42 protein-coding genes and 1 pseudogene (1 of these 43 running past the window's edge) are annotated in these 57,671 nt (G+C 51.6%); 25 read left to right on the top strand and 18 right to left on the bottom strand.

Features of this window, described 5'->3' with window-relative positions; all coding sequences use genetic code 11:
* Both gap and BUA40_RS04735 read left to right on the top strand, forming a co-directional pair.
* On the top strand, nt 1–853 hold the 3' portion of the coding sequence (gene gap / locus BUA40_RS04740) for a type I glyceraldehyde-3-phosphate dehydrogenase (protein ID WP_072798970.1). 149 nt of this gene lie to the left of the window's left edge; 853 of the gene's 1,002 nt are visible here — the last part of the coding sequence; the start codon falls outside the window, past its left edge; its stop codon occupies nt 851–853.
* 103 nt (nt 854–956) lie between these two features.
* Complete coding sequence (locus tag BUA40_RS04735) at nt 957–2,330, top strand: hypothetical protein (protein ID WP_072798967.1); 1,374 nt, start codon at nt 957–959, stop codon at nt 2,328–2,330.
* A 153-nt stretch (nt 2,331–2,483) separates the two neighbouring features.
* Here BUA40_RS04735 and putP read toward each other — a convergent pair whose 3' ends face one another.
* Nucleotides 2,484–4,025, bottom strand: coding sequence for a sodium/proline symporter PutP (gene putP, locus BUA40_RS04730; protein WP_072798965.1), 1,542 nt, complete (start codon nt 4,023–4,025; stop codon nt 2,484–2,486).
* Between the two features lie 79 nt (nt 4,026–4,104).
* Between putP and tsaA the strand changes: the two genes are divergently transcribed.
* Complete coding sequence (tsaA, locus tag BUA40_RS04725; RefSeq protein WP_072799297.1) at nt 4,105–4,818, top strand: tRNA (N6-threonylcarbamoyladenosine(37)-N6)-methyltransferase TrmO; 714 nt, start codon at nt 4,105–4,107, stop codon at nt 4,816–4,818.
* On the opposite strand, the gene BUA40_RS04720 is transcribed toward tsaA, so the two are convergent.
* Nucleotides 4,796–6,034 (bottom strand): sialate O-acetylesterase, encoded by a 1,239-nt coding sequence (locus BUA40_RS04720; RefSeq protein ID WP_072798963.1) that lies wholly within the window; start codon nt 6,032–6,034, stop codon nt 4,796–4,798. The two genes, tsaA and BUA40_RS04720, sit on opposite strands and share 23 nt — an antisense overlap.
* 143 nt (nt 6,035–6,177) lie before the next feature.
* On the opposite strand from BUA40_RS04720, the gene BUA40_RS04715 reads away from it, so the two are divergent.
* Nucleotides 6,178–6,723 (top strand): hypothetical protein, encoded by a 546-nt coding sequence (locus BUA40_RS04715; RefSeq protein WP_072798961.1) that lies wholly within the window; start codon nt 6,178–6,180, stop codon nt 6,721–6,723.
* A 111-nt stretch (nt 6,724–6,834) separates the two neighbouring features.
* Here BUA40_RS04715 and BUA40_RS04710 read toward each other — a convergent pair whose 3' ends face one another.
* From BUA40_RS04710 to sstT, 5 genes are all read right to left on the bottom strand, one after another.
* Nucleotides 6,835–9,387: a VPS10 domain-containing protein gene (locus BUA40_RS04710; protein ID WP_072798960.1), complete on the bottom strand. Its 2,553-nt coding sequence runs from the start codon at nt 9,385–9,387 to the stop codon at nt 6,835–6,837.
* Nucleotides 9,388–9,520: 133 nt separating this feature from the next.
* Entirely contained in the window at nt 9,521–10,612 is a 1,092-nt protein-coding gene (locus BUA40_RS04705; RefSeq protein ID WP_178299544.1) for a histidine phosphatase family protein, read from the bottom strand.
* 180 nt (nt 10,613–10,792) lie between these two features.
* Nucleotides 10,793–11,572: a hypothetical protein gene (locus BUA40_RS04700; protein WP_072798956.1), complete on the bottom strand. Its 780-nt coding sequence runs from the start codon at nt 11,570–11,572 to the stop codon at nt 10,793–10,795.
* Nucleotides 11,573–11,594: 22 nt separating this feature from the next.
* Nucleotides 11,595–12,992 carry a GGDEF domain-containing protein gene (locus tag BUA40_RS04695; RefSeq protein ID WP_072798953.1) on the bottom strand — a complete coding sequence of 466 codons (1,398 nt, stop codon included), beginning with the start codon at nt 12,990–12,992 and terminating at the stop codon, nt 11,595–11,597.
* A 126-nt stretch (nt 12,993–13,118) separates the two neighbouring features.
* Entirely contained in the window at nt 13,119–14,360 is a 1,242-nt protein-coding gene (gene sstT, locus BUA40_RS04690) for a serine/threonine transporter SstT (protein ID WP_072798950.1), read from the bottom strand.
* Between the two features lie 137 nt (nt 14,361–14,497).
* On the opposite strand from sstT, the gene BUA40_RS04685 reads away from it, so the two are divergent.
* Nucleotides 14,498–16,282, top strand: coding sequence for an AMP-dependent synthetase/ligase (locus tag BUA40_RS04685; protein ID WP_072798948.1), 1,785 nt, complete (start codon nt 14,498–14,500; stop codon nt 16,280–16,282).
* On the opposite strand, the gene thiH is transcribed toward BUA40_RS04685, so the two are convergent.
* A complete protein-coding gene (gene thiH / locus BUA40_RS04680; RefSeq protein ID WP_072798946.1) occupies nt 16,279–17,538 on the bottom strand; it encodes a 2-iminoacetate synthase ThiH in 1,260 nt (419 codons plus the stop codon). The two genes, BUA40_RS04685 and thiH, sit on opposite strands and share 4 nt — an antisense overlap.
* A 283-nt stretch (nt 17,539–17,821) precedes the next feature.
* Between thiH and rpsO the strand changes: the two genes are divergently transcribed.
* The 5 genes from rpsO to BUA40_RS04655 all read left to right on the top strand — a co-directional run bounded on the left by rpsO (nt 17,822) and on the right by BUA40_RS04655 (nt 25,356).
* Entirely contained in the window at nt 17,822–18,094 is a 273-nt protein-coding gene (gene rpsO / locus BUA40_RS04675; RefSeq protein ID WP_072798943.1) for a 30S ribosomal protein S15, read from the top strand.
* Nucleotides 18,095–18,151: 57 nt separating this feature from the next.
* Complete coding sequence (gene pnp / locus BUA40_RS04670; protein WP_369827599.1) at nt 18,152–20,365, top strand: polyribonucleotide nucleotidyltransferase; 2,214 nt, start codon at nt 18,152–18,154, stop codon at nt 20,363–20,365.
* A 179-nt stretch (nt 20,366–20,544) separates the two neighbouring features.
* Nucleotides 20,545–22,257: an HD domain-containing phosphohydrolase gene (locus BUA40_RS04665; protein ID WP_083585279.1), complete on the top strand. Its 1,713-nt coding sequence runs from the start codon at nt 20,545–20,547 to the stop codon at nt 22,255–22,257.
* Nucleotides 22,258–22,286: 29 nt separating this feature from the next.
* Nucleotides 22,287–24,026, top strand: coding sequence for a (E)-4-hydroxy-3-methylbut-2-enyl-diphosphate synthase (gene ispG / locus BUA40_RS04660; RefSeq protein ID WP_072798937.1), 1,740 nt, complete (start codon nt 22,287–22,289; stop codon nt 24,024–24,026).
* Nucleotides 24,027–24,189: 163 nt separating this feature from the next.
* Nucleotides 24,190–25,356, top strand: coding sequence for a phosphoglycerate dehydrogenase (locus tag BUA40_RS04655; protein ID WP_072798935.1), 1,167 nt, complete (start codon nt 24,190–24,192; stop codon nt 25,354–25,356).
* Between the two features lie 158 nt (nt 25,357–25,514).
* On the opposite strand, the gene BUA40_RS04650 is transcribed toward BUA40_RS04655, so the two are convergent.
* Nucleotides 25,515–26,366 (bottom strand): type II secretion system protein, encoded by an 852-nt coding sequence (locus BUA40_RS04650; RefSeq protein ID WP_072798933.1) that lies wholly within the window; start codon nt 26,364–26,366, stop codon nt 25,515–25,517.
* A 48-nt stretch (nt 26,367–26,414) separates the two neighbouring features.
* Between BUA40_RS04650 and BUA40_RS04645 the strand changes: the two genes are divergently transcribed.
* Complete coding sequence (locus tag BUA40_RS04645; RefSeq protein WP_072798932.1) at nt 26,415–27,608, top strand: cation:proton antiporter; 1,194 nt, start codon at nt 26,415–26,417, stop codon at nt 27,606–27,608.
* Between the two features lie 11 nt (nt 27,609–27,619).
* On the opposite strand, the gene BUA40_RS04640 is transcribed toward BUA40_RS04645, so the two are convergent.
* Both BUA40_RS04640 and BUA40_RS04635 read right to left on the bottom strand, forming a co-directional pair.
* Nucleotides 27,620–28,552, bottom strand: a complete 933-nt coding sequence (locus BUA40_RS04640) for a tRNA-dihydrouridine synthase family protein (protein ID WP_072798931.1) — start codon at nt 28,550–28,552, stop codon at nt 27,620–27,622.
* Between the two features lie 19 nt (nt 28,553–28,571).
* On the bottom strand, nt 28,572–29,531 hold the full coding sequence (locus BUA40_RS04635; RefSeq protein WP_083532206.1) for a peptidoglycan DD-metalloendopeptidase family protein: 960 nt from the start codon (nt 29,529–29,531) through the stop codon (nt 28,572–28,574).
* Nucleotides 29,532–29,740: 209 nt separating this feature from the next.
* Here BUA40_RS04635 and BUA40_RS04630 point away from each other — a divergent pair, with 209 nt between their 5' ends.
* From BUA40_RS04630 to BUA40_RS04610, 5 genes are all read left to right on the top strand, one after another.
* Nucleotides 29,741–31,153, top strand: a complete 1,413-nt coding sequence (locus BUA40_RS04630; protein ID WP_072798927.1) for a glycine--tRNA ligase — start codon at nt 29,741–29,743, stop codon at nt 31,151–31,153.
* A gap of 161 nt (nt 31,154–31,314) precedes the next feature.
* Nucleotides 31,315–32,109: an FISUMP domain-containing protein gene (locus BUA40_RS04625; protein ID WP_143149691.1), complete on the top strand. Its 795-nt coding sequence runs from the start codon at nt 31,315–31,317 to the stop codon at nt 32,107–32,109.
* Nucleotides 32,110–32,586 (top strand): hypothetical protein, encoded by a 477-nt coding sequence (locus tag BUA40_RS04620; RefSeq protein ID WP_143149690.1) that lies wholly within the window; start codon nt 32,110–32,112, stop codon nt 32,584–32,586.
* Nucleotides 32,574–33,926 (top strand): hypothetical protein, encoded by a 1,353-nt coding sequence (locus BUA40_RS04615; RefSeq protein WP_072798920.1) that lies wholly within the window; start codon nt 32,574–32,576, stop codon nt 33,924–33,926. Before BUA40_RS04620 ends, BUA40_RS04615 begins: the two co-directional genes overlap by 13 nt.
* A 3-nt stretch (nt 33,927–33,929) precedes the next feature.
* Nucleotides 33,930–35,096: a hypothetical protein gene (locus tag BUA40_RS04610; RefSeq protein ID WP_072798918.1), complete on the top strand. Its 1,167-nt coding sequence runs from the start codon at nt 33,930–33,932 to the stop codon at nt 35,094–35,096.
* Between the two features lie 68 nt (nt 35,097–35,164).
* On the opposite strand, the gene argH is transcribed toward BUA40_RS04610, so the two are convergent.
* From argH to BUA40_RS04590, 4 genes are all read right to left on the bottom strand, one after another.
* Nucleotides 35,165–36,613, bottom strand: a complete 1,449-nt coding sequence (gene argH, locus BUA40_RS04605) for an argininosuccinate lyase (protein WP_083585276.1) — start codon at nt 36,611–36,613, stop codon at nt 35,165–35,167.
* 77 nt (nt 36,614–36,690) lie between these two features.
* Entirely contained in the window at nt 36,691–38,178 is a 1,488-nt protein-coding gene (locus tag BUA40_RS04600; protein WP_218588180.1) for an NCS2 family permease, read from the bottom strand.
* Between the two features lie 48 nt (nt 38,179–38,226).
* Entirely contained in the window at nt 38,227–38,751 is a 525-nt protein-coding gene (locus tag BUA40_RS04595) for an adenine phosphoribosyltransferase (RefSeq protein WP_072798913.1), read from the bottom strand.
* A 21-nt stretch (nt 38,752–38,772) separates the two neighbouring features.
* Complete coding sequence (locus BUA40_RS04590) at nt 38,773–39,651, bottom strand: tRNA modification radical SAM protein MnmL/YtqA (protein ID WP_072798910.1); 879 nt, start codon at nt 39,649–39,651, stop codon at nt 38,773–38,775.
* Between the two features lie 63 nt (nt 39,652–39,714).
* Here BUA40_RS04590 and BUA40_RS04585 point away from each other — a divergent pair, with 63 nt between their 5' ends.
* Together BUA40_RS04585 and BUA40_RS04580 are read left to right on the top strand one after the other, a co-directional pair.
* Nucleotides 39,715–40,455: a hypothetical protein gene (locus tag BUA40_RS04585; RefSeq protein WP_072798908.1), complete on the top strand. Its 741-nt coding sequence runs from the start codon at nt 39,715–39,717 to the stop codon at nt 40,453–40,455.
* 18 nt (nt 40,456–40,473) lie between these two features.
* Nucleotides 40,474–42,138: a PCMD domain-containing protein gene (locus BUA40_RS04580; protein WP_083585275.1), complete on the top strand. Its 1,665-nt coding sequence runs from the start codon at nt 40,474–40,476 to the stop codon at nt 42,136–42,138.
* A 9-nt stretch (nt 42,139–42,147) separates the two neighbouring features.
* Here the strand turns inward: BUA40_RS04580 and BUA40_RS04575 are convergent, their stop codons facing one another.
* Complete coding sequence (locus BUA40_RS04575; protein ID WP_072798904.1) at nt 42,148–46,635, bottom strand: InlB B-repeat-containing protein; 4,488 nt, start codon at nt 46,633–46,635, stop codon at nt 42,148–42,150.
* A 107-nt stretch (nt 46,636–46,742) separates the two neighbouring features.
* Here BUA40_RS04575 and BUA40_RS04570 point away from each other — a divergent pair, with 107 nt between their 5' ends.
* Nucleotides 46,743–48,236, top strand: coding sequence for an ABC transporter substrate-binding protein/permease (locus tag BUA40_RS04570; protein ID WP_072799292.1), 1,494 nt, complete (start codon nt 46,743–46,745; stop codon nt 48,234–48,236).
* Entirely contained in the window at nt 48,226–48,972 is a 747-nt protein-coding gene (locus BUA40_RS04565; protein ID WP_072798902.1) for an amino acid ABC transporter ATP-binding protein, read from the top strand. Before BUA40_RS04570 ends, BUA40_RS04565 begins: the two co-directional genes overlap by 11 nt.
* Before the next feature lie 97 nt (nt 48,973–49,069).
* Here BUA40_RS04565 and yfcE read toward each other — a convergent pair whose 3' ends face one another.
* Entirely contained in the window at nt 49,070–49,642 is a 573-nt protein-coding gene (yfcE, locus tag BUA40_RS04560; protein WP_072798900.1) for a phosphodiesterase, read from the bottom strand.
* A gap of 75 nt (nt 49,643–49,717) precedes the next feature.
* Between yfcE and BUA40_RS04555 the strand changes: the two genes are divergently transcribed.
* The 3 genes and pseudogenes from BUA40_RS04555 to BUA40_RS04540 all read left to right on the top strand — a co-directional run bounded on the left by BUA40_RS04555 (nt 49,718) and on the right by BUA40_RS04540 (nt 54,003).
* The gene (locus BUA40_RS04555) at nt 49,718–50,611 is read left to right on the top strand and encodes a hypothetical protein (RefSeq protein WP_072798898.1); all 894 of its coding nucleotides are present in this window, start codon (nt 49,718–49,720) and stop codon (nt 50,609–50,611) included.
* Nucleotides 50,612–50,735: 124 nt separating this feature from the next.
* Nucleotides 50,736–51,677 carry a malate dehydrogenase gene (mdh, locus tag BUA40_RS04550; RefSeq protein WP_072798896.1) on the top strand — a complete coding sequence of 314 codons (942 nt, stop codon included), beginning with the start codon at nt 50,736–50,738 and terminating at the stop codon, nt 51,675–51,677.
* A gap of 331 nt (nt 51,678–52,008) precedes the next feature.
* Nucleotides 52,009–54,003, top strand: a pseudogene (locus BUA40_RS04540) (family 43 glycosylhydrolase).
* A gap of 43 nt (nt 54,004–54,046) precedes the next feature.
* Here BUA40_RS04540 and BUA40_RS04535 read toward each other — a convergent pair.
* On the bottom strand, nt 54,047–54,856 hold the full coding sequence (locus BUA40_RS04535; protein WP_072798892.1) for a KilA-N domain-containing protein: 810 nt from the start codon (nt 54,854–54,856) through the stop codon (nt 54,047–54,049).
* A 251-nt stretch (nt 54,857–55,107) separates the two neighbouring features.
* Between BUA40_RS04535 and BUA40_RS04530 the strand changes: the two genes are divergently transcribed.
* Nucleotides 55,108–56,520 carry an FISUMP domain-containing protein gene (locus tag BUA40_RS04530; protein ID WP_072798890.1) on the top strand — a complete coding sequence of 471 codons (1,413 nt, stop codon included), beginning with the start codon at nt 55,108–55,110 and terminating at the stop codon, nt 56,518–56,520.
* Nucleotides 56,521–56,618: 98 nt separating this feature from the next.
* Nucleotides 56,619–57,467 carry a DUF4357 domain-containing protein gene (locus BUA40_RS04525; RefSeq protein ID WP_072798888.1) on the top strand — a complete coding sequence of 283 codons (849 nt, stop codon included), beginning with the start codon at nt 56,619–56,621 and terminating at the stop codon, nt 57,465–57,467.
* The last annotated feature ends 204 nt before the right edge of the window (nt 57,468–57,671 follow it).

Genomic DNA, 57,671 nt, shown 5'->3' with positions numbered 1-57,671 from the left:
CTCCGTCCACGGCGCTTTCAACCACGACATCAAGGTGGAAGGCAACTTCCTCATCGTCGACGGCAACAAGATTCAGATCTTCGCCGAAAAGGATCCGTCCGCTATTACTTGGGGTGCCCTCGATGTTGACGTCGTTGTGGAATCCACCGGCTTCTTCCTGACCGAAGAACTCGCTTCTGCTCACCTCAAGGCTGGTGCCAAGAAGGTCATCATGTCTGCTCCGTCTAAGGACGCTACTCCGATGTTCGTGTACGGCGTGAACGACAAGACCTACGCTGGCCAGAAGATCATCTCCAACGCTTCCTGCACCACCAACTGCCTTGCCCCGATCTCCAAGGTTCTCGATGAAAAGTTCGGCATCGTCCGTGGCCTCATGACCACCGTTCACGCTGCAACTGCTACTCAGAAGACCGTTGACGGCCCGTCCAAGAAGGACTGGCGCGGTGGCCGTGGCATCCTCGAAAACATCATCCCGTCTTCTACGGGTGCTGCTAAGGCCGTGGGTAAGGTTCTCCCGCAGCTCAACGGCAAGCTCACCGGTATGTCTATGCGCGTGCCGACTTCTGACGTGTCCGTTGTTGACCTGACTGTCGAACTCAAGAACCCGACCACCTACGAAGAAATCTGCAAGGCCATGAAGGAAGCTTCTGAAGGCGAACTCAAGGGCATTCTCGGTTACACCGACGAAGCCGTTGTTTCTACCGACTTCCGCAACTGCCCGAAGACCTCCATCTTCGACGCCAAGGCTGGCATCCAGCTCGACCCGACCTTCGTTAAGGTTGTGTCCTGGTACGATAACGAATGGGGCTACAGCAACAAGGTTTGCGAAATGGCCCGCGTGATCGCCAAGTAATTTGGCTCAGTAAGATTTTCTAAAATCTTTCAAGGGACCCTGCCAATCGGCGGGGTTCTTTTTTTTGTAGACAGGTGGGTTTTGAATAAATTATATTTACGGTATGAAAAATAAATTTTTGGCTCTTATGATTTCGTCGGCGTTCATGTTCGCTGCATGCGGCGACGATTCCTCTTCCGCTTCTGCGGATCCCTCTGAAGAATCCTCTTCTTCTGTGGAAGAAAGCGATGGTTCCTCATCTTCTGAAAAGGGCGACGCTAAGTCTTCGTCGTCCCAGAAGGACGAAAAATCCTCGTCCAGCGAAAGTTCTTCCGATAAGTCCTCTTCTTCGGAAAGCGGCGATTCCAAGTCGTCTTCTAGCGTAAGCGAAGACAAGTCCTCTTCGAGCGAAGCGGCGGAATCTTCTTCTTCTGTGAAGGATGAACCGACTTCTTCTTCGAGTGCCGAGGCTCCGGAATCTTCGTCTTCAGTCGTGATTCCGGAAGGTGCCCGCGCCGCGAAACTGGAAGACTTGGAGAAGAACGTAGAACTCAAGCTGTTTGACCAGACGGTTTACCTGTCGACCGGTAGCAAGCAGGGCGTTGTGGCGCTCCGCATTCCGGACGAACTCTGGGCCTTGACGTATACGGATTTTGCCAATGGCGTGGTGAAATTTGAAAAGGGCAATACCGGCTTGCAGTATAGCGAAACCGATGCCGCCCAAAAGATTGTGGAAAAGGTGAACGCTGGTTTCAAGATTTCGTTCGTGGTCGACAAAGAAGGCGTTGTCATGTACTCCGTGGACGGCTCGAAAGATTTCAGCGAAGCGGTAAAGGCGAGCGTCGCCGTTCAGAAGGGCAAGGTTTCTAAGGCTGATTCTCTCGAGAACAAGATTTATGAATGTGCCGATGGTGATTCTACGAGAATCTTCAGGTTCTTCGATGGTTCGTATATCTATGAGACCTCGGTCAACGACAAAGTGGTGAAGTGGCATGCCGGTCGCTACGATGTCCAGCGCAGTACGCTGTTGATGCGCCCGTTACACTATGTTGGCTCGTCTCGTACGATGTTCACTTATTCCGTGGGCACCGACAATACGATTACTGCCTACAATGGCAAGAGTGTGGACTGTACGGCGAACTACGGCGAGTACGAATACGAAATGCCCGAAGATTTTGTCGGCGAATGGGTCGCGACCAAAGATGGCATCGATTGGAAGTTTACCTTGAAGGCTGACGGAACCTCCAAGCTGGAAGGTTTCGATGGTACAAAGGAAGTCGAATACAAGGCGGGTACCTGGGAAATTTACGGCTACTACATGGTGCTCAATCACAATACGCTCCATCATTCGGGCAGCACCACAAGCATGTATGGCCAGCTGCAGACCGGACCGATTGACCCCGAAACCGACAAGATTAGCGGATTCTCGTTCATCCACAACGACCCGGATGAACCGCATATTCCGACCTCCTTCGATGCGCCGGAATACGACGACTAATTTAAGGTGAATCCCCGAACATTAAAAAGACCTGCTTGCAAGCAGGTCTTTTTGCTCTTATGTCACCCTGAACAATGTCCCCCTGAACAACGTCATCCTGAATTTATTTCAGGATCAGGGTCAGCATTGGGTCGGCATTGTATTAGGGTCAGATTACAGCTTCATATCGCTCAGGCGCGTGTTTTCCACCTGGTCAAACTCGTCTTGGATTTCTTTGCTGGGGGCTTTGGTGCAGAGGCTTACGATCACGATGGTCGCAAAGCTAAGCACAAAGCCGGGGACGAGTTCGTAGATCTGGAAGATTTCGGCGGAGAATCCGGAGAGGTAGAACTTCCATACGAAGGTGGTGATGCCGCCCACGAGCATGCCCGCGATGGCTGCCGGGAGAGTGGTGCGCTTCCAGAACAGGGCAAGGAGCATAATCGGGCCGAAAGTGGCGCCGAATCCGCCCCAGGCGAAGCTCACGAGGCTCATGACCACATCCAGGAAGCTCTTGCCCTGCTTGACACCGTCGGCGCTCGGAGCGCCCTGCATAGCAACAATCACGGCAATCAGCGTAATCACCACGACCACGCCGCGGCTCACCCACATGACTTCCTTGTTGCTCGCATTCTTGCGGAACAGGTGCTTGTAGAGGTCGTTACTGAATGCGGAAGCGGAAACCAGCAGCTGGGAGTCGGCGGTACTCATGATGGCGGCAAGGATAGCGGCCATGAGAATGGCGGCGACAGCCGGGTGGCAGAGCGTCTGGCAGAGAACCATGAAGATGCGTTCCGGGTCGGCGACGGTAATGCCGTTCGCTTCTACGTAGTAGCGGCCGAGGATTGCAATCATGATGGCGGCACCGAGGCAGATGGTGACCCAGGTCATGGCGACGCGGCGGGAGAACTTGATGTCTTCGGCGTTCTTGATGCTCATGAAACGCACCAGAATATGTGGCATGCCGAAGTAGCCGAGGCCCCAGGCGAGGCTAGAAATCAAGGCGATAAGCCCGATGGACTTGCCGGTGGTGGCGTTGGTGAACAGGCTCAACAGGTAGGGGTTCTGTGCATTCACGGCATCCATGGTCGCAGCAAAACCGCCCGAACCGGTCATGATAATCGAGGGAATCGCGATGACGGCGATGAGCATCATGGTCGCCTGGATAAAGTCCGTCCAGCATACGGCAAAGAAGCCGCCCATGAAGGTGTAGCTCACCACGACGACTGCACCGATGATAAGGCCCGTGGTGTAGTCCATGCCGAAGATGGTGCCGAAGAGCTTTGCGCTAGCCACAAAGCCAGACACCGTGTAGAACAGGAAGAACGCGAGAATGAAGATGGAGGCGATAACGCGGATGATTCCCTTGTTGTCGCGGAAACGGTTCGCAAAGAAGTCGGGCAGCGTGATGGAGTCACCGCAGAAGTGGCTGTACTTGCGGAGCCTGCGGCCCACGATTTTCCAGTTGAAGTAGGTGCCGATCACGAGACCGATACCGATCCACGCTTCGGAAAACCCGCTCACGAAGATGGCGCCGGGGAGACCCATCAAAAGCCAGCCGCTCATGTCGGAGGCCTGGGCGGACATGGCCACGACCCACTTGTTCATGCCGCGGTTGCCGAGGTAGTAGGCATTCAGGCTGTTTGCTTTCTTGGAGAAGTAGAAGCCGATGCCAAGCATCATTAAGAGGTATAAGATGAAAACGGTTAAGACCATTTTTTTAACTCCTTTTTTATGTACAAAAGGTAGCTAAAATGTGGCCACACTCTATTGTTATCTTTCTATATATTGTGCTGTGGAAAAGTTTAGCGAAATTTCTTTCAAGGTCGTGGCCCGCATCAAGAGCGATTTTCCGGACAAGTTCGGGATTCCGCGGCAGAGCGGGCTTTTGAAGAATTTGCGCTCTACAATTGTCTTTGAGCCGGAATTCAGGATTGCCGACGCTTTGCGTGGGCTAGAAGGCTTTAGTCACTTGTGGCTTCTGTGGATATTCTCGGAAAATGTACGCGACACCTGGAAGCCGACGGTACGACCGCCGAGGCTCGGTGGGAACACGAGGCTCGGCGTGTTTGCGACCCGTAGCAGCTTTAGGCCGAATCCGATTGCCATGAGCTGCGTGAAAATCGAGAAAATCAACCTGACGGGGGAGGGCGCGCCCTCCATCGAGGTGAGCGGCGCTGACCTGATGGACGGCACGCCTATCGTAGACATCAAGCCCTACTTGCCCTACGCAGATTCCGTACCCGAGGCGGCCGGCGGCTTTGCCGAGGCGGTTCGCTTCAACAAGTTGGAAGTCTCTTTTGCCGCCGAGGCGCAAGTAGCGCTTGACGAGCAATTCCCTGAAAACAAAAAGGCAGCTCTTGTCGAGCTGCTTTCCGAAGATCCCCGGCCAGCGTACCAAAGGTCCGCCGACCGGGTTTACGGCATCCGGTTTGCCGACTTCGAAATCAAGTTTCAAGTGCAGGGCGACCACCTGACGGTCGTCGCTATTTTACCATTACAGCCTTGACCGCCTTGAATCCCTCGCCCTGGGCACTTACTACGTAGCGCCCGGCCGGGAGTCTGCCCTGAAGCACCAAGGTGTTGGTTCCGGCGTAGTTGCCGCTCAAGTCGAGCACTTCCTTGCCGAGGCTCGAGTGAATCTTGACGGTCAGCTGCGTCGCCTTTGCAATGCTCAGCTGCACATTGCCGGCTTTGTTCACTGTAAGCGCCCCGCCTGCAAAGTGGTTTGCCTGCGCAATGCCGGTGCCTGCTTCCGACGAAGAGGAAACTCCGTGATGGCTATGGCTGGAGCTGGATTTTGCTTCGCTAGAGCTGGAGGCGACTTCGCTACTGCTGGATTCTGCCGCGCTGCTGCTGGATTCGGCGGTTGCGGCGGGCTTGAGCTTGTCGCCCAGAACTTCGATCATCTTTTCGGCATAGCGCTTGCCGAAGTCGCGGTACTCCTGAGAGGTAAAGTGCACGTTCTGACCGTCGCCCAAAGCCTGGTTGAACCCTTCGGAAGACACCACGTAGAAGTTCTTGGACTGCTGCGGGAGCTTTGCGATGTTGTTGTTTGCACCTTTGCTTACGCCCGTGCGCAGGACCTCGCCCGCAAGGAACGGAATGTCGTTTTCGAGGCCTAAATCCTTGATAATGTTGTCGTAGACCTTCTTGACCGCAGAAGGCCAATTGCCGTCACCGGCGTCCGTTTCACCTTGGTGGAAGATAATGCCCTTGATAACGCCGTCTTCCTGAGCCTTCTTGGCCATTTCGATCAAGCGTCCGTAGGGGTTTCCGCCGTAGGCGTTGATACGCTGGATCATCCAGCTCTGGCCCTGCTGCGAACTGACATAACTTTTATAGTTATCCTTGTCGAACAGCTTGATGCTGCAGCCAGCAACCGCGACAGAGATGATACCCACCTTGATCTGGGAATCGGCCTTTTCGACCATCGTGCGGCCGAAGTAGTCGGCCGGGCCAAGCTTTGCCCCCTGGCAGTGTGCCAGCGGTGGCGTTGCCTTGATCCATTTTCCCTTGGACGCACCCTGGTTACAGGATCCTCCATCTGCGGACCAGAGCAACTGGAAACGTTCATCAACAGACCTGTCCTGATTACCGATATCGCCCTGGCCTTCCATGTTGGACTGGCCAAAGGCCAAGTAAATATGGAAATTCGGGTCCGGTGCGGCGTTTACTTGAGAAAGAGCCATTGCGAATGCTGCTCCCAAAAGAATTTTTTTCATAATATACTCCAAACAACGGGGGAAAAATTTCCCTCAACCTAAAAATAACCCATTATTATGGATCCATAATAATTGTAAACTTTAATATGTTGTTGATTTTTACAACAAGAATTACTTATATTCAAGGAAAAATGAGGATTTTTATGAAAAAGATGTATTTGGTTCCGTTCGCTGCAGCCCTTTGCTCCATTGGCTTGCTCGCCGCCTGTGGCGATTCTTCTACCGACCCGAAACCGACCAAGGCCGAAGAATGTGCCTCTGCCTTGACGACAGGCGTTCCCACTGCCGAATGCCTGGTGGGCTCCTGGAACATGATTGGCCTTGCCAACGCAAACCTCAACAACGAAATTCTCCCGGGCTTCAACTATTCCGCGGCTCCGGGCAAGATGATTTTTACCGAAAACGGCAAGTTCGAATTTGACCTGCCCACGGCGGGCATCACCAAGTTGGATCCCCTGGATTACCCGGTCTATGGCGACTGGAAAATCGAGGGCAAGGTGATCAAGCTTCATTCCATGAGTACGGCTCTGCACAAGACCCGTACGGAAGTCACCCCGATTCTTTCGACCGACGGTTCCGTCATCAAGATGACCTTCGGCCCCAGTACCCTTTGGCTGATGGAAAACGAAACGGACGAAGTCAGCATCAAGGCTAACGCTACCGAAGTCTATACCATTAGCGTGCAGTAATCGGCTTGCTCCATTAGCCCGATTCGCCTAAAAAGCATTGCAAAAATCCCCGGCCGAAACCGGGGATTTTTGTGTGTATTTGGAAGTTATGGAGATCTTACAAGGTAAGCTTTATCGGATCACCAGAGTCTTCTGGTTCAATGTCTTGCCGCTTGCGCTCTTGAGGCGGGCCATGTACTTGCCCACGGGGAGTTTGCTCAAGTTGACCACGTTTTCGCTTTCGAGGGTGGAGCAGAGGGCGAGCTTGCCGTTGGCGGCGTAGATTTCGACCTTGCTGCCTGCCGGGGCGCTCACGTGGAGGTTGCGCTTTTCGAGCTGCATGAAGGTGCTGGCCGTGACGTTCACGCGGTTCAGCTTGGTGATGAATTCCGTGCCTTCGGGGGCGCCCACGATAGTGCCGCGGCCGACCGTGCTCATGTACACGACGCCGAAGGTGTTCATGTCGCCCTGCACGAAGTTGCCGTTGCCCGGGCCGCCGAACTGGTGCATGTCATCGTTCACGCGTTCAAAGGTCTTGCATTTGTCGGTGCTGCGGTAAATACCGATCGGGTCGCCGGATTTTGCTGCACCCCAGATAAAGATGGTTTCGTAGTCGCTGCCTTCCTTGGCCTTGCCGATACCGACCGCGATTGCGGTCGAGGCACCTTCGCAGTGGTTCCAGCTCTTGCCGCCGTTTTCAGAGTAGGCGAGACCGTTTTCGCTAAAGCCCTTGGGGAGCCAGACTTGGGCCTGGTCCACAGGAACCCACAGGTGGCCTTCTTTGCCCGGAACGGTACGGATGAGTCCGCCACCGTTGTAGTAAACGCCTTCCTGTTCGTTCTGCAGGCGTGCTTCGGATTCAGCAAAGGTCTTGCCGCCATCAGTCGATTTGTAGAGCGAGCCCATGCCGCCCATCACGTAGAATACGTCGGGGTTCACGGGGTCTGCGACAATGCGGGAATAGTTGGTCTGCGTGCCGGTTTCGACGGCGGTCCAGGTGGCGCCATTGTCGGCAGAACGGTAAACGGTTGCGCCTTGGTCGGGGCGGTGTAACATGACCTTGCCGTCGGCAGAGAGCACGACCAAGCCCTTGGGGCCCTTGAGAGTTGTCTTGACGCTGTCCCAGGTGGCGCCCATGTCGTCGGAGCGGTACATCACGTTAAAGTTCTGGGAGTCGTACTGGCCATACACGGTAATTACGCCCGTACGCAAGAGGCTTCCGGTGAGCGGGGCGTAGCCCATGCTTTCGGTGGTGCCGATAATCGGGGTGTGGCGCTTGGTGCTTGCGTTGATGTTCGAATAGGCGGCGCCGTCATAGTCGCCAATGGCGGTCACGAGCGGTCCACCCGGAATGCTCACGATGTCGAGCGGAACCGTTTCTTCGATACCCTTCGACATGAACTTCCACAAGGGAACCTTGGCCGAAATGTCTTCGGTCATAAAGATGCCGTTACCGCTGGTGACCCAAGCCTGCTTATTGTTGAACGGGTTGATTTCCAAGGAACCTGCCCAGTGGATGGCGTTGCCCGGAATCCAGGCGGTGCCGTTGGCGTCAATGTTTGGAATATCGTTGTAATGCTGGCCGTGATTCCAGGTCTTGCCACCGTCAGTGGTGGAGTAAATGCGGTCGCCGTAGTTTTCTTTTTCGTCGATCGTGACGTGGCGTCCGGTGTACTTGCCTAGCGTCGAAATCACGATGTGGTTCTTGTCGGCCGGGTCAATGGCCACGCCGCCGTAGGAGCTCTTGTCTTTTTCGTAGCTTTTGGTGGTGCTGCCTTGGTGTTCCACGGAATCGCTCGGAGTCAGGTCGGTCCAGGTGCCACCTGCAATATTGTACTTATAGAAACCGCCGCTTGCAATATTGTACGGGCCTGGGCCGTCGGCAAAGGTCACGTACATGTCACCGTCCACGATTTTGGCGCGGTGCGGCATCAGGCCCGTGGGAACCCCCTTGATGGTTTCCCAGGTGGCACCGCCGTCGTGGCTCACCTGCAGGTTGTCCTTGGTTTCAGAAGTGCCGATATAAATCGTAGCGGTGCTTCCGTCGGTGAGCTTGCCCTGAGCCGGGTCAAACATCACGAAGCTCACGCCGTTTACGCCGTTCAGGCTGCTTTCGGTGGCACTAGAAAGGGCGACCTTGTAAAGGCTGGTCCAAGTTTTACCGTAGTCGGTACTCTTGTACACGCCCTTGGTGCGGCTACCGCAAAGAACGATGTTGCCCTTGTTCGGGTCTACAGCCAGCTTTTCGCCGGTCTGGCGGCCCATGCCGTTGCCGTGGGCGAGCATTTCGACGTAGCTCGTGTCCCAGGTGGCGCCGTAGTCTTCACTACGCAAAATGGCGGTGCGGCCCTTGCTAAAGTAGCCCGTACCTGCCAGCACGTAAATGCGCTTGGGATCGTTCGGGTCGAGAGCGAACGCTTCGGTACCGTAAAGGCCCACGTCGTTCTGGTCGATCCAGTCCATCAGCGGGATCCAGGTCTTTCTTTCAAAGTCAAAACGGTAAATACCGCCCACATCGGTGCGGGCGTACAGCAAATTTTCGACTGTGGGGTGGAAAATCACGGCAGAAACGAATCCACCGCCGTCAAAACGGACGTTACCCCAGTTGTATTTTTCTGCATTTGCGGCGGTAGCGAGCAATCCCATGCCCATTGCAACCGTCAAAACCTTCATTTTACCAAACATGCCATCTCCATTACATAGTTCCGGATACAATCCGGGCTTTTTTTTTGAAAATACCTAAAAAAAAGAAAAAGCGGCTAAAAAAGCCGCTTTGCATCCATATTTATGTTTATGGTTTCTCAACAGCAGTAAGGCATTATTCAACGCCTGTTGCGCCGCCCTTGATCGGGGCATAACGGAGCTCGCCCTTGTCGTTCACGATAATGGCAACCCCTGCGAGGAAGGTGAGCCAGTTACGCGGCGGGGTGGGGCTGTGGAGCTTCAAATCGATCTGCTTTTGGGTCAGGTAGACCAAAAGGGGCATCAGCAGCTGGTCGTGAGAGGCGATCAGCGTGTACTTGGGGAGGCTTGCCACGTCCTTGAGCACGTAGGTGTTCAACAGTTCCTGGCTGCGTTCTTCCAAATTGTAGAAAACGTCGCTGTAAAGGCCGTCGTAGGCCCAGGCGGCATACATCACGTTCACGTTCTTGAGGGTGGAATCGGCGGCCTGGTATTCGTCACGCTTTTCCTTGTCCTTCATGAACCAGCCATCCGTCAGCTGGGTGACCGTATCTGCCACGAAGTTCACGGCGGTGCCGTCGTCTAAGACCTGTGCCTGGCCGCGACCCACGGCAGCGTAAAGGGCGGTCTGATAAGTACGGACAAAGCCGGTGTGAATGAACTTGAAGTCACCAGGGCCGATGAGCTTGGCGCCCATGGCGGTTGCTTCTTCGATACCGTCTTCGGTCAGGGGAGCTTCCTTGCCGGAGTAGTTACGGGAACGTTCGCCGTGGCGGATCATGAACACCACTTTTTCGTTGCACTGGATGTTCTTGTAAACGTCACCGATGTCGGTAAATTCATTCTGCGGGAAATCCACGGGGGCGGGGACTTCACCTTCGGCGCAGGCGACAACGACCGGTTCGGGGGGCGTCACCGTCGAGGTGTCCGGATCTACGGGCTGCGGCTGGGTAGTCGTATCGACGGGCGTAACTATCGTTACGGTGGAATCGCCTGAACCAGGGTCAACTACGGGGTCGGTGATTACGTCCGGATCAGTGGCCGTGGTAGAATCCGTCGGGGTAATTACCGGCTGATCAGGCTGCTGAGGATTTACCTTGGTAGAATCGTTTTCGCTTGTAGTCGGGGCCACGGGAGTGTCGCTGGAAGAGCTGGACTCAGAACAGGCCGAGAAAAGGGCCATGACCGTGAACGCGGTAAGAGCTGCGGTAATGAATTTCTTTTTCATATTCATAATATACAATAATTACGTTCGCATAAATGTAAAAAACAGGGTACCTTCGCCCCTGCATTCAACCATTAAACCACCCCAATCACCCACAGCCCACAGCCCATAGCCCACAGCCAACTGTCTACTGCCAACTGCCTACTGCCAACTGCCTACTGTCTACTTCCTACTTCCTACTTCCTACTTCCTACTCCTATAACTTTTCTCTGCTCGTTCATTGCGGCGCTTGAGTTCCTGGTTCAGCGGCCAGTAAATGGCGGCAAACAGCACGTAACCGCACAAAAGCACAATCCAGTGGTTCCAACCGAGGCGAGTCTCGATAAAGTGCATCTCGACGAACATGAAGGGGCCCGCAATCAAGAACAGGGGCAGTTGCCTGCACTGGTCGCCCAGGGAATAGCGGCTTTCGTAGCTCACGATGGAATTCATCATGGGGAAACTGGTGCAGAATCCGCCCATCAGGCGCTTGATGAGCATGAGTCCACCGACGACACCTGCAATTGCTGGCGCCTTGATGTAAACCGGCAGGGGAGTCTTGTAGCGCACGCCCGCTTTGTAGTCCTGCGTCTGGAAAAGGACGATGCCCACAATCAGGTCAAAAATGCAGACTCCGATAAAGACCGGCTCGCTGTCCGGAATGCGGGGCATCAGGAAGGTGCCCAGCGCCACAAAAAAGGCGAGACCCGCAATAATGCTCGGCACAATCGGAATTTTCACCTTGTAATGCAGAACGCGGACGATATGCACGTACAGCAGGCACATAAAGCCAGAAATGGCGTTGGCCGCCCCCATCGGGAGTCCGACTGCAATGTAGGCAAATCCGCAAGGAATCGGAATGGTGGCCGTCACCGCTTTCAGCTGGGGATCTTTCAAATAGGCGCTGAGAGTACCCAACGCCGTCACCATGAAAATCAGTAGCCAGTCGTAAAAAGAGAAATTGAAATTCAGATGTTCAAGCACAAGTGAACGTAAAGATAGAAATTTATGCTCGAGTCTTCTTCATCTTTTCTTTGTTCATGTACATCGCCTGGTCGGCGCGCTTGAATACGGCGTCCGTAGATTCGCCTTCTCTGTATTCCGCCATGCCGATTGCCACCGAGTAACGTTCCCAGGGTTCCCTGGCGGTGTCGTTTTCGGTTTCGAAGAACTTCAGGTTCGCCTTCTCGATCAGGTCGTGGCGGTTTTCGTAGTCGCTGTTCTTGAGAATTACGATGAATTCGTCACCACCGATGCGGAATACCGGAGAGTGCCTGAAGATGGTACATACAATGTGGCATGCGCCGGCGATGTAAAGGTTGCCGTTGGCGTGACCGTAGCTGTCGTTGATGACCTTCAGGTTGTTCAGGTCGATCATGGCGATGCCGAATTCCGTCACCAGCTTTTCGGCGACATCCTTGTCCAAGGTTCTGGCCGCATTGTCGAAGGCAATCTTGGAACCCACGTGGGTCAAGGCGTCCTTGTAGGCGAGCATGGTCATGTTGGCCGCTTCTTCCTGCGCGGACTTGACCGTTTCTTCGGCTTCCAGGATGTCTTCCACATAGGTCTTCAAGTCCATGGACATCTGGGCGATGGCTTTGGAAAGAGATTCCACTTCGTTGTGTGTGTTGATTTCGGGAACTTCAAAGACGAGGTTCTTGGGATCTTTCTTTTTACCGCGGCTCGTTTCGGCGAAGTGGCGGGCGCTCTTTTCCAGGGCGAGAATGGGGCCGGTCACGTTGTGGCGCAGCCATACAATCAATACAAGGCCGAACAGAATACCGAGACCAAGCGTCAAGAGCACGTTGTAGAGAACGTAGTGGTTGACGGTCTTGTGGAGTTCGTCAATGGCCACATCGGCGCAGATAAGGCCGAAATGGACGCCGGTGGAATTCACGAGCGGCTTACAGGCGGTGTAGGCGTCGCCCCAGTCAGATTTTTCTTCGAAGTACGAAATTTCGTCTTTGGCGATCGCTTCCGAGAATTTCTGGAGTTCTGCTTCCGGGTAGGCATCGCTTGTCTCGAGCAGGGGCATGTCCACTTCGCCCTTGGCTCGTTCTTCGGCACTCGTTGCCGAACAGATATTCACCATCAGATGGTCGCGTACAAAAACGGAGTAGAGGTAGAACAGTTCAAATTCGTCTACCATGCCGTTGAGCAGACGTTGCGTGTGATTGTAATTTTCACTTTTTTCACCCGTAACGACGCATTCGTAAAGGTCGTCCAGGTCGACCTGGGTGGTGATGTATTTCAGAATATCGTCAAGTTTGTCGTCGTAGCGCTTGTACAACGACTTCGAATAGGTCAGGTAAGCTTGAATTGAAAGAATAAAACACAAGAACGCGACAAATACTGCGCTTCCAAGGACTAGGCTTTTATGTATAGGTCTTTTATAAGCAGCCATAGATTTCTCCATAAGAGAAAATAACATTTTTTCAAAAAAAAGAAAAAATTGCCCTCAAATTTTTGTTTTAACTCACATTATTCCAACTTGGAATAATTGGCCTTTTAAGCCAATTTCCAAGTTTTTTTAGCGGAAACGGCGGGGAAGGTGCTTGCCTTCGGCAACCCAACCGCTGTATTCGGCGGCGGCGGTGTACATCACGTCGGTGGAGGAGTTGAGGGCCGTTTCGAGGCTGTCCTGTACTGCACCGATGATGAAGCCGACGGCGACCACCTGCATGGCTATGTCGTTCGAAATGCCGAGGAAGGAACAGGCCATGGGAATCAGGAACAGGGAACCGCCTGCAATACCGCTTGCACCGCAGGCTCCGATGGTCGCTACCACGCAAAGGATCAGGGCGGTTGGGAAGCTGACTGCAATACCGAGCGTGTGGGCGGCGGCAAGAGTCATCACGGCAATTGTGATGGCGGCTCCGTTCATGTTGATGGTGGCTCCCAGCGGAATAGACACAGAATAGAATTCGCGGTCGAGCTTGAGCTTTTCGCAGGTGTCCATGTTCACGGGGATGTTCGCGGCAGAACTTCTGGTAAAGAGTGCCGTAACGGCGCTTTGCTTGAGGCAGTAAATGACCAGTGGGTAAGGATCCTGCTTGAGTGCGAAACTGACGACCAGCGGCGCGATAATGAAGGTGGTGAATATCATGGCGCCCGCAAGGACTGCTACGAGCATGCCGTAGGTCTTGAAAATGCCGATGCCGTTGGTGGCAATGGAAGAATGAATCAGGCCCAAGATACCGAAAGGTGCGAAGTTGATCAGCCAGTGGACAATCGCCGTCACGGACTTGGTGACGTCCTGCAAGAAATCCTTGGTGGAATCGCTGGCGTGCAGCTTGAGGGCGATACCGAAGATGATTGCCCAAACGAGAATACCGATGTAGTTCGCGTCGGTGATGGCTTCGAAGGGGTTCGAAACGGCGCGGACGAGCAAGTTGTTCAAAATTTCGCCGATGCCCTTAGGCAAAACGGCACTGGTGGTTGCGCTCTGTGCCAGTTGCAGGTTCTGCGGGAACAAGAAACTGGCCGTGACGGCTACGATGGCCGCTAGAATGGTGCTGATCATGTAAAAGGCGAATACTTTTCCGAACCGTCGGTCAAGCGAAGTCTTGCCTGTAGAAAGGGAGTTCACGATCAAGACGAACACCAGGATGGGGGCGATGCCCTTCATGGCGCCGACGAACAGGACGCCCAGTTCGCCGATCCAACGTTGTTCGGGGAGGAAGATGCCAAGGAGTGTGCCGAGCACGATGGCAATTGCGATACGGTAGTTCAGCTTGATGCCGTTGTATTTATCAAGAATCTTTTTGAACATGTTATATTCCTTTGATTCAAACAGATAAACTAACCCTTTGACACAAATATAAAGAAAAAAAACGGATTTGTGATAAATTTAACAGAAAAAATCCGTGTAATAAATGTATTTTATTCATAGTAGGATGGGTGTTTTGTATGGAACCGCTGCAGTATACATCGCTTGCGCATGCGTTTTTCGCAAACTGCGATCGTGAAAACTTCGCAGGATGGTTTCACCGTACACCTAATGGCTGGGAACATTTTTCGGGGACGAGACTTCGCCAAGAAACCCAGTGCCTTGCACTTGCCTTCAGGGCTCGAGGCCTTACCGCAGGCAAGAGTATTGGCATCGTGGTCAACAGCTGTCCCGAATGGATCATGGCCGATGTGGCGACCCAGCTGAACCAGGCCCGAGTGGTGCCCCTGTTCCCGAACATTTCGGCAGAGAATTTCAAATACCAGCGTGACGACGCCTCGGTGCAGGTGTTGCTCCTGAACAAGCTGTCGGACTTGTCACCTGCAATCGGTGCCTTGATGCCAAACTTCAAGGCGGTGATTTGCCTCGACCGCAATTCGGAGTTGCCGCCTAACGGTGTGTACTGGGACGACCTCGTGAAAGAAGGGGTGGAGCTTTCCAAGCAACCGGAATCGTCTCTGTGGCTGAACCAGCAGATGCATTCCCTGAACCCCGACGACGTGTTCTCCATTATTTATACCAGCGGTTCTACGGGAGTGCCCAAGGGCGTCGAACTGACGCACCGCAACATGCTTTCGCAGATCCAGGTAATCAAGCGTGACTTTTTACGACTGAACGTTTCGACCGATGTGTGCCTCGTGGTTTTGCCGGTGGCGCATGCCTTTGAACGTATGTCGGTCTACTTTTACACCCTTAGCGGTACCAAGGTTTACTTTGCGGATTCGCCGCGGCACACTGCCGAAATTATCCGTGAAATCAGCCCTACGGTCATGACGGTGGTGCCCAGAATCCTGGAACGCCTGTACGAAAGCATGACGGCGGCGAGCGAAAAGATTTGCGGAATCCAGAAGCTGGTCTTTGAACATGCCATTGCCTTGGCCAAACGGCGCAACCCTCTGGAACGTCGCGGGGTGCTTTGCAAAATTTACGACAAGCTAGTTTACAGCAAAATGCGCGAAGCCATGGGCGGGCGGTTCCGCCTGGTGATTTCGGGCGGGGGAGCGCTGAACAAGACGATTTGCCGCTTCCTGTTGAACGTGGGCTTTGATGTCTGCGAGGGCTACGGCCTTACGGAATGTTCGCCGGTTGTCAGCGTGAACAGGCCCGGCTCTGCGCGGCCCGGAAGCGTGGGACAGCCCCTCACGCACTTGCAGGTGAAAATCGGGGACCACAGCGAAGTGCTGGTGAAGGGCGACAGCGTTTTCAAGGGTTACCGCAACAGGCCCGACTTGAATGCGGAAATCTTTACGGAAGACGGTTTCTTTAGAACTGGCGACCAGGGGTATTTCGACCGCGACGGATTCCTTTACCTGACGGGGCGCCTCAAGGAACTGCTCAAGACTAGTACGGGCAAGTACGTGAGTCCGAATCCCATCGAACTGGAACTGGGGCGGCACCTGCTGATTGAACAGGCGCTGGTTGTTGCCAACGACCGCAAGTTCGCCTCGGCCTTGATTTTCTTGAATCCGGTGAATGCCAAGCGATTCCTGAAGCGTACGGGGAATGATTTTAATCTTGAGAAGGCTTTGAAGTCCAGGCGCATTCGTGAATCGATCAGCCGCCATGTGGAACGAGTCAACAGCAAGCTGAATCACTGGGAGCAGATTCGCCAGTGGACTTTGATTGGCGACGAACTGACCGTGGAATCGGGGCTGTTGACGCCTACCTTAAAAATTCGGCGATCCGTTGCCGAAGCGCGGTTCGCCGAAGAAATCGAAAAGATGTACGAAGAAGCGTCTAATTAGACGTACAAGTAATCGTTTAGAACAGGCTGCAGGCCTTCGCCCGAAATGTCGCTGTACATGGCGTTGAAGCTGCGGCCATCATTAATTTCAAACTGTTCATCGCCGCCTTCGCCGTCATCGTGGCCGCTGTATTTGCTTTCGTGGTCGCCGATGCCGGTCGAAACGCCTGCGGAAACTTTAGTGGCTGCAATCTTCACGATACCGTTGCGGAATTCCTTGCTTTCGCGGCTGGAAACGGTGATGCCCACGTACGGCAAGAAGATGCGGTAAGCGCAAAGCACCTGGCAGAGTTCCTTTTCGTGAACATCCAGCGGATCGATCTTGTCGTTATTGATAATGGGGCGGAGTCGCGGGCAGCTCAAGCTCATTTCGGCATGCGGATACTTCTTTTGCAAGAAATACACGTGGAGTGCGCTAGCTAAGGCATCGCGGCGGAAGTCCGAGAGGCCGAGAAGCGCGGAGAATGCCACGCCACGCATGCCCGCCATCAGGGCGCGTTCCTGCGAATCGAATCGGTACGGGAACACGCGCTTGTGTCCCATCAGGTGAAGTTGTTCGAAACGCACCTTGTCATAAGTTTCCTGGAAGACCGTCACGTAGTCCACGCCGCATTCATGCAGGTAGCGATATTCGTCGGTATTCACCGGATAAACTTCGACACCGACCATGCGGAAGTACTTGCGGGCGAGCTTGCAGGCTTCACCGATGTATTCCACGCTGCTTTTGGCGCGGCTTTCGCCGGTGAGAATCAGGATTTCTTCCATGCCGCTATCGGCAATCACCTTCATCTCATGCTCAATCTGCTCCATCGTGAGCTGCATGCGCTTGATGTGATTGTAGCAGTTGAAACCGCAATACACACAGTAGTTTTCGCAGTAGTTAGCAATATAGAGCGGCGTGAAAAAGTAGACGTTGTTACCGAAGTGCTTGCTGGTCTCGATTTTCGCCTTCGCGGCCATCTTTTCCAGGTACGGAGCGGCGGCGGGCGAGAGGAGCGCCTTGAAATCTTCGAGCGAGCAGCGTTCATGTTCCAGGGCGCGCTTTACGTCCTTGCCGGTATACTTGGAATAGTCGAAATTTTCAGATTCTGCGAGCACCTTGTCGGCGATGTCCGACTGGATGACTTCCATGCCGGGCAGATAGTCCATTATATTAGTACGGGAACTCGGATCGTTTTCTAAGCGATGCTTTTTGGCAAGCGCCCCTTCCGAAAGATTCCCGGAATCAAACAGGTAGTTGTTGTCTTTTCTTTCCACGGCCCGAAAATATAGAAAAGATGCCCAAATCTTGCTAGAAGTAGCTTTTTATCAATTTTTTGCCATTTTTACCCCATTTTTGCCCCAAATTTCCTTCCTACTTCCTACTTCCTACTTCCTACTTTTTCTATATATACCGCCAAATTGCATTTTTGCCTGGGTCCTGTGACCAGATTCGCCAATTCCACTGGTGCAAGAGCAGGGAAACTCGGACAAAAACATGTAATGAAACAGGTCGCCATGGTGGTGACCGCAAAAACAACAAAAAAAAGGAATGGCTATAATGGCTACTATCACTAAAGAAAAGGCTGCAGAAATCACCGCTAAGTTCGGAGCAAACGAAAAGGACACCGGTAACGTCCGCGTTCAGATCGCTCTCCTCACCGAGAAGATCAAGAACCTCACCGAACATGCAAAGACCCACAAGAAGGACTTCCACTCCCTGCGCGGTCTGTCCATGATGGTTTCTAAGCGCAAGAACCTCCTCAAGTACTACGGCGAAAAGGACATTGTCGCCCAGCGTGCCTTGATCAAGGAACTCGGTCTGCGCGGCTAATTCTTCAGACTGGAGAAATTTATGTCTATTGACGCATACCATCAAAAATACGGCAAGATGCTCGACCCGAAGGAAGTGTCCGTAACGCTTCCCGATGGCCGTGTTATCACGTTTGAAACAGGCCGTATCGCCAAGCAGGCTCGCGGAGCTGCAGTCGCCAAGATGGGCGATGCATTCGTGCTCTCTACTGTCTGCTACGGCGAAGAAAAAGAAGGTGACTTCTTCCCCCTCACTGTGGAATACCGCGAAAAGGCCTACGCTGCTGGTCGCCTCCCGGGCGGCTACAGCAAGCGCGAAGCCGGTCGTCCCTCTGACGAAGAAACGCTTTCTGCACGTATTATTGACCGCCCGATTCGCCCGATGTTCCCCGAGAACTTCACGCGCGAAGTCCAGGTGATCGTGCAGGTTCTGTCTGCCGACCGCAAGTTTGCACCCGATGTTCTCGGCGTGTCTGCAGCATCCCTTTCTATCGGTCTTTCTGAACTGCCCTTCGAACAGCAGGTTGCCGCCGTACGCGTGGCCGTGGTCGATGGTCAGAACATCGTGATGCCCACCTACGAACAGATGGCCTGCGCCGATCTGGACCTGGTGGTCGCCGGTACCGAAGATTCCGTCTGCATGGTGGAAGGCGGTGCCTACGAAGTGTCCGAAGACACGATGATCAACGCAATTCTCGCCGGTCACGAAGCCATCAAGCTCATGTGCAAGGCCCAACAGGAACTGGTGGACCGCTGCGCTAAGCCCAAGATGGAACTCAAGCCGCAGCACGTTGGCGAAGCCCACGAAAAGCTTCTCGCCACGGTGAAGGAAGTCGTGTGGGACGAACTGAACAAGGACGTCCACTCCAACATGGTGAAGACCGACTTCTATCCGGCTATGGCAGACCTCTGCGCCAAGATGCTCGAAGACGAACGCATTCTCGCTATCATTGGCAAGGACGAAGAACAGGATCCTGCTCTCGTTGCAGACGCTAAGGCAATCTTTAGCGACTACGAACGCACTGCCATGCGCGAAATGATCTTGAACGAAGACGTGCGCCTCGACGGCCGTACGACGACCGAAGTCCGCCCCATCGAAATCGAACTCGGCGTTCTCCCGAGCGCTCACGGTTCTGCAATCTTCCAGCGTGGCGAAACCCAGGGTCTCGTGGTCTGCACGCTCGGCTCCAAGGCCGACGAACAGCGTTACGAAAGCCTGCAGGGCGAAGGCTCCAAGAGCTACATGCTGCATTACAACTTCCCGCCGTACTGCGTGGGTGAATGCAAGCGCCTCGGCATGAGCCGCCGCGAAATCGGTCACGGCCACCTTGCCGAACGTTCTCTCGCTGCCGTTCTTCCGCTGCCGGAAGACTTCCCGTACACCATCCGCGTGGTTTCCGAAATTCAGGAATCCAACGGTTCTTCTTCCATGGCCTCTGTTTGCGGTGGCTGCCTCAGCTTGATGGACGCTGGCGTTCCTATCAAGGCTCCGGTCGCAGGTGTCGCCATGGGCCTCATCTCCGAAAAGGGTTCCGTGAAGGAAGGCGGCAAGATCAAGATCTTGACCGACATCACCGGTACGGAAGACCACCTCGGCGATATGGACTTCAAGGTGACGGGTACTGCCGAAGGTATCACTGCCTTCCAGATGGATATCAAGATCCGCGGCATTACGCCGGAACTCATGCGCGAAGCTCTGGAACAGGCTCGTCAGGGCCGTCTCCACATCTTGGGCAAGATGGCTGAACTCGGCCTCGCCGCTCCGCGTCCGAAGGTTTCCGACAAGGCTCCGACCATGATCAAGATGCGCATCCCGACCAACAAGATCCGCGACGTCATCGGTTCCGGTGGCTCCGTGATCAAGGGCATGCAGTCTCAGACGGGTTGCACGATCAACATCGACGACGATGGCAACATCGACATTGCCGCTCCGAGTGGCAAGGCCGCTGCTGTGTGCCGCCGCATGATCGAAGAACTCACTGCCGAACCCGAACCGGGCCGCAAGTACAAGGGCAAGGTGAAGACGATCCAGCCGTTTGGCGCATTCGTCGAAATCCTCCCCGGTCGCGACGGCCTCGTGCACATCTCCGAACTTGCCGACCACCGCGTCGATAAGGTCGAAGACGTCGTTCACGTCGGTGACGAAGTCGAAGTGCTCTGCCTCGGTGTCGACCCGAAGGGCAAGGTGAAGCTTTCCATGAAGGCTTTGCTCCCTCCGAAGCCCGCTGCCGAAGCTCCGGCCGCTGAAGCACCCGCTGCTGAAGCTGCTCCGGAAGCACCGGCCGAAGCATAATTTAATACAAATTATGTAATACAAATTATTGCAGCCGTCAATCCAAGTGATTGGCGGCTGTGATTTTTTACACGCATTTTAAGCAGAAATGAATAAATCAGCTAAAAAAAGTACACCCCTGCTTTTAAAGCCATAAAGTTTAATTTATATTTAATTGCGTTGATAGGTGTATTGAGTAGATGGGATTATCTATGGTGCTTTTGTATTTAACAATCCTGACCGTGGTTGCGGCTTTTAACTTTATGCTGCATTACCATGCAAATCCAAAGCAGAATGGACCATACCCATTGCTGTTTTTCTTTTCGTTTATAGCTTGCTTGGGGCATTTGTTACTCGCTTTGTCTACCAACGTGGACCAGGCGATTCTTTCGAATAAGGTAATTTACGTTGGATCCATCTTCCTTCCGATAATCACTTTTAACGCCTGCCTTTCGATTTGCAAAATCAATTTCCCGGCTTGGAGCCATGATTTTCTCATGCTGATTGTGCTCATTGTTTTTGGCATGTCGTTAACTGTTGGCTTCAATGGTTTCTACTACAAGTCCGTCAAATTTATCCAGACATGTGGCGTGGGCAATTTCGTTGCCGATTATGGAATTGGACATGACATTTTCAACTTCATGATGGTTGGTTTTGTCATCATCAACGTAAGCCTAATTATTTACGCCTTCATTAAAAAGAAAAACGTTTCGTTCAAGAGCCTTGTGGCACTCTCCTCGATTGAAGCGGTATCGATCCTTTCGTTCTTCATTTCGCGTGTAGTCGAAAGCGACACCTTGGTTATGCCCGGTGTTTACGTTTTTGACCAATTCGCACTCATGTACATCTGCTACAGAGTCAAGCGCTACGATGTGGAACAGATCCTTTCCCAGGTGCTTGAAACTCAGAATGCCGACAGTTATGTCCTTATCGATTCGGACAACAGTTTTCTCGGTAGCAATGCGGTGGGTTACGAGACCTTCCCGAACCTCAAGAATTGCCGTATTGACCATACCACTCCCGACAATCACGAACTGAACCATTTGCTCCTCACCTGGATCAAGGAAGAATCCAGCGGCAAGGTGACTGCCGAAAAGAAGTTTGAACAGGATGGCAAGTATTACAAGATCAAGCTTCGCCAGCTTTCTCTTTCCGGTTCCGAAAAAATCAACATGTTCAAGATCGAAGACGAAACCAGCATCCACAACTACATCAACATGCTGGGCACCAACAACGTCCGTCTGGAACTGATGCTCAAGGAAAACGATTCCCAGATCCGTTCGATTCAGGAACAGATGGTGGTGGGTATGGCCCACATGGTGGAAAACCGCGACAGCAATATCGGAAGCCATATCAAGCGTACGAGAAGGGTCGTGCAGATTCTGGTGGATTACCTGCGCAAGGACCACACTCTCGGACAGTCCGAATTCTTCTACGATTGCCTGGTGTCTGCCGCGCCGATGCACGATATCGGTAAGATCGCTATCGATGACCGCATCTTGAGAAAGCCCGGCCGCTTTACGCCGCAGGAATACGAAGAGATGAAGGAACACCCGGAAAAGGGCGCCATGATTGTGGAAAACCTTTTGACGGCGGTGGAGTCTCCGGAATTTGTGAAGATTGCAAAGAACGTGGCGCGCTACCATCACGAACGTTTCGACGGATTTGGTTACCCCAAGAAACTCAAGGGCAACGATATTCCCTTCGAGGCCCGCGTCATGGCGATTGCCGACGTGTACGACGCCTTGGTGTCCAAGCGTTGCTACAAGGCAGAAATGTCTTTCGAAGAGGCTTACAATATTATTATCGAGGGAATGGGAACCCAGTTCGACCCCTCGCTTAAGGATTGCTTTACCGCTTGCCGCTATAAACTCGAAGAATATTATAGCAGCTTGAAGGAAGACGAAGCCTAAACGAGGTGAATTTTGCTATCTTTGGGCGCATGACGAAGTTTAGCGAATTCCCCTATGTAGCCGACCGCTTCAATGCAGTCCGCAGGGAAACTGTACAAGTCCGCGTTGGCGGCGCACTTATCGGGGGCAATGCCCCCATTTTAGTTCAGTCCATGACCACCACCAAGCCCAAGGATGTGGAAAAAACGGTGGCCGAAACGTTGGCACTTGCCAAGGTGGGTTGCGGACTGGTTCGCATTACGGCTCCGACTTTCGCTGATGCCCAGGGGCTCGAAGAAGTGATGAAGCGCGTGCGTGCCGCCGGTTGCACCGTTCCGGTTTCTGCCGACATCCACTTCCAGCCGAAGGCCGCTTTCGAAGCCCTCAAGTGGGTCGAGAAGGTCCGCATCAATCCGGGTAACTTTGTCGATACTGGCATTTTGACGCTTGACCAGCAGACGGACAAGACTTTTGAAGAAGGCAAGGAAAAGGTTGCCGAAGCCTTTACGCCGTTCGTGCAAGAGGCTAAGCGCCTCGGTCGCGCCATCCGTATAGGCGTGAACCACGGTTCCCTTGCCGCCCGTATGATTTACCGCTATGGCGATACCGTGGAAGGCATGGTGGAAAGTGCCATGGAATACTTGGCCGTGTGCGAAGCCGAACACTTCGACCAGGTTGTTTTGAGTTTGAAGAGCAGCAATCCGCGCGTGGCCATTGCCGCTTACCGTATGCTCGCTGCCCGCATCAAGCAGGAAGGCTTCAAGCCGTATCCGTTCCACGTGGGCGTGACTGAAGCGGGCGCGGGTGCCGACGGCCGCTTGAAGTCTGCTGCAGGCATCGGCGCCTTGTTGCTCGATGGCCTTGCCGATACGATTCGCGTGTCGCTCACTGAAGATCCGGTGGCCGAAGTCCCGGTGGCTCAGGAACTTATCAAGGCTTGCGCTTTGCCTGCTGCGCCGACGGCCTACAACGTGCCGGTTCTTGAAAAAGACCCGTATCATTACGAACGCAGAGAAACGACGCCCGTTGCTGTTGCAGGCGTGGAAATCGGCGGTAGCAGTCCGGTGAAGGTCGGCGTGAAGGCCGATGCGATTGCACTCACGGGTGAACGCCGCAATGCTGAATTTGCGCTGCCGAGCTTGAACGAAAAGCCTGTCGTTGAATTTAAGGATGCGATGGATATCGCCGGTTTCGCGCAGAATCCGGCTGCCGTGCCCGCTGGTTCCGTGTTCTGCTACACGGGAGCCGAGATGGTCGCTGGCGTGCGCGCCCTTGCTGCCGCTTTGGAAGCGGCAGGTCGCAAAGACCCGATTCTGCTTTACGCCAAGATTAACGACAACGAACGTGAAACGCTCCGCGTGTCCGCCGACATCGGAAGCCTCGTCACCGACGGCCTTGGCGACGCCGTCGTGATCGACGGCTACAAGGGCGCGAAGGAAAGCGTTCTTCTGGCCTTCGACATTCTGCAGGCCGCCTACTGCCGCCGCAGCAAGACGAACTTTATCAGCTGCCCGAGCTGCGGCCGCACCCTCTACGATATTCAGCAGGTGATGGGCAAGATCAAGGCCCGCTTCGGTCACCTCTCTGACATTTCCATCGGCATCATGGGCTGCATCGTGAACGGCCCGGGCGAAATGGCTGACGCCGACTTCGGCTACGTCGGTGGTGGCCCCGGCCGCATTACCCTCTTCGAAGGCAAGACGGCGGTCAAGAAGAACATCCCCGAAGAAGACGCCATCGAGGAACTCGTGAATTTGATCAAGGAAAGAGGCCGGTGGCAAGAACCTTAGAGGTATGGGCTATGGGGTATGAGCACGCCTTGTTTCACAACGCTTTGAGCAAAAAACTTGCGCCGAAGGCGCGATTATAAAAGCTCCGAGGCACGAAGTGCCGACCTCATAACTCAAAGCGAAGCGACCTCACAACTTTTTAACTTAAACAAAGGACAATACAATGGCAACTATTAAGACGATGAACAATATTTCCAAGAAAGGCTTGAGCCTGTTTGGCTCGTTCTATCAGGTTTCCGATTCTATCGAAAAACCCGATGCCATCTTGGTGCGTTCCGCCCAGGTTGATACCGACAACTTTGACGGCCTACTGGCTGTCGCCCGCGCCGGCGCTGGCGTGAACAACATCACCATCGACAAGGCTTCCGCAAAGGGCATCTGCGTGTTCAATACTCCGGGTGCAAACGCCAACGCCGTTGCCGAACTCGTGATGACCGTGCTCGGCATGGCTGTGCGTAACGTGGACAAGGCTGCCGCTTGGGTCAAGGGCCTCGACACGAACGATCCGGACCTCGCCAAGACCGTTGAAAGCGGTAAGAAGAAGTTCGCCGGCATGGAACTCGCCGGTAAGACTCTCGGCGTGATTGGCCTCGGCAAGATCGGCGTGCTCGTCGCTAACTATGCCCGTTGGAAGAACATGCGCGTCATCGCTTACGAACCGTATCCGAACGCCGCCAACATGCACGAACTTTCCAACAAGGTTGAGATTGCCGACCTCGACACCGTGATCGCCAACTCCGACTTCCTCACCGTGCACGTTCCGTTCATCAAGGGCGTGACCGAAAACTTGCTCAACCGCAAGAACCTCGCCGGCTTCAAGGGCAGCTACATCATGAACTTCGCCCGCGGTGGTATCGTGGAAATGGCTCCGGTGAACGAAATGCTCGCTTCCGGTTCTCTCCAGGGCTACCTCTGCGACTTCCCGGATGCAGACCTCATCAAGAACGACAAGGTGACCTGCTTCCCGCACCTCGGCGCTTCTACCGAAGAAGCCGAAGAAAACTGCGCCGTGATGGCTGTCGAAGAATTGAAGGACTACATCGAATACGGTTGCGTCCGCAATTCCGTGAACTTCCCGGCCCTCGTTGACCACCCGCATTCCGGCGTCAAGAGCCGCGTCGTGGTGATCAACCAGGACGTTCCGAACATGATTTCTGAAATCACGAAGGTGTTCGGTGCCGAAGGCATCAACATTGCTTCTTTCAGCAACAAGAGCAATGGCAAGATCGGCTACAACCTCGTTGACGTGGAAAGCAAGGTCGATGACTCTATCGTCGAAAAGCTCTCCAAGCTCGACAAGGTCATCAAGGTCCGCGTCATTCATTTCTAAGAGACCGCTCGCGCCCAATCGGGTTAGTACGTACCCGAAGCGCTCGCTCTCGCCTACGCGACTCGTTAATACGAGTCGCTTTAGGCTCACAGAGACCGTTCGTGCCATTAAGCAAAAAAGCCTGGTATTAACCAGGCTTTTTTTTGTATTGAAAAAAATTAGTACTTGTAATCGGCGCAACCTATGTCGCCATAGGTTGAGAAGCAGACGCCGTGATCAGTGAGGAATGCGCTGCCTTTTCCATTTGAATTGTTGCGCATCTTTCCTCCATTGGGAAGGAGTGCTACTTCTATAGAGTGATTGCTTTCGTTGCCGCCACTCCATTGGAAACTCATTGTCAAACGGTAATTAGTCTTGTTGTTGCCTTGAGATGTGATTTTGTCCAAACCAGCTGCTTTTCCATAATTCAATTCGCGGCTTATGAACATGGGGGAGTTTGGGTACGTGCGGTAGTTGGAACCATCTTGTACTACTGTAAAGCTGGTTGGCTTTCCGTTATTGGTTATATCATTTGTTATGCCGGTGTTGTTTACGGTTTTGAGTCTGTAGGCGACAATTTCAGCGACGCCGTCAAAGTGAGCTTCTTTCAGTGCATTGTACCAGGTTCCGGCGCCCCCAATCAATTCGCACATGTTTGCACTATTGTTGGCACTACCGTGTTTGCTCTGCACATTCATTGCGGCTCCACCTTTCATTTCAATAACGAATAAGGATACGCCGGCTTCACTTTTCAAGGCATTTTTCAGTTTGTTGAGTTTATCTTGTTGTTCCTTTTCTTTCCCTGACGATAAATAGGAACTATTGTACAAGGCTTCTCCATTCTCAATTAAAGCCTTGTCTAGAGCATCGCGCAGGTAATACAACTTCATTAAATCGGCTTTTTCTTTGGTTTTTTCTGTGAGTCCCAAAAGCTTGGGAGTACCAATCCCAGCCAAAACCCCAAGGATAACAACAACCACCATGATTTCAATCATGGTAAACCCACGTTTCAGATGGAAATTTCCCTTCATATGCCAAAATATAGTTGAATTTCTATCTTTGGCACCGAAAATTGCATTATGTTGACTTCTCTCGCACTTATTTTCTTGCTTGGGCTGCTTTTGGGCTCGATTTTCGTCAAGCTTAAGCTCCCAAGTATCCTCGGAATGATTCTAACTGGGATTATTCTCGGACCTCACGCATTGAATCTGCTTCGGCCCGCTTTTTTGGATATTTCAGCGGACTTGAGGCAGCTGGCGCTGGTGATTATCCTGACGCGCGCGGGGTTGACCCTCGATATGCGGGAATTCAAGCGGATTGGTCGCGCCGCCCTCTTGATGTGTTTTGTGCCCGCTTCGATTGAAATTGTGGGCGTCGTTTTGCTTGCGCCGCCACTGATGGGGGTGACTTACTGGGAAGCTGCCCTCATGGGGTCTACCATTGCGGCGGTGTCGCCGGCGGTGGTGGTGCCTCGCATGCTCAAGATGCGCGAGGAAAATCGCGGCGTGAGGCGTGGAATTCCACAGATGCTTCTGGCGGGAGCTTCGCTAGATGACGTGTATGTGCTGGTGACCTTTGCGGCGTTCCTGGCGCTTTTGAAGGGCGAATCCGTTTCGGCGACGAGTTTCCTTTCGGTGCCGGTCTCCATTACCCTCGGTGCGGTCGTGGGGGTGGCCTGCGGGTATGCCTTGGTGTGGTTCTTTAAGCATAAGCACATGCGCGATACGGTGAAGGTGCTGATTATCTTGAGTTTCGCCTTCTTACTGAACGAGCTGGAGCATGATATTAGCCATGTGGTGCCGTTCAGCGGCATGATTGCGGTGGTTGCCATTGCTGCCTGCATTTACGGAAAACACCCGGAGCTTGCTAAACGCATTAGCGGCAAGTTCACCAAGTTCTGGGTCGCGGCCGAGATTATCTTGTTTGTGCTTGTGGGTAGCACCCTGGACGTGGCTTACGCGTTTACGGCGGGAATCGGTGCCATTTTCGTGGTTTTGGGCGCGATGTTCTTTAGAATGGGCGGCGTGTTTATTTGCATGCTGCGTACTCCGCTGAACAAGAAGGAACGCCTGTTCTGCATGCTGGCCTATGTTCCAAAGGCGACGGTGCAGGCGGCTATCGGCGGCGTGCCCTTGAGTTTTGGGCTTGCCTGCGGCAACAACGTGCTCACGCTCGCGGCGGTGGCGATTATGGTAACGGCCCCGCTCGGAGCTATCTTTATAGATAAAACCTATAGGCGGCTGGTGCCGGTGGATTCGGCCGAGAACGGCTAAGCGAAAATTGGCTAGCCGAGCTCGTTGACGGCTTCGAGGTATTCTTCGAGAGTCCTTGATTTCTCGATTTTCTTGCGGATTTTCTTCTGAAGATCCGCATACGTCCAGAAGGGGCGGATTTTGTCTAGAATTTGGGCGTTGCCTTGCAAGCGGCGGGCGTAGTCGGCCGCGATGTCGGCGTGGATTTTCAGAAGCGTTTCGGTGGTGGTTCCGCAGGGGAGTCCGGCGTACTGGGCGGCGAGAACCGGGTTCGCGAGGAGACCCCTGCCAATCATGATTCCCGCAAGCTTTGGATAGCGTGTCTCGATGTACTGGATCTGCTTGAGGTCGGTGATGTCGCCGTTAAAAATCAGCGGGTGTTTGCATTCGCCGTAGAATTTGTCAAAAGTCTCAAAGTCGAGTGCACCCTTGTACTGCTGGATTCCAACCCGCGGATGAAGCGTAATGTGGGCGAGGGGAGCCTCGTTCAGGAGCGGTAGCAGTTGCAGGCATTCCTCCGGGGAGGTGAGGCCGAGACGCATCTTGATGCTGAACTTGGGGCTTTTGTCTGTGGCAGGTTCGGCTGCGGGTTGGCTTAATTGGTTTATGGCGTCGAGTATTTCGCGGATTTTTTCGGGGTGGGAAAGGATTCCGGAACCGCGGCCCGACTTGGTCTGCATGGGGTAGGGGCATCCCATATTGATGTCGATTTCTTTAAAGCCGAGTTCCGTGACGGCCTTGGTCAGAAGGTTGAATTCCTCGACATTGCGTACGATGATTTGCGGTACTAGATGGTAAGGGTGTTCCGCCTGCAGATCGCGGAGGTCCTTGGCCCGGACTTCGCCTTTTTCCAACCTAAGAAACGGGGTGTAATAGGTGTGGATTCCAGGGGCGAACTTGCTGTGGGCTAGTCGGTAAGCCGATTCGGTAAACCCTTGGAGCGGGGCAAAGTGAATGGGGAGCATGGGTTACAAAGCGCGCGGCTTACGAGCAACGGAGCACTTGACCCGGGCGAATGGTGTTGCCCTTGATGCCGTTCAGCTGCTTGAGTCGCGTTACAGAAATGCCGTACTTGCGGGCGATTTTGCCGAGGCAGTCGCCGCGCCGCACCTTGTAGTAGCGGTGCTTGGAAAGTTCCTTCTGGTAGCCTTCTTCAACCGCGAGCATTTCTTGCGGTTCGATCGTAATGAGGGCACTCTGGAAAGTGCCTTCTTCGAAGTTGAAAATCGTGGACGGGTCGATGTAGTTGCCGTGGTACTTCATCTCGAAGTGCAGATGGGCGCCGAAGGAACGGCCCGTGTTGCCGCCTACGCCGATCGTATCGCCGGCTTGCAGGGTGTCGCCGACATGTACTTGCCAGCTGGCGAGATGGGCGTAGAGCGTCGTGAGGCCATTGCCGTGGTCCAGAATCACGTACTTGCCATAGCCTTTGCGGCGGCCTTGGTTGCGGACCTTGGTGACCACACCTGTAAAGGCGGCTACAATGGTGCGGTCTTCGCCGTGGCAAAGTCCCATGTCGACACCGCGATGCATGCGGTAGGTGCGAATGCCATAAGGGGCCGAAATGCGGCGGCTTGCCGTGGGTACAAAGGCGGTGGTCATGTCAAGCGTCAACTTGGGGAGCGTCTCGAGCGATGCGGAATCGCCTTCGGCCATATCGGCGGCGAGTTCGGCGTCTGCTTCTTCTTGGCTCATTTCGGATTCACCGTCGGAATCTTCGATATCGGAGTCTGCTGCGGTGACATCGTTGGCGGCGATTTCGGAATTGCCGGCGTCGGCTTCGTCAAGAATCGGGTTGCCGGTAAATTCACTTTCCGTTTCGGAGGGAGCTAAAATCTGTGTTTCTGGCTCGGTTGTGGGCTGAGTATCTTGAGCCGTGTTTTTGTTTGAAGCACAGGCTGTAAAAAACAATACAATAGACAGTAGAAAACCAAACATTCGCATAGATTTCAGCAATATAATATTTTTCTATAGGTTCTAAAACTTTTATTTTCCTTGCGTTACCCTAAGTGTAATTAGTTGTATACATATGGCGTTTTTTGGGCGAATTAGGCTTTATTGGTGGTGTATATTTTTCTAAATTGTGGCGCGTCAGGGCCTATCATCCAGGTAGGTTCCTAGTCCGGCTAGATTAGCCGATAAAGGATTATATAATGGCAAAGAAAGTTCAGGATGCCCTCAAGGACATCATCTCCCTCTGCAAGCGCCGCGGTTTCATTTTCCCCGGCTCCGAAATTTATGACGGCCTCGCCAATACTTGGGACTACGGTCCGTATGGCGTGGAACTGAAGCGCAACATCAAGAACCTCTGGTGGAAGAAGTTCGTGACCAGCCGTCAGGACGTGCTCGGTCTCGACAGTTCTATTCTCTTGAACCCCCGCGTTTGGAAGGCTTCTGGCCACGTGGGTAACTTCTCTGACCCGCTGGTCGACTGCCTCGCTTGCCACGAACGTTTCCGTGCCGACCAACTTTTGGAAGACAAGCTCGGCGAAGGCTGCTGCGCCGGCAAGAACTTTGACGAAGTCCACCAGATGATGATGGACAACAAGATCGAATGCCCGACCTGCGGCAAGACCGACTGGACCAAGCCCCGCGCATTCAACCTGATGTTCCAGACCGAAATCGGCGTGATCGAAGGCGAAGGCAACAAGGTGTACCTCCGTCCGGAAACCGCTCAGGGTATCTTTGTTGACTTCAAGAACATTGTCGACAACGTCCGCCCGCGCATTCCGTTCGGTGTGGGCCAGATCGGTAAGTCCTTCCGTAACGAAATCACTCCGGGTAACTTCATCTTCCGTACCCGCGAATTCGAACAGATGGAACTTGAATTCTTCTGCGAACCGGGTACCGAACTTGACTGGTACAACTTCTGGCGCAAGTACTGCTTCGACTGGCTCGTGAACGACCTCGGCGTGAACAAGGAAAAGCTCCGCCTCCGCGAACATGCCAAGGAAGAACTTTCTCACTATTCCAACGGTACCACCGACGTCGAATACGAATTCCCGTTCGGTTGGGGCGAACTCTGGGGTATCGCTTCTCGTACGAACTACGACTTGACGCAGCACCAGAACGAATCCAAGGTCAAGCAGGAATACATTGACCCGGTCCAGAACAAGCGCTATATCCCGTACGTTGTGGAACCGTCCCTCGGTGTGGAACGTTTGCTCCTCGTGCTCCTCTGCGACGCTTACGAAGTCGAAAAGCTCGAAAACGACGAACGTACCGTGCTCCACTTCGATCCGAAGATTGCTCCGGTGAAGGTTGCCGTTCTCCCGCTCGTGAAGAAGGGCCAGGTGAAGGCCAAGGCCGAAGAACTCTACCAGAAGCTCCTCAATCGCTGGAACGTGGAATACGATGAAACGCAGTCCATCGGTAAGCGCTACCGCCGTCAGGACGAACTCGGCACACCGTTCTGCGTGACCGTCGACTTCGACACCGTGGGCGAAGGTGAATCTGATCCGGCAAAGCTCGGCTACGTGACGGTTCGCGAACGCGACTCCATGAAGCAGGAACTGGTCAAGATCGACGAACTCGAAGCTTACCTCTCCGCTAAGCTCGGCTGTTAAATATGACTAGGGAGGGGGTCTACCACCCCCTCCCTAAGAGACCCTCCCTGCACTTAATAAACCGCCCGATTCTCGGGCGGTTTATTTTCGTGGGCACCTGTCGGTGCTATAACGATTAAGGTTGGCTATGCCCTCCCTTGTCGTTTTTTATATTGTTTGTTATGAAATATTTGTATAAAATATTGTTGTGTGCGCTGGTTTTGGGCGGGTGCTATAGCGATAAAGGGTACGAGCCCAAGACGGATTATTCCAATGTTGCGGCATCTTATAGGGTCGGTAACAGGGTTGACTTGCCTCTCTGCACTAAAAGCAGGGAAGGGGTTGTTTTCTATATCGAAAATAGTGGTGTGAATTACGCTTGTTCCGATGGCATTTGGGTTTTTACGAAAGAATTTTGGATCGAAGATCGTAGCAGCATTCCCTATTTTGATTCCGATTCGGCTCGCCTGGCCGAAATCCTCAGCGAATTGGATTATCCGGATCCGGTTTATGATGCCTATGAAGATGAACGAGATGGCCATATTTATACACTCGTAAGGATTGATGGCCGCTGGTGGTTTGCCGAAAACCTGGATTTCGAGGTAGCGAGATCCGTTCATATTGATTATAGGAAGTGCGACGATTTTTGCGGTGTCGGCTATTATTACGCTGATATCCACGATGCTTGCCCCAGAGGTTTCCATGTTCCCAAAGAAAAGGATTGGAACCGTTTGCTTGAATATGCGGGTGGAAAGTACTATGCGGGGAAGGTTTTGAAGTCGAAAGGGTCTTGGGATTACGACGGCTTGAATCTTCTTGGTTTTTCTGTGCTTGATGTGCAATACAGGAATTATGGCGATGTCTGTTACTGGACGAGTACGGGGGAACTCTTCGAATTCACGAACTATGACGAAGTCCAGGAATTCCAAGGCGGAAATTCTTACAAGAACTGTTCGGTGCGTTGTGTGGAGGATTAGGTGAGATTTTTAGCTGTCATATTCATGGGACTGGCGTTATTCCTGTTTAACGCCTGTAGCTTCAAGGCCAAGGTCTTGAATGCCGACAATACGGACGTGAAACCGTTGGATGCCCAGACTCCGGTGGCATTCGTGCTGGCCAAGGATATTCCCGTTGTTCCGGAAAACGGAATCTATCGCGGGACTTTTGAAACGACGTCCAACGATGCCTGCACCTTGGACAAGATGATCGATGTGACCTTGGAAAAGGCCCGCCATGCGGGTGCGAACTTTGTTTTCGCCAAGCGCATCAAGGATGTCTATGTTCCGGGAACGACCACTTTCGTGGGGGGCGTTGCCGTTTCGACTTCTGGAAGGACTTGCGTGACCATTCTCGCAGATTTCTACTACGCCGAAACTCCTGCCCAGGCCAAGCTGGAACAGGATCAAAAGATTATTGAACGCGAACGGAATAAGGAGGCTTCATGGGAAAAATAGCCTTCATTCTGAGCTTGGGCTTGTTGACGTTCGCCTGGGCGGACGATTACGACGATTTTGAAAAGTCCCTGATGGGCGGCTCTTCGGAAGCTGCTGCCGAAAATGAAAACGCTTCTGCTGATTCTTCAACGGATGCTTTTGAACAGAGCTTGATGACTCCGAGTGATTATGCGGACATGGAACCGGTCTACAAGCTGCGCGAGACCCTGCTTGAAAATATCAAGCACAAGGATACGGCCAAGGTCAGCGCAAATATCCGCGAACTGGAAGCCATGCAGACCAAGGAATGCCTCCCGATTCTAGAGGTTGAGAAGAAGTTTATCTATCTCGATCTAAAGATGTACAGGCAGTTGATTCCGCACCTGGTACAAGAATACAGGACTGCTTACGATACTCTCGAGGTGGACGCCGGATACAAGGTGGCTAAAGATGACGGCTTGCATCTCTATGTCAAGAATACGGTGATGAATCTGGATACCTCGAGTGCAGACCTTTATAGTCGCTATTCCATAAGCATTCGCCAGTCTAGAATCAAGGAAGAAGAGAAAGATGAACTCGAAATCTTGATGAAGCTGGATGGTGCCTACTGGAATGAAAAGAATCTCGAAAAGATGCGTGGCCTGGTAGAACGTTTTGTCAACCAGTACCCGAATAATCCCGATGTGGAATGGCTCCAGAAGGCCGTCCTGTTGCCTATGCAGCGTATCGACACCTTTAGCATGTACATGGAAGACCGTGCGAAGAACAAGGAAAAGGTCATTCAAGATAAACTCTACACTGGCGGTTTAGGCTTTAACCTTTACTTACTTGGCGGCGGTGTCGCTTCGGGTTATGACAATCTTTACCGCAAGGATTTGGAAGAAGCTTCCGTCAATCCCGTGCATTTGGAATTCTATTTGCAGTTCAAGAGATTCGCTCTTTCGATCGGTTACTTCAATACGGCCTTGAACGGTATCGAAACTCTCGACTGGGATTTGGGATTCGTGCTCTACGACAGCCGCTACTTCAAGTTCCGCCCCTTTATTGGAGCTTCGACGCCGTTCGGCAATTTCTCTACGATCAATTCCTATTCGAGAGGCTCCGACAAACCTTCGGATCATTCCTGGTCTGTAAATGACGACGATTCGTCGATGGGCGACGAAATGACCGGGTTTGTCGTGGGTGCAAATTTTGACTTCAAGTTCGGAACGACGTATTTCCTGCTCTCGGATTCCAAGCTGACCTCGTTTAGCCTGGTGGGGCGTGTTGGCATTTCGAACATGAGCATCGATTGCGATGTGGCGAAGGGCGATGGCTACATGGTATTCTTCAGTTTAGGTTTGGGCATTTATCTTTGGTAATGTATGAAGAAACGTTTGTTCCTACTTGTAGCCTTATGTGCTAGCCTTGTTTTTGCCGATGAACAGGTCTCCAAGAAAGAGCTGTTTTCCAGAGCCCGTGACGCCCTAAAGACCGCCTTGGAAACGGGAAACAAGGAACGTGCCGGGCAGGCCTTGGGTTACCTGCAAAAAAACGTGAAAGACGGGGCTCCGCTGATTCGCTTTGAAGAATACCTGGTGTATATGGAACTTGGCGATTACGAATCTGCGCTTCCGATTTATGCGGATTTGCGGAGAACGGTTCTGGATCCGAAATACAAGCCGAAAGAAGAATTGCGGATAGTGGCCGATGACCCGTTGGCGGCGTACTTGCGTCGCGGCCTGGTGCCGTTTACGAGGGCCAAGGCAGATTCCCTGTACGCTATTGTGAACAATTCCGATGTGAAGGAAGAAGACAAGAAGCTTTATCGCGCCTTGCTCTATTCGGAATTGATGCAAGAAGATTTGGCTTCCGGAGAAGCGTTCATTGCTGCGGCTAAAGATTACACGATGTTCCATCCGACTTCGCCGTATGCCGAATTTTTAAGAACCTATACCATTCCTTATGTTGAACGCAGCTGGAAGCGTGCGCGCGATTTTAAGGAAGACCCGTTGAAACACAAGTATTATACGGGCGGCCTTGGCGCCCACATTTATACTTGGCGCGGATTTTTGAGTGGCGAAGCGACGGATTATCTTGATGACAAGATGGGCGATGCCTTTATGGCGGACCTTACCATTAGAGTGTGGCGTATCAGCTTGAACGCTTTCTTGTCTTATGGCTTGATTACGTTGCCGATGGATTACCGTTGGGATTATGAATCTGAAGACGAAACGGTTGGTTTCACGGCTGGTTTTACGGCATTTGATTCAAGGTTCCTGCGTGTCGAACCGTTCTTGGGCTTAGGTTTTACGACTTATATGTGTGCCGATGAAGCGGCCGAGTCTTCTGACTTTGTCTTGGGCAACAACGTTGATTTCCGCATTTTCGCGACGAAGCCTGCCCGCTATGGTGCGACTTCTGTTGCAGTCGACTTGCGCCTGAAATATATGGTGCAGTTTGGAAGCTTGGAGTTCTATAATGTGGATGGCGTTGAAATGAGTGCCATTCGCCACACCTTCGCTATCGGCCTTGGCGTAGAACTCTGGTAAAAAAATGCCAATGAAAAAGCCTCTCGTTCGAGAGGCTTTTCTAATTGCTAAAGAGGCGAGCCTGAAGACTACTTCTTGAATTTCTTCAGAATGGCTTCGGCCTTGCTGAACTGCTGCTTCACGGACTTCGGGCCCGTACCGCCTTCGATGTTGCGGCGGGACACGCTGTATTCAAACGTGAGAGTCTTCTTCATCTGCTTCACGTTCGGGACACCGGCGCTGGCCCAGGCCTCATCGGAGAGGTCCGTGAATTCGAGGCCTTGGCGGGCGGCTTCGCCGACCAGGCTACCGACCACGTGGTGGGCATCGCGGAACGGCACGCCAGATTCGACCAGCAAGTCAGCGAGGTCGGTAGCCAGCAGCGCCGGCAGCATCTTCGCATGCATCTTGTCGAAATTGAAACGTGCGCTTTCGAGTGCTTCCTTCATCACGCGGAGAATCACCTTCACGTTATGCACGGAGTCGAATACCGGTTCCTTGTCTTCTTGCAGGTCGCGGCTGTAGCTGAGCGGCGCACCCTTCACCAGAGTGTAGAGGGCGCTGAAGTTGCCGAGCATGCGGCCGGATTTTCCGCGGATAAGTTCCATGGAGTCGGGGTTCTTCTTCTGCGGCATCATCGAGGAACCGCTAGAGAAAGCGTCGTGCAAGGTGAGGTAGCCGAATTCGCTGGTGCTCCAGTTCACGAAGTCTTCGGCGTAGCGGCTCATGGTGTTTGCGATAATCGCGAGGTCGGCTTCGAATTCGAGCATCATGTCGCGGTGGCTCACGGCGTCGATGCTGTTCGGGCTAACGCCGTTAAATCCGAGTTCCTTTGCAACGAGGGCGCGGTGGTACGGGAATGCAGAGCCTGCCATAGCGCCACTACCGAGCGGGAGTTCGCTGTGCAGTTCCAGGAAGTTGTCGAGGCGCTTCACGTCGCGGCTCACGGCAAAGAACATGCTCATCAGGTAATGGCTGAAGTAGATGGGCTGTGCCTGCTGCAGGTGGGTGTAACCCGGCATCATCTTGCCGAAGTATTTCTTGGCGAGGTCGAGAACCGTTTCCATCAAAGAAACTTCGAGGGTGCGGATTTCGGCGGCGCGGTGGCGCATGTAAAGCTTGAAGTCCGTGCAGACCTGGTCGTTACGGCTGCGGCCCGTGTGGATCTTCTTGCCGAGGGCACCGATGCGTTCGGTGAGCACGCGTTCCACGGCCATGTGAATGTCTTCATCCGATTCCTGCCACAGGTTCTTGCCGGCCTTGTAGTCCTTGAGGATGCTGGCCAAGCCGTCGCAAATCTTCTTGTAGTCGGCCTTGCTGAGCACGCCGGATTCCACCAGGCCCTTGCCGTGGCCGATGCTGCCTTCGATGTCTTCTTCAATGAGTTCGGCGTCGAATTGCAGGCTGAAGCTCAGGTCCACCATGCTCTGTGCCATGCCGCTAGCAAAACGGCCGGTCCACATGTTGGTCTGGGTGCCTTTCTTGGCAGAAGATGTTTTGCCGGAATTCGTTTTCACGTTGCTCTTGTTTTGTGCCATTTGCAAATCCTTTTGTTTTTTTCGCGTGCAAATATAAAATTTTCTAAGCTCAACCAACTAAGCTCTAAGTTCTGTTTCTACATCAAAGCATACTTGAGCAAGAATATCACGGTGAGCACAATCATGACCCAGTGAACATTCTTGATCTTGCCGGTGAGAGCGTTTATGAAGGTGTAAGAAATGACGCCGAACATGATGCCGTCCGAAATGGAATAGGTGAGCGGCATGGCGATCATGCAGATAAAGGCGGGAATCGATTCTCTCGGATTGGTCCAGTCGATTTTAGCGATGGATGTCATCATGAAGTAGGCGACCATGATGAGTGCGGGGGCTGTTGCAAAGCCCGGAATCGCCATAAATATGGGGGCAAAAAGGAGCGAAAGCAAGAAGAATAGAGCGACCGAGACGGCGGTGAGGCCTGTCTTTCCGCCGTAGGTGACACCGGCGGCACTTTCCACGTAGGTGGTCGTGGTCGAAGTTCCGCAAATGGCTCCGATCGAGGTGGCGATAGCATCGCAGCTGAGCGCTTGAGAAATGCGGGGGAGCTTGCCGTCTTCTTTCAGGAAACCGCCACGGAACGAGACTCCAATCAGGGTGCCCAGCGTATCGAACAGGTCTACAAAGAAGAAAGCGAAAATCACGACAAAGAAATCGAGCGACTTGAAGAGCGAAAATCCCTGGCCGACAATCGCATTGCCTTGGGTGAGCGTCCAGGATTCCGGATGGAAAAGTGCACCGCAGGTGATTCCGAATTCACGGAAGGAACGTTCTAGTCCCTGCAGGTAATCGGTAAACTGCGGAATCACGGAATGGAATCCCGCTTCCGGGTTCGGAACGTAGATTCCAACAAATTCGGTGATGATGCCTAGCAGCCAGGTTGCAAAAATTCCAAGCAGAATGGCGCCGCGGATTCCTTTAATCAAGAAAGCCGAGGTAATGATAATGCCCAACAGGGTAAGAATCGCCCAGATGCCGCTCGTGTGCATGTCGACCATGTGGAAGTTGATGAGGCTTACGATGGTGGAATTGTTGGCGACGACGATTTTACCGCCCTGCAGGGCGATAAAGGCAATGAATATGCCGATGCCGACTGCAGCGCCCGATTTGAGCGAAATGGGAATGCTGTTAAAGATTTTTTCGCGGACAGAAACGATTGAAAGGATTAAGAACAAAATGCCTTCGATAAAGACGGCGAGCAAGGCGAATTGCCAGCTGTAGCCCATGCTCAGCACCACGGTGTAGGCAAAGAAGGCGTTTATGCCAAGGCCAGGGGCAAGTGCAAAGGGGTATTTTGCGACAAAGCCCATGAGGGCAGAACCGACGGCGGCTGCGATGACGGTGGCGATGAAGACGCCGCCCTTGGGCATTCCTGCGGCCGAAAGAATTTCGGGGTTCACCGCCAGAATGTAGGCCATGGTCATGAAGGTCATGAGGCCAGCCAGAATTTCGGTGTGGATGTTGGCCTGGTTGTCGCTCAACTTGAAAAACTTGTCAAGAAAGAAAAATTCTTTTTTGAGTTCACGACCGGCCTTGTACATGAATGATTTTTTATTGTTCTCTTGCATTTTCCCTTCTTCCTTAAAAACTGTCTACTTCCTACTGCCTACAAACCATTAGTGCCCCGGGAACCTGGTAAGCGATTCCACTCGGTAACCCTTGAGCGCTTCGCGCCCGTGCAAGTCAAAAAGTTCAATTACAAATGCGAAAAGTTCTACGTTCCCTCCAAGCTTTTCGACGAGTGTGGCGGCTGCTTTCGCTGTTCCTCCAGTTGCAAGCAAGTCGTCTACGATAAGAACTCGTTGTCCCGGCTTTATGGAATCCTTGTGGATTTCGATGCAGGCTCCGCCATATTCAAGCTTGTAATCAGTTGAAACTGTTTCGCGGGGGAGCTTGCCCTTCTTGCGTACGGGTACAAACGGCTTTTGGAAATGCTCGGCAATTGGGACCCCGAACAGAAAACCTCGTGCCTCAAGCCCTGCGACTACGTCAAATTCCACTTTTTCGAGTGTCTTGTATAGCGAGTCAAGTGTCAGTTTTAGACCGTCGGCATCGCCAAGAATCCCCGTGACATCGCGAAAAAGAATCCCTGGCTTCGGAAAATCCGGAACAGAGATAATGTAGTCTTCAATCTGTTTCATTCTTTTTTAATATAAGAAATTCTAATCAAGCAACTTCTCGACCGTGGCGATAATCTTGTCCCTTTCGCCGCACCAGTCGGGGGCGATGAGCATGTCGCTCGGGCTTTCGCCGCTAAATCGCTCGATGGCGGTCTCGAAGCCGATAATCTTGATCATTTCAGCCACCGCTTCGCAGTATTCTTCGAAGGTCAGGAGCTTGATTTCGCCGTTGGCGTAGTCCTGCGCCATGACAGTGCCTGCCACAATGTGCAGCGGGTGAATCTTGACCGCGGCGAGTTTCAGGTCGCGTACCACCTGGGCGGTGTGCTTGAAATCTTCCATGGTTTCGCCGGGGAGGCCCACGATGACGTGCGTGGTGACGGTGAGTCCTGCCGCCTGGCAGCGCTTGACGGCGTCCGTGAATTCGGCGAGGGTATGCCTGCGGTTGATGGCGGCGAGCGTCAAATCGTTTGCGGTTTGTAGGCCGATTTCCACGATAATCGGCTTTTTGCGGTTAAGTTCCGCGAGGTAGGCGACCTTGTCTTCTTCGAGGCAGTCCGGGCGCGTGCCGATGGCAAGGCCCGCAATTTCCTTATGCTTGATAATCGGGTCGATGATTCCTTTCAGGTGTTCCAGCGGCGCGTGCGTATTCGTGTACGGCTGCAAGTAGGCCAAAATGCCTGCGTTCGGGTACTTTTCGCGGAGCCTCGGCACAAATTTGTCGAGCTGTTCCTGAATCGAGACCTTCGCCTGGTCAAATACGGGGCTAAAACTGCGGTTATTGCAGTAACTGCAACCCGAAAAACTCTTGGTGCCGTCCAGATTCGGGCAGCTCATGCCGCCATTCAGCGGGAGCTTGCGCACCTTCAGGTAATTCGGGAAAACCTTCAGCAGTAAGTCTCGGTAGGGAGTGTAATGCATATGTCATAATATAGCATTTAATGAAACCAAGCCGAATGTAAATATTAATTATATTTAGCCACTATGATGTATAGGTTTCTTTTTCTCTTTTTAGCCTTGGTTTTGGCGTCCCATGCTTTTGCAGAAAAGGGCGGGCTCCTGGCAAATCTCCATGCCGTCCGCGAAGACGAAGCGATTCACCGTGGAAACTTCTTGACGGGTGCTACCTTGTTCTTGCTGCAGGGAGAATCTGATGAAGATGCCCTGAATATCATTTTCGGCGATATTTACAAGGCCGAGGGGTACACTTTTACGGCCGAGGGCTTTGGCGGCTATTTTATCCGTGATGCAATGGCCATCGGTGCCCGAGTGGGGTATAGCCGAACTTTTGTGGATATCGATTTTTCCATTCTCGAAGACATTGCCGATGTCAAGGAACATCGCAAGTACGTGAGCAACGGATTCTTTGTACAGCCGTTCCTCAAGAACTACCTGAAGGTTTTTGATTCCAGAACCGTCTATTTCTTTAATGAAACTTCGCTCAAGGTGGAATATTCCTACGGCATTTCGCAATCCGATGACGGCGAAGAAATGTCCAAGACGAAAAATCACGGCTGGACATTCAATTTCGGCATCAATCCGGGCTTAAGCATTATGGTGCTGGACCGCTTGGCCTTTGAAACTTCGGTGGGCCTTTTGGGCTTGAGTTCTTCGATTATGGAAATCGAAGAAAACGGGGATTCCCGCAGCGAGGTGCTGTACAATATCGTTAATTTCAAGATCAATTTGCTGGCCTTGGATTTTTCGCTGGTTTATTTCTTCTAATAAGTGGGGAGTGCTAATATGAAAAAATGGATTATCCTTGCTTTGATGATGCTTCTTGGCGCATGTACCGCCGATTACGATACGTTTGACACTTCGGATTATCGCGAACTCAAAGAAATTGCCGTTGCCGAACAAGATGGCTCACCGGCGATTTATTCGGAGCAACACCGCATCGAATTTGACTTGGGCGAAGTTCCCGACTCGCTTGACACTTGGGACTCGGTGACGCTTGAAGATCTCAATCTGAGCCATTTTGCAAGCCTTCATTTGGTGGATGGCGATATCGATGAATTCCCGAAGGATTCCGCAGGGCTCGATTCTCTTGCCAAGAAGGTAAAGTATTCCAAAGAAACGATTGAATCGGGTAATAAAATCCGTGTGCCTTCTAGCCATGTGCTTTATGTGGTGGTGGTTTCTGAAAGCGGTAAAAAGTCCGTTTGGCAGTTGACTTTCAACATCCCGAATGTGGAACCCGAAAGCAGTTCCTCGGCCAAGTCCAGCAGTTCTGCAGAAGGTAAATCTAGCAGCTCCGAAAAGAGCGACAAATCCAGCAGCTCGGAGTCAAAGGATTCTTCTAGTAGCTCTCAAAAAGCCGATGAACCGGGTAGTTCTGCGGTCACTTCAAGCTCTTCGGAATCTGACGAGCCGACTAGCTCTTCTGGAGGTAGCGCCGAGGCTCCGAAGATTTTGTCCCTTTCGATTGCCGGAAAAGCCGCTGTTATCGATGAAGAAAACAAGTCTATCCATGTGGACGATCTTGAATTCCGCACGGATTTGACGTCGCTTGAACTTTCAGCGATGGAACTTTCGGATGGCGCATCCGCCGATGTGACTGTGGGCGAGTCCTACGATTTTGGCATGGGCGTTCAGGTGAAGGTGACGAACGAAAAAGATAAAAGTACAACCTATTCGGTGAAGGCGGGCTACCAGTTGCCGGGCGAAAATTTCAACTCCTGGAACAAGAATGATGTCACGCCGGATTCTATTTGGGGCAACGCCAATACGATTTTGACAACCACTGAAAAGAAAACTTCGGGTTCTATGATTGGCGCAATGATTAAAACTGGTTCCGCTCTTACTAAGATTGCAAGCGGGAGCCTCTATACGGCCGACTTTAACCCCAATGGCGTGGGCACGCTTTCGATGGCCAGTTCTTCGACTTGGCCCGATGGCAATGAACTTTTGGACTTTGGCAAGCCCTTTGCGGCAAGGCCCGAATACATGGAAGTCAAGTTCAGCTACGAAGGCAAGGGCGACAGCTGTGATATCTACATTCTGCTCGAAAACCGCACCGGCAACAAGAATGTGAACCGCAAGGCAAGCGATGTCAACACGCTGGTGGCCTCGGCTTGGTTCCGTTCCAGTAAGGCTGACAACTCCGGCCGCGAAAATCCGGACGTCGTAAGCGTTTCGGAACCCGACGAAAATGGCATGCGCACGCTCCGCTTGAAGCTCAAGTATGGCGAACCTCTTGAAGGATCTCCCATCGAAAATTCTTCGACATTCGATACCAAGTTGAAATCTTCGAATAAGGCCGCTATCAATAACGGCCTCGTGCAGGGAACGGGCGAAGAACCCGTGACACACATTCGCGTGGTGTTCGCCTCCAGTGCAGACGGCAACCATTACAATGGTACGAAGGATGCCGTCCTGGTGGTGGATGATATCAAGCTGATTTACTAATCAGTAGCGTTATTTTACGATGACGCTCTGGTTTTGCGCCTTGATTCGGACGATATAGCGTCCGGAGCGAGGTGCGGCCAGCGTTGCGCCGTTCGATTCCGTCAGTTTCCTGTCGACAAGCGTTCCGTTCATGTCGAACAAGGCCACATAAGTCTTGGCGGGAACGCCTGTAATCAAGATGTTCCTGTTGTCGATGGACAAATTGTAGTGGATGTCCAGAACAATGCCTTCGGCAATAGATTCCTTGCCCGAAGAGCTGGATTTTCCGGATTCGGACGAACTAGACTTGCCTGCTTCAGAAGAACTGGATTTCGCTCCTTCGGACGAACTGGACGTTTCCTTGACAGAAGAGCTAGACGATTTGGCGTCGCTGCTAGAAGACGTAACGCTGGAGGAAGACTTTGGCTCGCTGCTGCTCGAAATCGTTGTGCTTGAGGAACTGCTTTCAGCTGCAGAACTTGACGACTTGATGACAGACGAAGAACTTGTGGGCGTTACGCTCGAAGAATTGATGGCAATAATGTTCAAGCTCTTCAGAACGGGGTGCGCATCCTTGCCGATATTTTGGATCCAGCATTTTCCGTCAATGACGCTGTCCGTATAATCTTGCAAAGCTTTCAGCACGGTGCCGTCAGCAAAATCCTTTGCGGTCACTTGAATCTGCTGGAAATGGTTGTCTACGTCGGTATTGATGAAGTAGGAATTTGTGATGTTCTGTTCCAGGTAGCTTTCATAAGCGCCGACAAGGCCGCCATGGTTGTAATCGCCCTCTTCTATGCGTTGCGTGTTGAAGGAGTTGGTAATGTTAATGTTGTTGGCGTTACCGACTAGTCCTCCAAATCGATAATTGGCCTCAATTTTTCCGGAGTTGTACGAGTTGTAAATGTCTCCCGAAAGTTCTCCGATTAATCCGCCGATATCAGTGGATCCTGACACGTTGCCTACATTTGCCGTTTCAATAAGCTTGCATTTGCCGCATCCGCTCAATATGCCACCAGCTCCGTCGTTTCCGCTAATGGTTCCGGAGTTGTAGGAGAATTCAATGATTGAATAGGGTTCCTCGTCATCATAGTAATCTCCTGCAATTCCTGTGGCGATGCCTCCGGCTGCGTATGTCGCTGTAATGTGTCCCAGATTGTAACAGTTGCTGATGGTTGTCTCGTTGAAGCTCCCGGCCATCAGTCCTGCGGCAGTATTTTCGGCGAATATGGCGCCCTTGTTGCTAGAATTCAAAATAACGGGGTAGGCTGCGTAATCTGCATCTGCAAGTAAGCCTGCCGCATATTCGTTGCTTCTAATTAGGCCTTCGTTATGGACATTTTCAAAAATGATAACGGAGTGGGTTGCCTTTCCAACAATTCCAGCAGCATTCTCATAGCCGAGGAAATACGAGTCCTTCAGAGTGATGTTCTTGATGGTGGCCGTATCTTCGCGGAACCATGAGTTATCGCCAAAGGAAACTGTCCCGAAAAGACCGACATCGGATATTCTTTCGTCGTTAAAGTAAAGCCCTGAAATAGAATGTCCTTGACCGTCAAAGGATCCGCGGAAATTCTGGATCGGAGTCCAACTGATAAAGCCGATGGCATCTTCGTTCAGTGTTTCGGGGGCGGTAAGGACATGCTTGTTGATGGTAATGTCTGCCGTGAGCTTGGCGCAGATGTTTTCTTTGAGATTTTCACGAGTAGTGTCGTTCACATAGTGGGTGAATTGGTAAAGTTCATCGGCGGTTCCGATTTCGAAGCAATCGCCCTTCGGCTTCAGGGATTTGTTTTCGATCCACTTGGCGTAAAGGGTCACGTCGCTTGTATCCTTGATTCCGACAGAAAGAACGGCGTCGCCTTCGTATTTGTTGTCGTTGAACCATCCTGCAAAAATGAATCCATCCTGTTTAGGCATGGGCAGGTTAATCTTGTGTCCCGGCACGAAATGGTCGATGTATTTTGTGGTGTCGCCTTCGTAGGTAATCAAGGTCAATTTTAAGGTGGTGGGTGTGTAGCCGGTAATTTTACCCTTAAGGGTGGGGTAGGGATCGGTACCGACTGTCTGGCCCCAGATAGATCCGTCCACTCCGTCGAGTTTATAATTGTGAAGTTCTGCGGCGATCGTTCCGTTTGCAAAGTCAACTCTGGGGGCGATAGTGCCTCCGTAAATGCTTATGGTATCCGAAATGTAGTAGGAGTTCTTGATGGAAACTTCAGGTAAAGTGTTTGGTTTTAGGACAAGCCTGCTTTTGACATTGCTGTTCGATTCATCAAGAAGAATAAATGAATTGATGATTGAAAGCGTATCAACCTTGATGTAGAGGGATGTTCCGTAGCTATTGATCAAACCGAATTTTTTGTATACATCAGACAGTTTATTGTAGCTGTAAGAGTTGGAAATGTTGAGGCTTCCACGTTCGATATGGCAGATGAAACCCGCTCCTTCTCCCCAGATTTCGGGGGCTACAAATTCAGATTCGCTATAAGAATTTTCGATACTGATATTCTTGTAATAATCTGCATTGATTATGAACCCTGCTGCATACCAATAGGCGTTTATGATCGCTTTGGTGTGGCAGTTCTTGATCGAGATGAAATCTCGTTGGTCGCGGGAGTATTCGAATTCGCGTGCCGCATAAATAAGGCCTGCCGCATTGCCGCCGCTGAGGTAACCCTCGAATGAACAGCCTGAAAGGGTGAGTGACCAATGAAGCCAGCCGACAATACCGCCGATGTTTTCGGACTTGTAATAAGCGTCCTTGATGTGAAGGTTCTTGATTGTCACTTCAGAAGGAACATCCTTTCTTCCGATAACACCGAAGAATCCGACAGAGTCACTAATAGGGTGATTGAGGTAGATTCCCGAAATGGAATGTCCTTGCCCGTCGAATACCCCTTCAAAATTCATAATCGGCACCCAGTTGACGAGTCGACGGCCTCTTTCGTTGAGGAGAGTGTCTTTTACAATCAGGCGTTCGTTGATAACGATGTCTGCTGTCAGTTTTCCGCAAACGTCCAGCTTGGCGTCCGTACTGTCGGTGCCGTTTACGACCGCAGCAAATCCGTAGAGCTCGTCGGCGTTCCCGATTTCGTAGCAACCGTCAACCAGTTGGGGAATCGTGGGGGTGATGTGCGCTTCTACCGTATTGTATTTGACTTCGCCGGAATATACCGGATGGACGTCGTTGCCGACATCTTGTCCCCAGATGGATCCATCAATGTCGCCATTCTTGTAGTCGTGAAGCAATTGTGCGATGGAACCGTCTTCGAGTTCCTTACTGGTGACGGAATAATCGTACTTGTAGCCCGATTCAGAAAGCGCATAGGAATTGATAATGTTGCAGGTTGAATTGGTGTCGCACTGGTAATATAGCTTGAGATTTGTCGTAGAGTCAATCGTCTGTTGCGTATATAAGCTGTTGATGAGATTTAATTCGCTGGACTTGATCTTTACGACAAGTCCGTCGTAGCCGTATTGGAAGTCTATGTATTTATCCGAAAAATCGCCTTCGCTGTACGAGTTGATGATGTTCAGCTCGGTTCCGTTAATACTAAGGATTAAACCGCCGATGTCTCCGGTTGCCGAATAAAGCTTGCCGGTGTTGTAAGACTGGATAATGTTCGAGTATTCGGTAATCCTGGGCACACGACTGGGGGCTGTAATTCCGCCGATTAAACCGGCAACGCTGTATTCATCGCTAGAGAGGTCACCTGTGTTGTAGCTGTTTACCACTTTTACAACTCTAGTCGCTGAGGCGAGGCCTGCTGCAGAACCGCCACCTTTGATGTTGGCCGAGTTGTAGCTGTTAATGATGAACAAGGTGTCTCCGCCGGAAGTACCGATTAGTCCTCCTGCGTCGGCTGAAATTTTGGTGCGGATTTTTCCGGAATAGTGGGAATTCTCGATAGTCATTTTGCTACCGTTTCCGCCCACAAGTCCGCCAATAATCCCCCAACCCTCAAGGGTTGCATTGCTGTAGCAGTTGGAAATCCTTATATAGGCTGCATTAGGGGTCGTTGAGGCAAAGATACTTCCAATATAGGGGTCATTCGTATTCTTGTATTTGCCATAAAAATAGGAGTCCTCGATACCAAGGTCTTTGACAACGACAGTATCGGTATAGGAGGTGTAATCAACGCTTTCGAATAGACCTACCCTCATTATGGTGGTGTCATTCACGTACAGGCCCGAAATGGTCTTGCCGTTTCCATCGAATATGCCTGCAAAGCCAACGGGTGTCCAGGCGACAAGGTCTTTCGCTTTTGAGTTCAGGTCGCCGTACTCGTCCAAAACGTTTTTGTTGATTACGATGTTGTCGGTGAGTTTGGCGCAAAGGAGGGCCGGATTTTCGTAGGAGCGCTTTTTTGATATTTCGGCAAGTCCGAAAAGTTCCTGGGCGGTGCCAATCTGGTAGCATCCGTCTTTCAGGGAGGGCTCTTTAGGTGAAATTGTGGCGGCTGCGGCAAAACCAACACAGAGCAGTAAATACCCAAAACACTCTTTTATACTCATGTTTTTCTCCTCAAAACAAGTTTTTTTAATAAACCCGTATGTGTTAAATATAACAAGAATTATTGACATGCGCTTTGGCGATGGCTAAATTTTGGACTAAGGTGAAAATGATGCGAAAAATCCTCCTCCCATTTTTTTTAGCGTTTTACGCGCTCGCCCTGGTTTCTTGCGAAAGCAAGCAGGCGGTAATCCCCAATAAAGTCCACAGCATTAACGATCTCGGCCACAAGAAAGTGGGTGTGCAGATCGGCAACACCGCCGATATTTACGCGTCCGATTTCGGCGGCGATACGGCAAAAATCGACGTGGATCGCTACACGAAACTGGCCGATGCCGTGCAGGCGCTGTTGCAGGGGAAAATCGATGCGGTCATGAGTGACGACCAGCCGGCCAAGGCCTTTGTGCGGCAGAATCCGTCGCTCCGCATTCTCGAAGAAGTCTTTGTCGAAGAAATGTACGCGGGCGTGGTCGCGAAGGGCAACGAAGCGTTGCTCGATACGGTGAACCAGGCACTCGCCCAGATGAAACTGGACGGAACCTACGATTCCCTCTTTAACACCTACATCAATCGCAGCGGCAATTACCATTACCAGAAGAAAGTGACCGAAGGCCCGAAGCTGGTGCTTTCAACGAACGCCCAGTTCCCGCCGTACGAATACTACGAAAACGCCAAAATTACCGGTTTCGATATCGAAGTGGTCAACTATATTGCCGACTTCATGAACCGCACGGTTGAAATCCAGGATATCGAATTCGATGCGATTATCAATGCGGTTTCTTCGGGCAAGGCCGATGTGGGCTTCGCGGGCTTTACCGTGACCGAGGAACGCAAGAAGTCCATCAACTTCACGACTCCGTATACGCTCTCGAAAATTGTCGTGATTGTCCGCGGTGACGAGGCTGCTGTGAGCGAAGAATCCTTCGTTGATCACCTGCACAAGAATTTTGTGAAAGAGGACCGCTGGAAGTTCATTGTCACAGGCCTTTGCAACACGCTGATTATTTCGTTCTTTGCAGCCCTCCTCGGCATTTTGATTGGCTTTGTGATTGCGCAAATCCGCACCAGCAACGAATTCAATGGCCGCCTTAAGGTTCTGAATGGAATCGCCAGGGTGTACCTCGCCGTGATTCGCGGAACGCCGATGATGATCCAGCTGCTCATCATTTATTACATCGTATTCTCGTCGGTGAACGTGAACAAGATTCTCGTGGCGATTGTCGCTTTCGGCGTGAACTCCGGTGCATACGTCTCCGAAATTATCCGCAGCGGTATCAAGGGGGTAGATCCGGGGCAGATCGAGGCGGGGCGCAGCCTTGGCCTCCGTTTCCGCACGATTCTTTACAGCATCGTTTACCCGCAGGCTTTCAAGAATTCGCTCCCGGCACTCACGAACGAATTTATCTCGCTCATCAAGGAAACTTCCATTTGCGGCTACATCGGCCTGACCGATTTGACCCGCGGTGGTGACATTATCCGCAGCATGACCTATGAGGCCATGCTCCCGCTCCTTGCTGTAGCGGCCATCTACTTTATCCTGGTGGCAGGACTTTCGTCTTGCGTTGCAAAGCTTGAAAAGAGGTTGAAGAAAAATGAACGCTAATGCAGAAACTTTAATCCAGGTCAAGGACCTTTGCAAAGCCTACGGCGATAAGCAGATTCTCAAGGGAATTTCTTTAGACATCCACCGCGGCGACGTGATTGCGATTATCGGGCCTTCGGGCTGCGGCAAGTCTACGTTCCTCCGCCAACTGAATTTGTTGGAACATCCCACGAGTGGCGACATTTTGTTGGATGGCAAGAGCATCTTGGCGAAGGGTGTGTCTAAGCCGAGTGTGCGCAGGCGTGTGGGCATGGTGTTTCAGCAGTTCAATCTGTTCAAGAACATGACTGCCCTCAAGAACATCATGTTTGCTCCGGTAAAGCTCGGACTCTTAACGAAGGCCGATGCCGAGACCCGTGCGAAGGAACTCCTGAAACGTATCGGGCTCCTGGAACGTGCTGATCATTACCCGGCGCAACTCTCCGGCGGCCAGCAGCAGCGTGTGGCGATTGCACGCGCCATGGCCATGCAGCCCGAGGCAATCCTTTTTGACGAACCCACCAGCGCCTTGGACCCCGAAATGGTCGGCGAAGTCCTCAAGATGATGAAGGACTTGGCAAAAACCGGCATGACGATGGTCGTGGTGACGCACGAAATGAGCTTTGCCCGCGAAGTCGCCAACCGTGTGCTGTTCTTTGCCGACGGCTACGTCAAGGAAGACGGCACCCCCGAAGAAATCTTCGACAACCCGAAAGACTCCCGCCTCAAGGAATTCCTCTCGGCACTGAAGAAGTGACACCCTGTGTCATCCTGAGCGAAGAACCGTAGGTTCGGAGTCGAAGGATCTAGCCCTCGTTTGTCATCCCCGCGCAGGCGGGGATCTCCATTTCTACTTATTTAATAACGATTTCTACGGCAGCCAGTTCCTTGCCGGTTTCCAGGTGGTGTACGCTGAATCGCGGGGGAGTGGTGCCACCGAAGGTTTCGTAGAGTCCGAAGGTAGGCGGGTTTCCGCCTTTGGGCAGGCTCGTGGAGCCTGGGTTTAGGCAGTAGACGCCATCGGCGTTCTTTTCGGCTGTAAAGATGTGTGTATGACCGGAGAAGTACACGTCGGCCTTGTAGTGGCTGAACAGGTACGGGTCGTACAGGTGACCGTGGCTCAAAAACAGGCGCAGTCCGTTTTCCTCGAATTCGGCGTAGTCCGCGAGACAGGGGAATCCCAGCACCATCTGGTCCACTTCGGCGTCACAGTTGCCGCGAACGGCGGTAATCTTGTCCTTGAGTGGGCTCAAGAGCTCGACAACTCCCTGCGGGTCGTGTCCACCGGGCAGCGGGTTCCGGGGACCGTGATAAAGAAGGTCGCCCAAAAGGAAAATGCGGTCGCATTTGAGCTTGTCGAAGTAAGAAAGCGCCATCTTGCAGGCGAAGGCGGAACCATGAATATCAGAAAGAACAAGAGTACGCATAAAAGAAAATCCCGTTTTCCATAATATAGCTATAAAACGGGGGAGATTTCATTCAAAATAGGTATATTTGGAGCGATGAACGTTTTCTACCACCTTCCCGGTCTGTTTGAATTTTACGACCTTTACAAGGCGTTTTTGCCGCTATTCCGCGAGCATCGGGAATACTTCTACGAGTGGAGTGAAATTGGTTCCATTTATGGTGCGCCTAGCGATTGCCTGTGGGGCGGTGGCCGCGTCGGATTTGGCGATGCGGAGCCCGATGAGGTGGCTGCTCTCATGAAGGAATACGGAATTTCGGCGCGCTTGACCTTCAGCAATTCGCTTCTCCGGGAGGAGCATCTTGCTGACAAGAAATGCAACGATTTATGCGCCTTGTTCGAGAAGAATGGCGATGTCCCGAGCGGTATAATCGTACATTCAGATCTGTTGCTTGATTACCTCAAGGCGAAGTATCCGGGATTCTATTTCGTGTCGTCCACGACGAAGGTGCTGACGGATTTTACCCGGTTTGAGGCGGAACTGAATCGCGACGAGTTCCGTTACGTGGTGCCGGATTTCAGGCTCAACAAGCAATTCGCCAAGCTGAACGCTCTGTCGGCTGAGCAAAAGCAAAAAGTTGAATTCTTGTGCAATGAATGCTGCTGGTTCGGATGCCTCGACCGGAAAAATTGCTACGAGAATGTGAGCCGGAAAAACCTCGGCGAAAACTGCGAGGACCACGTTTGTGCCTCTCCGAACGCCCAAAGGGGCTACCGGTTTTCCGACGCCATGAAAAATCCCGGGTTTATCGGAATCGGGGACATTCAAGACGTTTATGCCCCGCAAGGGTTCCGCCATTTCAAAATCGAGGGCCGTAGCCTGGGCAGTGCCGTCATCCTGGAATTTTTGCTTTTTTACATGGTCAAATCCGAATTCCAGCTCCGAGTTCGGGAAGAAATCTACCTGGATAGCACGTTGGACTTGTTTTAGGGCAGGGCTAGCTTATTTTTTCCGTTTTTCGGCTTCGAGGGGCGATTTTCCATTGTCTGAAACACGAAAAAGTGCTATATTTGTTCCGTAAAATTCTAATTACCTTAAAAGGAAGGTTAAAATCATGGCAAGAAAGAAGATTGCACTTGTTGGTGCTGGTCAAATCGGTGGTACAATGGCTCTCGTTATCGCCCAGAAGAATCTTGGCGACGTTGTTCTTATCGACATTCCGCAGACTCAGGGTATGCCTAAGGGTAAGGCCCTCGATATCATGGAAGGCCGCTCTGTCATCAACTCCTCCGTGGATCTTCAGGGTTCTACCGACTACTCTGCTATCAAGGGTGCCGATGTCGTGATCGTTACCGCCGGTTTCCCGCGTATGCCGGGCATGAGCCGCGACGACCTTCTGGACAAGAACTGCGGCGTTATCAAGACTGTCGCTGAAGCCATTAAGGAAAACGCTCCGGATGCATTCGTGATCGTGATTACGAACCCGCTCGACGCCATGGTCTACAACATGCAGAAGCAGTCCGGTCTCCCGGCTAACAAGGTGATCGGTATGGCTGGCGTGCTTGACTCTGCCCGTCTCGCTTGCTTCGTTGCCGACGAACTCGGCGTGTCTGTCGAAGACGTGAAGGCACTCGTGATGGGCGGCCACGGCGACACCATGGTTTCCATCATGGAATGCGTCACTGTCGGTGGCATCCCGGTTTCTCAGCTCATGAGTAAGGAAAAGTTTGCCGAACTCGCCAAGCGTACCGCCGGTGCCGGTGGCGAAATCGTGAACCTCCTCGGCCGTGGCTCCGCCTTCTACAGCCCGGCTACTTCTGCCGTGCACATGGCTGAAGCTTACCTCCTCGACAAGAAGAACGTGTTCTCTTGCGCTGCCAAGCTGAACGGCGAATACGGCGTGAAGGGCCTCTACTGCGGCGTGCCGGTTGTCGTTGGTGCAAACGGTGTCGAAAAGATCATCGAAGTCAAGATGAGCGCCGAAGAAAAGGCTGCCTTCGACAACTCCGTTGAAGCTTGCCGCAAGAACGCTGAATGGGTCGACGCACACACGTAACCGTTCGCGCCCAATCGTACTAAGTACGTACCCAAAGCGCTCACTCTCGCAACCACGCCTCGTTAATACGAGGCGTTTGTTGCTCACACGTAATCTTCAGTAGCGCTCGCGCCCAATTGTATTGGACTTGAAGAGCCTGCCCTGAACTTGTTTCAGGGTGGGCTTTTTTTGTAGTCGCGCGAAGTGTAGACTTTTTATTTTGAAATTTTGATAAAATCTGCATAATTCTGTTTTAACATACTAAAAGTGTGGACTTTTTAATAAAAAATATATTGACTTTTGGAGGATTTAAAGATATATTTAGATTAGACGTGTCGTCAGGGAGTTTATAATGGTTATGGGCCTGGGAAAATCTTTTGGTTTCGTGGCGCTATTGGGAGCGTCGCTTGGTGTTGCAACGTCCTTCGCGGCCGATTGGTACGCGAAGGACAATTTGCAGCCGGGGCATGACCCGAGTATGGTACGGTTTGAGGACGGCTACGCCCTCATGAGCACGAATAACAATCTGCAACTGTGGACAAGCGAAGACGCTTACACGTGGAAGGACCATCGTTCTACAGTGAGCGGGGTTCCGCAGTGGGCCTACACCTACGCGCCCAAGACCGAGGGCATCTGGGCTCCGGATATTTTTTACATGAACGGCGAGTACCGCGTTTACTACTGCGTGTCGGAATTCGGCAAGCGCAATTAGGCTATTGGCTACCAGGCGACGACTTCGATTATGCCGGGAACAACGGGCTACGGCTGGAAGGACCACGGTCACGTTTTCCATACCAAGGACGGAACAGACAAATACAATGCCATCGATGCCGACGTGGTGCGTGACACCGAAGGCAATTACTGGATGGCTTTCGGTTCCTTCGGGCTTGGCATTCAGCTGATCAAGCTCGATGCGAAAACGGGTTTGCAGGCGAGCGACGACAAGACGGTCTACAACATTGCGCGCCGTACCAGCAGCGCGAGCGGCGGCGCCGAAGAAGGCCCGAGCCTGATTGAGCATGGCGGGCAGTATTTCTTGTTTACCGCATGGGACAAGTGCTGCCAGCAGGGCGCAAACATCGAGCAGACAACGTACAAGACGGCTTACGGCCGTGCAGACAAAGTAACCGGACCGTACAAGGACCGTGCCGGTTATACCATGGCGAACGGCGGCGGCACGATTCTCTTGGAACGCTACGGGCGCTACGTAGGCCCGGGCGGTGGCGAGGCATTCCAGGACCTGAACCGCGTGCGTTTTGTGCACCACTACTACGACTTGAACGGAGACAAGTACAATCACATTCATATACGTGACGTTGTCTTCACCGAGGATAACTGGGCTGAGATGGGACAGCCCTTCCTCGGGCGTTATTTGAGTGCCGAAGTTGAACATGGTGCGCTCACGCGTGCGGTGTCGGGCGACCTCGCGATTACGCGGAGCAATACGGCCTCGAATGGGGAATACCTTGCCTACGTAAATACCGCGGGCTCTAAGATTCGCCTGCCGATGAACATCATGCAGGCAGGTAACTACCTGCTGCGTTACCGCTACGCCAATGGTGGCGATGCGGCCGCGACGCACAAGGTGACGGTGAATGGCAAGTCGCAGACGGTGACGCTCCCGCCTACGGGTTCCTGGGGCACTTTCCCCGAAAAGTCCGTGGTGATGGTGCCTGCGAAACTCAAGCGCGGTGGCAACTTCATTGAACTGGAGCCTTCGCCGAACGGCAATTTTGCAGAACTGGACCGCATTGACTTTTTGCGTGTGATTCGCGATACGATTCCGGCAAACGGGTTTGACAACGGCATCCGCGTACGATTGACGGCAGATGATGAGTTCGCCATCAAGGACGGCGGCTACGCAATTTTCGAGAACGTGGTGCTTGATTCGCTCAAGGATATCGGCAATGTTTTCCTTCAGGTGAAAAATGCCTATTCGGGAAAGATCGTGATTCGCGACGGCAAGAAGGACGGGACCGCGCTTTTCACATGCGACCTGTCAAATAGTTCTCTCATGGGGGGCGGCTGGTCTGTGGCGAAATGCTCGGGCGACATGGGTCTGCGCGGCATCAAGGACCTGTACCTGATGGCATCGGGAATTTCCGGCGAGGCAATTCTCGGAAATCTCATCTTTGAACCAATGCAGGTTGTCTGTGTCCAGGAACCATGTGGCGACCCGATTTCCAGCTCCAGCGAGATTGCGCCGGAAAGTTCCAGCAGCGGAACGACCGCGATTGCCCCGCGTGCAGTCCGCCCTGACAATACGATGGTGCCTGCTCGCAAGGGCTACCGCGACCTCAAGGGCCGACACTACGAAAAGCAGATTCGCTACCGGGTGATGTTCTAAGGGTTATCCGTTTGGCAAGGTGGTCAAAATTTTTGACCACCTCTTATTTTAGTAGTTTGTTCTCTCCGATGGATTCTAGTACTGTCATCTGCGAAATCGCAATCTGGTTCAGCTTTTGCAATCGTTCTGGCTGCGGCAAGCCTTCCTTAATCAGGACGGAATTCAGCGATTCCATATTCGAAAGGCATATAAGCTGATTTACCGTCGCATAGTCGCGGACATTGCCCTGCAAATCGGCGTGTGCATCGCGCCATTCCTTGGCAGTAAATCCGAATAACGCAACATTTAGAACATCGGCTTCGTTTGCGTAAACCATGCTCATCTGTTGTTTTGTAAGTGTAGCCGGAATCAAATTCTGCTTGATGGCGTCCGTATGGATATGGTAGTTGATTTTTGAGAGTTCACGACGTAATGACCATCCTAATTGGGCCTGTTCCGCAGCCTTGAGGCGTTGGAACTCCTTAACCAAGTACAATTCGAATTCGACAGAAACCCAACTTGCAAATTTGACGGCGATATCATATTGTGCAAAAGTCCCGCCGTTTACACCATTTTTAGAAATGAGTCCAATTGCACCAGTTTCTTCAATCCATCGAGAAGGGCTCATAGTGAACGAATGGCTGCCAGCTTCTTTTAAAAAGGGGTCGAATTCGACCCCTTTGAAGTCGGGATTGTTCAACATTTCCCATAAACCTAAGTATTCTATTGTATTTTTTGACCTCATCCAATTTTTCACAACATCCTTAGGCTCCACAGGATTCTTTTGCCGAGCAATATCAGTAATGCAGACATAATCGACGCCGTTAACGAGCATTGTTTTGATTTCTCGGTTCATGACGTTTATTCGTTTCATCTTTTACTCCTTTTTGCTGCGGACAAGCGTAAAACCGCAACGTTTGAGATTTTGAGCACTAGAACGTTTGTGCACTAATAAATATAATTCCTCCAAAATTGGATGTCAAGAGATTTTTGAGAAATTTTAAGGAGGGGGGTAGGCAAAGCCTGCCCTCTCGTTTGTTCAACTTTTCATTCTTGATCACAAGAAAGACAAATTTTGGCATTCACTTGAATGTATATTTACATACAGTTGCCAAGAGGTACAAAATGCCTATAGTGACCAAAAAGCAAAATCGAGAAAATACTTCTATAAACCATCTTATAAAGAATTGTTCTCCAAACGAATTTGTTGACGAGCGTGATGGAAATGTCTACAAGACTGTTAAAATAGGCAATCAAATTTGGATGGCAGAAAATCTTCGCTATAAGCCAGAAAAAGATGCAGATTGTTCTTTGCCTCCATATTTTGACTATGTAACAATGGCAGAACATATTTATCGTCCCTTACCATACGAAATCGATGATATAACCAAGATATGGAGGCTTCATAAGAAATTAGGATTGACCGATAATATATGGTCAAAATTTGGTTGTCTGTACCGTTGGACATCTGACGTCCAGAAACTTGCTCCAAAAGGATGGAGGATTCCGACAAACCGGGATTTCTTGCAATTAGCCAAGTTTTTGGAAACACAAGGCGATGGCAAAACCGCTATAGCTTTGAAAAGCAAAACATTTTGGGAAAAAGACAAGTACTACGGATGCGGCGGAACGGATTCTTTTGGTTTTTGCGCTTTGCCGTCGGGCTTTTTTTATTATGAAAAAAGACACAAAGAAAATCCAGATCTCATTTGGGAGGATCTTGGGCGTGCCATAGGACGAAGTGCTCACTATTGGACGTCTACAGGAGGATCTTCGGCATTATCATGGAAAATTTCTCATATACATAGAAATGAATATCCTATTGAGATCCTGCACGAGGAAGATTTTCTCACTAATGAATCTTTGACGCAAGACTCTTATTTTGCCATTCGATGCATAAGAGAAGATTCTATTGTAGACAATACATTTCCCTATTCAAAAATATATTCTCCTCCCAAGCCAAGTTTTTCTGTTCCCCCGAGTAAGGAAGAATCTGTTCCGTGGAATCCGTCCTTTGGAGCATATACCGATCAAAGAGATGGTCGCGTGTATCGAACTGTCATAATTGGAAATCAGGAGTGGTTTGCAGAAGATCTGAAATTTAAGGGTAAAGCGACTTATAATCCAAAGGACGCATTAGAATGTATTCCAGAAGGTTGGCGTATTCCATCATCTTTGGATGTTGAAGAATTAAGAAATTTTTGCCAAATTCACAGCAAAAACACTTTTGGAACTGTTGCCAAAAGTACCTCAGGTTGGTTGCCCTGCACTGATTATTACAAAAATCTAGACGAATCTAAATTTAAGGAATCCTTAAAGAATTCCATTAAAAGTGCACCAATGGGGATAGACCGTTTTGGACTTTGCATTACACCGACTAGTTCTATTCGCAATTGCTCTGGGAAATTGGCTTTGTTCTGGCTCGAAGGTTGCCATCATTTCTGGAGTTTTAGTTATTATAGTGATGATTGTCTGATTTACCGTTCTAGTTCACGCGATGTTCTTGCTATTCGCTGCGTAAGGAACATTGAAGAATAGGCTATTTCTTGAAAAAATGAGCATTTTCTAGAAATATACCTGCATGAAGCCTCAAAATAAGGTATTTTAGTAGAAAGTCCTATCATTGCGAGGTTTATATGGAAAAAAAAGAACGATTCCTTCAAATTAGGGTGGACAATCCTAATGGCATTCGCATAGTTAGTGAAGCAAGAGCTCCGTTTAAAGCATACATTATCCCTCGTAACTGTTTGTCAGAAGCATCTGGACTAAAGGGAAACAAATTAGGAATATATTTTCTTTTTGATGAAAAACGAACAAAGGTTTATGTTGGTCAGACTGGAAATGGAATCGGCAGATTACAAACGCATGATCGACAAGAAATATTTCGTTGGTCTGTAGCAATTATGTTTATATTTACGGAAAGAGATTCTTGGTTACCAATAATAAATGATTTAGAAACATATGCCATTGTTTGTTTAAAAAGAATTTGCGAACAGAACACAGATTACTATAAACTTCAAAACAAACAAAAACTTAACGAGGACGAGAAGAAATTAACAAGATTCTCTCAAGCAAAAGATACCTTTGAGGAAATGGTCTTTTGGCTAGCCGTATTTGATTATAACATTGAACCTTCTAACACCTGCTCAGATAAAGTTGATTCTTCTTTTATCCCAGTTGAAGCAACTCGTGGTGGAATAAAGGCGAATGGATTGTTTAATACCAATGATGGTTCTGTAATTGTCAAGGCAGGTTCGGAAGTTCGCTTGGACAATCCTGCCAATGGTAGGAGCATTGAAAAGCTCCGCCAAGAGTACAAAGACAAAGGTAAAATCAAGAAAGTAAAAGGAAAATACTTTCTCCAAGAAGATGTTCCTTTTGAAAAATTGTCTCCTGCGGCCGAATTTGTCATTGGAGGCAGTTGCAATGGCAAAACGGAATGGAAATCTGATGGCAAGACTTTGAAAGAACGCTTTGAGTTATAGAGTATTAAAAATTGAAACCCTCTTACCTACATTTGTGAAGGCAGGAGCGCCGGGGCGTTGCGGGGGTTTTAGGGGGCGGAGCCACCTAGGCGTGACGTAAACCCCAAAAGTTGGACACAACTTTAGAGGTTTGCATGACAAAAATACACACAGAAGAGGAATGGCAGAGGGTCCTAGACCTGCACAAAGAAGGTATGATGCCCA

Source organism: Fibrobacter sp. UWT2 (assembly GCF_900142545.1).
In the GTDB taxonomy this organism is placed as follows: domain Bacteria; phylum Fibrobacterota; class Fibrobacteria; order Fibrobacterales; family Fibrobacteraceae; genus Fibrobacter.
This window is presented reverse-complemented; position numbering and strand designations above follow the sequence as displayed.

Coding starts and splice junctions, on each gene's coding strand:
- BUA40_RS04735 (WP_072798967.1), top strand. CDS start 957: ATGAAAAATAAATTTTTGGCTCTTATGATTTCGTCGGCGTTCATGTTC.
- putP (WP_072798965.1), bottom strand. CDS start 4,025: ATGGTCTTAACCGTTTTCATCTTATACCTCTTAATGATGCTTGGCATC.
- BUA40_RS04720 (WP_072798963.1), bottom strand. CDS start 6,034: ATGAAAAAAATTCTTTTGGGAGCAGCATTCGCAATGGCTCTTTCTCAA.
- BUA40_RS04715 (WP_072798961.1), top strand. CDS start 6,178: ATGAAAAAGATGTATTTGGTTCCGTTCGCTGCAGCCCTTTGCTCCATT.
- BUA40_RS04710 (WP_072798960.1), bottom strand. CDS start 9,387: ATGTTTGGTAAAATGAAGGTTTTGACGGTTGCAATGGGCATGGGATTG.
- BUA40_RS04705 (WP_178299544.1), bottom strand. CDS start 10,612: ATGAAAAAGAAATTCATTACCGCAGCTCTTACCGCGTTCACGGTCATG.
- BUA40_RS04695 (WP_072798953.1), bottom strand. CDS start 12,992: ATGGCTGCTTATAAAAGACCTATACATAAAAGCCTAGTCCTTGGAAGC.
- sstT (WP_072798950.1), bottom strand. CDS start 14,360: ATGTTCAAAAAGATTCTTGATAAATACAACGGCATCAAGCTGAACTAC.
- BUA40_RS04685 (WP_072798948.1), top strand. CDS start 14,498: ATGGAACCGCTGCAGTATACATCGCTTGCGCATGCGTTTTTCGCAAAC.
- rpsO (WP_072798943.1), top strand. CDS start 17,822: ATGGCTACTATCACTAAAGAAAAGGCTGCAGAAATCACCGCTAAGTTC.
- pnp (WP_369827599.1), top strand. CDS start 18,152: ATGCTCGACCCGAAGGAAGTGTCCGTAACGCTTCCCGATGGCCGTGTT.
- BUA40_RS04665 (WP_083585279.1), top strand. CDS start 20,545: ATGGGATTATCTATGGTGCTTTTGTATTTAACAATCCTGACCGTGGTT.
- ispG (WP_072798937.1), top strand. CDS start 22,287: ATGACGAAGTTTAGCGAATTCCCCTATGTAGCCGACCGCTTCAATGCA.
- BUA40_RS04655 (WP_072798935.1), top strand. CDS start 24,190: ATGGCAACTATTAAGACGATGAACAATATTTCCAAGAAAGGCTTGAGC.
- BUA40_RS04650 (WP_072798933.1), bottom strand. CDS start 26,366: ATGAAGGGAAATTTCCATCTGAAACGTGGGTTTACCATGATTGAAATC.
- BUA40_RS04645 (WP_072798932.1), top strand. CDS start 26,415: ATGTTGACTTCTCTCGCACTTATTTTCTTGCTTGGGCTGCTTTTGGGC.
- BUA40_RS04640 (WP_072798931.1), bottom strand. CDS start 28,552: ATGCTCCCCATTCACTTTGCCCCGCTCCAAGGGTTTACCGAATCGGCT.
- BUA40_RS04635 (WP_083532206.1), bottom strand. CDS start 29,531: ATGCGAATGTTTGGTTTTCTACTGTCTATTGTATTGTTTTTTACAGCC.
- BUA40_RS04630 (WP_072798927.1), top strand. CDS start 29,741: ATGGCAAAGAAAGTTCAGGATGCCCTCAAGGACATCATCTCCCTCTGC.
- BUA40_RS04625 (WP_143149691.1), top strand. CDS start 31,315: ATGAAATATTTGTATAAAATATTGTTGTGTGCGCTGGTTTTGGGCGGG.
- BUA40_RS04615 (WP_072798920.1), top strand. CDS start 32,574: ATGGGAAAAATAGCCTTCATTCTGAGCTTGGGCTTGTTGACGTTCGCC.
- BUA40_RS04610 (WP_072798918.1), top strand. CDS start 33,930: ATGAAGAAACGTTTGTTCCTACTTGTAGCCTTATGTGCTAGCCTTGTT.
- argH (WP_083585276.1), bottom strand. CDS start 36,613: ATGGCACAAAACAAGAGCAACGTGAAAACGAATTCCGGCAAAACATCT.
- BUA40_RS04600 (WP_218588180.1), bottom strand. CDS start 38,178: ATGCAAGAGAACAATAAAAAATCATTCATGTACAAGGCCGGTCGTGAA.
- BUA40_RS04595 (WP_072798913.1), bottom strand. CDS start 38,751: ATGAAACAGATTGAAGACTACATTATCTCTGTTCCGGATTTTCCGAAG.
- BUA40_RS04590 (WP_072798910.1), bottom strand. CDS start 39,651: ATGCATTACACTCCCTACCGAGACTTACTGCTGAAGGTTTTCCCGAAT.
- BUA40_RS04585 (WP_072798908.1), top strand. CDS start 39,715: ATGATGTATAGGTTTCTTTTTCTCTTTTTAGCCTTGGTTTTGGCGTCC.
- BUA40_RS04580 (WP_083585275.1), top strand. CDS start 40,474: ATGAAAAAATGGATTATCCTTGCTTTGATGATGCTTCTTGGCGCATGT.
- BUA40_RS04575 (WP_072798904.1), bottom strand. CDS start 46,635: ATGAGTATAAAAGAGTGTTTTGGGTATTTACTGCTCTGTGTTGGTTTT.
- BUA40_RS04570 (WP_072799292.1), top strand. CDS start 46,743: ATGATGCGAAAAATCCTCCTCCCATTTTTTTTAGCGTTTTACGCGCTC.
- BUA40_RS04565 (WP_072798902.1), top strand. CDS start 48,226: ATGAACGCTAATGCAGAAACTTTAATCCAGGTCAAGGACCTTTGCAAA.
- yfcE (WP_072798900.1), bottom strand. CDS start 49,642: ATGCGTACTCTTGTTCTTTCTGATATTCATGGTTCCGCCTTCGCCTGC.
- BUA40_RS04555 (WP_072798898.1), top strand. CDS start 49,718: ATGAACGTTTTCTACCACCTTCCCGGTCTGTTTGAATTTTACGACCTT.
- mdh (WP_072798896.1), top strand. CDS start 50,736: ATGGCAAGAAAGAAGATTGCACTTGTTGGTGCTGGTCAAATCGGTGGT.
- BUA40_RS04535 (WP_072798892.1), bottom strand. CDS start 54,856: ATGAAACGAATAAACGTCATGAACCGAGAAATCAAAACAATGCTCGTT.
- BUA40_RS04530 (WP_072798890.1), top strand. CDS start 55,108: ATGCCTATAGTGACCAAAAAGCAAAATCGAGAAAATACTTCTATAAAC.
- BUA40_RS04525 (WP_072798888.1), top strand. CDS start 56,619: ATGGAAAAAAAAGAACGATTCCTTCAAATTAGGGTGGACAATCCTAAT.